Origin of the sequence: Aurantimonas sp., assembly GCF_964217435.1 — a bacterium.
GTDB lineage: Bacteria > Pseudomonadota > Alphaproteobacteria > Rhizobiales > Rhizobiaceae > Aurantimonas > Aurantimonas coralicida.
Genome location: NZ_CAXPJM010000042.1, coordinates 1 through 51,224, shown reverse-complemented (window position 1 = coordinate 51,224; position 51,224 = coordinate 1). Strand labels below are relative to the sequence as shown.

Here is a 51,224-nt window from a genome sequence, read left to right as displayed (position 1 = left end):
TCCCCAATTCGCGAGGCGGAACTGGTTCGCCACTCCCTTTGTTTATCGACCCGAACAGCGCGTCTGAACCGACACGGCTGTGATCAGAAAAACGGGAGACGAACGATGAAACTCAACACCCTTCTCGCGGCCAGTACCGCTACCATCCTTGCAATGTCGGCCATCCCTGCCTCCGCGCAGACCGCGGTCTCGGCGACGACCGACCTCAATGTTCGCGCCGGTCCTGGTCCCACCTACGAAATCGTCGGCGTAATCGGCAATGAGGATACCGCTACGCTGGAAGGCTGCACAGACAGCGGTTCATGGTGCCGGGTCACTGTCGATGGCACGTCGGGTTGGGCTTACAGCCAGTATCTGACAGCGGATGCGGGCGGTGAGACGGTGGTCGTCACTGAGCGCCGGACGGAATACCCGGTCGTTACCTATGAAGACGAAGGTGGGGCTGGCGAAGTGGCCGGTGCGGCGACCGGAGCCGTCGCGGGTGCACTTGTCGGCGGGCCAATCGGCGCGGCAGTCGGCGGTGCTGCTGGGCTTGTTGCCGGCGCTGCGCTGAATCCGCCGGACGAGCGCATCGAGTATGTCCGGTCGAACCCCGTGGATCCGGTCTATCTGGAAGGCGAGGCCGTCGTCGGCGCGCAGGTGCCCGAGACGGTGGAACTGCAGACGATCCCGGACTACGACTATCGGTACGTCTACGTGAACGGTCAGCCGGTTCTGGTTGACCCGAACAATCGTCAGGTCGTGTACGTCGTCCGGTGAATGTCGACTGGCCGACGAACGCTTTCTAGCGTCCGTCGGCCTCTTGTTACCGCGCAATAGCCCGGTTGTTCCAGAAAGGAGCGACCGGGCTTTCGCTTGTCCATACGAGCGTGTCGATACTGGGCGCCGCCGCCACTCCGGCGAAATGGGCCGCTTCGGTAGGGGCCAAGGGTAGAAGCCCTGAAGCCCGTCCGTACACTGGGAGACAGAGAGGCATCGGAGATTTTAGCCGATTCCACCACGGTCAGTTGCCTGGAGATCCGAATTTTCGAGCGCCCATCGGGAACCCCATCGTTCAGAAGCAGTTGAGAAGCCGAAGAACATCATGACCGATTGTCACAGTTGGTCGGCTAACAACTTGGCTCGAAGATATGTCCGGTAGTGATCGCGGTAGGAAAGCGACGGGTCCGTCAGAGATTCCACCAGCCGGCTGGAAGGACATTCTGTGGCGGGTCTACGCTGAGATAAGCGACGATCGCGTTATGCTGGTTGCTGCGGGTGTTACATACTACCTACTGCTTGCGATGGTGCCTGCATTATCAGCCTTTGTGTCAGTCTTCGGCTTGTTTGCCGATCCCTCGACCATCCAGCAGCAAGTCACAAACCTCTCGGCGGTCGTTCCGGGGGGTGGGATGCAGATTATCGGTGATCAGTTGGAGCGGCTGGCGCAGCAGGACAGCGCTACGCTTGGCTTTACGTTCGTCATTTCGCTGCTTGTCGCTCTTTGGAGTGCGAACGCAGGAATGAAGTCTCTCTTCGAGGCAATGAACGTTGCCTACGACGAGCCCGAGACCCGGGGATTTTTCAAACTTACGTTGATCTCCCTTGCGTTTACGATCGCTGCTGTCGGCGCAGCTGTCCTTTTCCTTGGTGTTGTCCTTGTCGTCCCCGTCATCCTCAGCGCCATAGGGCTGGGCCAAGGAGTGGAATGGCTAATTAGAATCGGCAGCTATGTCGGCATGGCCATTCTGGTCTCTCTCGGGATCGCCGCCCTCTATCGATGGGGTCCCAGCCGGGAATCCGCCCAGTGGAAATGGATCAGTCCCGGGGTTCTTCTGACGATGGTCCTCGTCGTCATCACCTCCGTGCTGTTCTCCTGGTATGCCGCGAATTTCGGTTCGTACAACGCGACATACGGTTCGCTCGGCGCTTTGATCGGTTTCATGACGTGGATTTGGCTTTCCACGACGATCCTGATCGTCGGCGGAGAACTGAATTCGGAAATGGAGCATCAGACCGCAAGGGATTCAACGACGGGAGAACCTCGTCCGATGGGCATGCGGGGCGCGAAATTTGCAGACCATGTCGCCGGTAGCGGCGGTTCGCGCCGTGCATCCGACGAGGCTGGTCTCGCGTCTGAAGCTGCCCCGAACCGGACCCGCCGGGACCATCCGAACGCCCGGAAGCGAGTGTCCTGGGGGACGTTAGCTTTTGCTCTGCCCGCAACGCTGATCCTGGCTGCCATGCAGCGACGGGACAATCACCGATGATCGATGAGGATCGAATGCCGGCACCGTGCTCCACCAATCCCACCAGCGAAAAGGCCGCCCCATGAACAGCATCATCTACGTCATCGGACTGATCGTCGTCGTCCTCGTCGTCCTGTCTCTCCTTGGCATCAGCTGAAAGGTTTGAACCTATGACCTCTGATAATCCATCAACCCCGTCGAAAACTGGGACCCGTCAAGCCCAGGATGATCTCGACCAGACGAGAGATCGCGTTCGGACCGAAGCCCAGTCGGCGAAAGATGAAGCTCGCAATGCCGCAGACAGCATTCGCGAGGCGGCGTCCGATCTTTCAGGGAAGGCCCGTGCCCGGGCGCGGGAAGAGGGTGAAAAAGGGAAAGAGCAAGCCGCGGGCAGTCTCGACGACTTCGCTGCAGCTGTTCGCAACGCATCTGACGAGTTGGGAGAGCGCGATCAGTCGATGGCGTCGAGCCTGGTTCGCGAAGTTGCCGGCGGGCTCGAGCAGGCTTCCCGAACCATTCACGGCAAGGATATTGGCGAGATTACGCAGTCGGTGGCTCGTTTCGCACGGGAGCGGCCTGCGACATTCCTGGTCGGCGCGGCGCTCGCTGGACTGGCGTTAGGCCGTTTCGCTCGTTCATCAGGCGAGCACGACCAACGCGATTACGCCGGTGGCGAAGGAAGGGACGAAGCCAGCCGCAACATGGCCTCTGCTGACCGTTCCAACTCCCCTGTCGGTAGTCGAGTACCTGCTGGTTATCGCCCCTCCTATTCGGACCAGCCGCGGCCGACGGAAGGCGCGTTCCCAAGAGATCGCGACCCTGTCACAGGAACCGCCCGGGGTGTCGGGGCAGCTCCAAGTATTCCGAAGCGCCCGGCGGGAGAGACGTCCTCAGCGTCAAGGGCTACTGCCGCTTCGCCCCTGAGCCCATCCACAAACACCACGTCTTCCCATCCTAAGCGCTAAAGGGGAAAATCATGAGCGTTGATCCCAACGATCCGCAGTCGCGTTCGGAGACACGAACGACAGCAGAGCCGCGCTCGCTGCCCGACCTTGTCGTGCATGCGCTTCGCGAGACGAGTGAACTCGTTCAGACTGAGACGCGCCTCATCCGGTCAGAAATGTCGGACAAGATCACCCAGGTCGAGGCGGGCGGCGGACTGATAACGGCGGGTGCAATCTGCCTTCTTGTTTCCCTGATTACGCTGACCGCGGCGCTTGTCACTGCGATCTCGAAAATCGGCGATCCGGACATCGGACCAGGCTGGGCCGCACTGATCGTTGGAGTAGCTCTCGCAGCGGTTGGTGCGGTGCTGCTTATGAAAGGGAAGAAGGAACTCGCCCCCGGCAGCCTCATGCCGTCCCGTACAACCAGGCAGCTGGGCAAGGATGCAAAGCTTGCCAAGGAGCAAACCCGATGAGCAGCGATACCGATCGGCTGGAAAGAGAAGCCGAAACTCACCGTTCCAATCTGGACTCGACGTTCGATGCCATCAGGGATCGTCTGTCGGTCGGGCAGATCGTTGACGAGTTTTCCGGATACCTGAAGGAAGGCCAAGGCGCGGATACGGTCAAGAATCTGGGTCGCCAGGTTCGGGATAACCCTTTGGCGCTTGGCTTGGTCGGAGCGGGCCTGGCCTGGCTTCTCCTCGGTGAAGGGACACGGGCGAAAACGCACGAAGCTTCCGATCGCTTGGCTCGCTGGCGAGAGGACCGCGAGTACGATCGGTTCGACGAGGCCTTTCCGGCAGACGATCGACGGTACGCGGAGAGAACCGAAGCGGGTCGTACCTCCTTCGGCAGTTCGGGGGCGGGCGGTGGATCGTCGTCTGCGTCCCCTGCGGCCACTTCGGGATCCAGTAGCTCTGGAATGGGCGATCGGCTCTCCCGAGCGGTCGGATCCGCGGGCGAGGCAGGTTCGAATGCTGCTTCGAGTGTATCGGATACCGCGAAGGGCTTGGGCCACTCCGTTTCCGACGCAACGGGTTCAGCGGCAGACGCGACAACCCGTGGCATGCACGACGCCCGTGATGCGATGAGTTCTGCGGGATCGGCCACCATGGAGAGCGCTCGTCGTACGGGGCGGCAAGCGTATCGCGCCGGTTCGCGAGCACAGCGCAACGTCGCAGACCTTATTCACGACGAGCCGCTTGTATTCGGAGCTGTTGCCCTTGCGATTGGTGCAGCGGTAGGGGCGATGCTTCCGGCCACCCGTCAGGAAGATGAATGGATGGGCGAGGCGCGAGACCACGTCCGGGATGAGGTTTTCGAACAGGGCCGCGACACGCTGCATAAGGCCGAGCACGTTGCAGGCAAGGCTTATGAAGCAGCGAGCGAGACTGCGGAAGACAAAGGCCTGAAGCCAGAGACGAATGACGCGGGCTCGCAAACCGTGGCGCAGAAGGTTTCGGGCGTAGCCGAAGCCGCTGGCGGGAAAGCCAAGGAAGAAGCGAAGCGAGAGGGGCTTCTGTAAAAAAGTCGGCGACCTCGACAAGTGTGACCTTGTCGAGGTCGCGGCTTTCCGATGGGGATCACCGAGGGGCAGCGGCATGATGCCCCCGGAGCTGCGCAAGGCTTAGCCACGGCGGTCTGATTGCGTGGGGCCGGCTGGCACTTCTCGTTAACCATGCTGAACTTATCGCTCATTCTGCTGTCGACTGCGAAACCCGTGGCCATCGCCTGCCGGGGTTAGACGAGATCGTCCTCCGGCGCTGACAGCGTTTGCCGCCATGGCGCGGCACCGGAGCGACCTCCATGATTTCCGACTTGTCTATCCGCCTTCCGAGAGAGGGCGGCCCCGCCGCGCATTCCGATCCCGTCGCTCTTGGCCGGATCCGCCGCAAGGCGTCCACCCGGCGTTATCTGCCGGCGGGCACCGTCCGCTGCGTCGGCCTCCCGCTGTTCCGTTCTTCGCTGGCCCACGACCTGGGCTGCTCCTCGATCTCGATGAAGAGGTCGAGGCCTGGCAATGTCTGCCGCATTGCGTCGACTTTGCGTCGACTTTGCCGATGGCGATGGCGTGATCGTCACGCATGTGCCGGACTTTCTCGTCCACTATGCCTGTGGATCGCAGGTTTTCCGCGACGCCGGGCCGGTGGAATTGGCGCCGATCGACGAACCGGTCGTCTGGAGTGCCATCTGCGAGAGCGAGATCCGGGCGGAGCCCGCCATCTCCAATGCCCGTGAGATGCTCCGGTATGCCCGAAGAATGGTGCCCTTGGGCGATCGCATCCGGCTGATCGCCCACCTCGAGGACGCGGGATCGGCGACCCTCGTCGACGCCACCGCCGGCATGCGCGAATCCGCCGAACCCATCGGCGCCGTGATCGCCCTGGTGCTGCAGCGGGTCATCCGGATCGACTGGGGCGAGAAGCCGGACGTCGTGCCGCGTTTTTGCGCGATGCAGGGTGCATCGCGGTGGCGGGGCCGGGCCGATCCGGCTGGCGCTTCCCGCTCTCGTGTCGAGGCGCGCCAGTTCGTCGCTCGCTGACGTGGGCGGCGGCGTGGTAGGACGCTGTCTGTATCGTCATCGCAACGGGGAAAACCGATTGTCCGCAGCCATGGGCCGGAAGATTCTCACACTGGCACTCGCCCTGTGCCTCACCACGACCGTCGCCTCGGCACAGAAGCCGGTTGCCAGCATCGAGGCGCAGGTGAAGCGGTGCTGGACCTCTCCGTCGGCGCAGCGAGCCACCTCGGTCCGGCCGATCACCTTCGTCCTGCAACTTGCGCCCGACGCCGATCTCGTGAAGGCGAGCACCGACTACGTGCCGGCGAATGCCGTCGAACGGACTTTGCGCGATGCGGCGGTGAGGGCGATGAAGCGCTGCCTGCCGTTGCGCGCCCCGGACGCCCCCTATGAGGAGTGGAAGGAAACGCGGGTGACCTTCGAGATGGAGAAGGCCTCGGGGGCGTCGCAGTTCGAACTGCCGGACTGATGTCGGCGATGCGGCCTGCCGGTTTGCCCGCTGCGGCGATCGGCGATACGCAATCCGCCCCGGGCGCTACGGCGCTGCTCTTCGAATGGTCCGACGTCTCCCATGCCGGTTTCGCTTTCCACCATCGCCATCGACGACCCGGCCGATCCGCGGGTCGAGCCGTTTCGCAATGTGCGGGACCGCGATCTCGTCGGCCGTGACGGCTTCATCGCCGAGGGCACGGTGGTGCTCGACCAGCTTCTGGTGTCGCCGCGCTTCCGGCCGACATCGCTGCTGATCCTGCGCAACCGGCTGGCCGGACTGGCCGATCGGCTGGCGCGGTTTCCAAACGACGTGCCGATCCATGTGGCGGACCAGGCGGTGTTCGACGGGATCGCCGGCTTTGCCGTGCATCGCGGCGTGCTGGCCCATGGGGCGGAGCGCGGAGCCCGGCCGTCGGTGGCCGACACCATCGCCGCGGCCGGCGGGCGGTCCATCGTCATCGCCGTGGGCCTGTCCAACCACGACAATCTCGGTGCGATCTTCCGCAATGCGGCGGCGTTCGGCGCCGGTGCGGTGCTCTGCGACGCGACGAGCTGCCATCCACTCTATCGCAAGGCGCTGCGGGTGTCGGTGGGCACGGCCCTGACGGTGCCCTGGTGCCGGGAGGGGACGGGCGAGAGCCTCGTCGCGGCGTGCCGGGCGGCGGGCTACCGCGTCCTGGCGCTGTCGCCGGCCGGCGATACACCGCTGGCCGGGCTGGCGACGGCGGGGCGCACGGCGCTGTGCCTCGGCGCCGAAGGGCAGGGGCTGTCGCCGGAGCTGATGCGCGCGGTCGAGACCGTGCGGATCGAGATGGCGCCGGGGCTCGACAGCCTGAATGTCGCGACCTCGGCGGCGATCGTCCTGCACCGGCTGTTTGCCGGGGATGGCACCGCGGCGTAGCGGGGAGGCAGGCGCCAAGAGCAGCCAACAGCCGGCACGCGGCACGGACGATCGGCGGCGGTGGGGCGCAGGGTCGGCTCGGCTGTCAGGCGGGGGCGCTCGACTGTCGGGCGACGAGGCGCCGGCGGGCGCAGGTTACTCGGCGGCCTGTCCGGTGGTTTTCGATTCCTCGGCGCGCAGGCGCCGGACCCGGCCGGCCAGTGTCGGGCGTCCGCTCTCGGCGGTGCCGGTCTTGCCGGACTCGTCGGCGGCCAGAATGCGCTCGATGACGGAATCGGGACCTTCGGCCTTGCCGGTCAGGTGGATCACCCGTGCGGCGATGTCGCTGATGCGTTCGCGCAGCGCTTCCTCGTCGTCGTCCCCGCCCAGCGGATGGGCCGGCAGGTCGAGATGTTCTTCCAGCTGGCGGCGCACGGCCTCGGCGCTGACCGGGGCAGCGGCAGCCACGACCGGAGTCTTGTCGATGTCGTCGGGGGATGTGTCGTCCGACCGGGTCGCCTGCGGCAGATCGGTGTCATCCGCGTCGTCGAGGCTGTCCCGGCCGCCGGCGTGCAGCGCCAGGCGCTCGTCCTGGTCGGCGAGGCGCGCGGTGAGGCGGATGACCTTTTCCTCGAGCTTGCGGGCGGTCGCCTTTTCCTTCTGCAGGCTGGCGTCGAGGGCGCCGACCTGGCTGCGCAGACGGTCGATCGCGTTGTCGCGCTCGCGGCCGATGCGCTCCTGCGAGCGGACCTCGTCCTGGGCTTCCTCCAGCCGGGTCTCCAGCGACACGATGCTCAGCTTGCGGTCCTCGGCGATGCCGGTCAGGTCTCGGAAGCGATCGGAGAGGGCGTTCATCTCCTCGGTGCGCAGGTCGAGGTCGTGGACCGTCTCGCGCAGCTCTTCCTCGAGCTTGCGATAGTCCTGCTCGCGAGCCTCCAGGGCGGCGGAGAGCTCCTTCAGGTCGGCGACGTTCTGGGCGACGGTCTCGGTGAGGACCCGGTTGCGGCCGCGCAGATCGGCGTTCTCGACGGCGACGCGGCCGGCCTCGGCGCGCTCCAGCGCGGCCTTCTCGCGCACGGCATGGGCTTCCATCTCGCGGCGCCGGGATTCCATGGCGGCCTGGGCGCGGACATGGTCGTAGCTGGCGCGGATCTCGTTGGCGCTGACGGGAATCGTCGCCTCGAACTCGCGGCGGGCCAGTCGCTTGGCGCGGCGCCAGACGATCGGCGACACGAGCAGGGCGATCAGGGCAGCGGCCAAGAAGCCGAACAGGAATATCAGGCCGGAGGCGATCATGGGGACCTACGCTGGGGGCTTTCGGATACCCTTATAACGCACGAAGCGACAATAGGGGCCGAGGCCCGGGCTTTTCGGTGCGCGATTCACGGTCCGGTATGGTCATCGGGCAACGCTTGCGGCGGCCGGGCTGACCGGCCGCCGCGCGGGTGATGGGCTCAGAAGGGATTCCAGGTCGGCATCGGGGTCAGCTTGAGATAGCCGAGATTGACGCCGAGACGGGCGCCGACGCCGGTCTTGATCGGCACCAGCACGATGTTGTCGCGGGTCAGCACCGTCATGCCGAGGCCGCCGACCAGATAGGCACTGCCCGACACGCCGCCGAAGCGGCCATAGACGGCTTCCACCGAGGGCAGATCGTAGACCAGCATCATGGTGCGGGCGCCGTCGCCGCCGACATCGAAGCCGAGCGAGGGCCCCTGCCAGAAGATGCGGTGCTCGCCGGCATTCTTGGTGAAGAGCGTGCCCTCGCCGAAGCGCAGGCCGCCGAAGAAGGCGCCGGCGGCTTCCTCGCCGAGAATGTAGCCGTTCGGCAAGCCGAACTTCTTGAACGCCTGCTCGACGACCTGGGCGAGGCTGCCGGAGGTGGTGCCGAAGAACTTATGGCCGGTGGCGATGACCTCGTCGGTGTTGTAGCCGCTGGTGCCGGCCTGGGCGTAAGCGGGAGATGCAGCGCCGAAGCCTGCGACGAGGAATGCGGTGGCGGCAGCGAAGAGGAGACTGCGGACCGCCCCTGTTATGGCATTCATGTTCGGTTCCTTTCGACAGGGCGGGCGCGGGCGATCGACGACCGACCCGGTACCCGCTTGCGACGCGATATCCGGCATTTGACCAAAACATGCTTTCCAATCGCCTAACGCCCGCAATGTGCGTGTCGCGGCGGTACGGATGACGCGGCTCGGTTGACGGATTCCGGGCAGGAACCCATGCTTTGTGCCAAAGCGAGACGGCTGATTCGCCGTCGGCTCCCCATGGCTCGATCGAACGGAACCTCCTGCATGACAACCCTTCCCGAACTGTCGGCTGCGGATCTCGCCGCGCTGTTGTCCAGCAAGCTGTGCCACGACATCATCTCGCCGGTGTTCGGAATCCAGAGTGGCCTCGAGCTGCTGGACGACATGCCGAACGATCCCGAATCGATGGAGCTGGTCCGCCATTCGCTGAAATCGGCCGTCGCCAAGCTGCAGTTCGCCCGCATCGCCTTCGGCGCCGCCGGCTCGCAGACCGCGACGATCGACCTGAACGACGCCAAGACCGTCGCCAACGGCTACATGAACCACGAGAAGGCGGCGATCGTCTGGGAGGGCGAGCCGGGCTACGTGGCCAAGAATTTCGTCAAGATCATCCTCAATCTGATCGTCCTGGCCAACGCCTCGATCAGCCGGGGCGGGGAGATCAAGGTGGTGATCGAATCGATCGATCCGCCGCGCGCCACGGTGCGCGCCACCGGCGACCGCATCCGCATCCAGCCGCGGCTGATGGCCCTGCTCAACGGCGACGTGGCGCAGGAGGCGATGGATGCCCAGACGATCCAGCCCTATTACACGCTGTTCCTGGCACAGGAATCCGGCCTGACGGTCGCGCACGAGAAGACCGAGGGCTCGGTTCTGTTCACGGTGGCCTGACAGCCGCGCCGTTTAGGTAATGTTACCCCTGTTCCTGAACGAAACAGCAAAGATGCTGCGCTAGGACTGATCCACCACGAAGGTGTTCCGGACGGATTGTCCGGGCCCCGTCAGGAAAGGTGAGCGCCCATGCAGAGCTGTCTGATCGTCGATCCGGCTCCGGTGATCCGGAAGGTGGCGTCGCGCATCCTGTTCCAGATGGGACTGACGGTGGAAGGGGTCGCCTCGGGCGACGAGGCCAAGGCGTGGGTCGCCGCCAACGGCCTGCCGGAGATCGTGATCGTCGCGGCGTCGGCGGAAGATCCGGCCGGCGTCGAGCTGGTCCGCCATCTGCGCGCCGAGGCGGAGGGGCGGCCGACCGTGATCCTCGCCTCGATCGTGGAATCCAATCTCGGCCTGATGACGCGCCTGCGCCGGGCCGGCGTCACCGACTATATCTACAAGCCATTCGATCGCAGCGCGCTGGAAGGCTGGCTGACGCCGTTCGTCCAGGCTGCCGGCACCAGCGCGGAAGGCGCCTCGGCTTCGGCCTCGGCCGCGTAAGTCGGGGCTCTGCGGGGCAGGGCGCATCGCGCCGATCATCCGCAACAGCCAGCACGAAAACAGCCAAGCCCGAATGCCAAACGGCCCGCCGCGGGGAACCGGGCAGGCCGTTTGGAAGACAGGTCCCGAAGGATCCGGGACGCGATCAGAAAGCCGGGCGCGCGATCAGGCGGCGCCGCGGGCGACTTCCGGCTCGCGCAGCACGTAACCGCGGCCCCAGACCGTCTCGATGTAGTTCTTGCCCTCGGTGGCCGTTGCCAGCTTCTTGCGCAGCTTGCAGATGAAGACGTCGATGATCTTCAGCTCGGGCTCGTCCATGCCGCCATAGAGGTGGTTGAGGAACATTTCCTTGGTGAGGGTGGTGCCCTTGCGCAGCGAGAGCAGCTCCAGCATGGCGTATTCCTTGCCGGTCAGATGCACGCGTTGGCCGTTCACTTCGACCGTCTTGGCATCCAGATTGACCGTCAGGTCGCCGGTGTTGATGACCGACTGGGCATGGCCCTTGGAGCGGCGGACGATGGCGTGGATGCGGGCGACAAGCTCGTCCTTGTGGAACGGCTTGGTCATGTAGTCGTCGGCGCCGAAGCCGAGGCCGCGCACCTTGTCCTCGATACCCGCCATGCCGGAGAGGATCAAGATCGGCGTCTTCACCTTGGACAGGCGCAGGGTGCGCAGGACTTCGTAGCCCGACATGTCCGGCAGGTTCAGATCGAGAAGGATGAGGTCGTAGTCGTAGAGCTTGCCGAGGTCGACGCCTTCTTCGCCCAGATCGGTCGTATAGACGTTGAAGCTCTCTGACTTGAGCATGAGCTCGATGCTCTGCGCGACCGCGCTGTCATCTTCGATCAAAAGAACGCGCATCAGAAATTCCTCTTAGCCCAGCCCTGCCGATTCGGGTAAACGGCATGGCCCCGGTTTGTCTAAAGTTCGGCCCAAAAGTGGCACGAAGTGGTTAACAAATGCTCACAATCCGAACGGTCGGCCGGGCTGCGGGCATCTGTCCTGCGATGAAAGACCTGGTTTCCTTTGGTCTGACCCCGGTGTTCCGCCTGATTGAGCGATCCGCCAAAGTCGGTGCGTTCGGTTTACCCAGCCTTAAATCCTCACCCCTATGATTAATGGTGCGCGTAAACAGACGGTTAAACGCATAGCTCACGAGGCTTGCCCAAAACCGTCCGCCGCATCTTTTCCGGGCCGTCAGACGGAGCCCGTCATCTGGAGTTTGAGTGATGAAGCGTGACAACCTGGTGCGACTGACGCGTTTCAAGGTCAGCGAAAAGCGTCGTCAGCTCGAGCAGCTCGAACTGATGATGGGGGAGTTCGCCCGGATGGCGGCCGAGCTCGATCATCAGATTTCGAATGAGGAAAAGAAGGCGGGGATTACCGATATCACCCATTTCGCCTATCCGACCTTCGCCAAGGCGGCGCGCTCGCGCCGCGACAACCTGACCAATTCGGTCCAGGACCTGCGGACCCAGATCAACGCCGCGAAGCTGGCGCTGGAAGAGGCCGAGGCCGAATTGCTGCATGCCGAGAAGCTGGAGCTGCGCGACGGCCAGCGCGACGGCGACGACGACCGCCGCGAAGCCGTCGGCTGACCAGCGACCGCCCGGCGCGAACCGCGCCGGCAATCTTTCACTCAGCCCCTGGCGCCGCGCGGCGACGGGGGCGGTGACCGGTCGGCCCGGTTTTCGAAAGGCCGCGTGATCTCAGTGCCAGGACGCCAGTTGGGCGGGCCTGGCATTTTCCGTATCGGGATCGGCCACGCGGCGATGCCGCGACAGGCGTCGCGCTCAGGCCGAGCGGCCGTCAAACGGGCGGAAAAAGGCGCTAGGGGAGGGGAGCGGGAATCGGACCGGCGGATTCGTGCGCAGCGCGGTCCAAGCGATTCGATCGGCGACGGCACGGCGCCGTGAGGCGACCGCGGCAGGCGGATCAACCGGTTTGCGGCCGGCCGGAGCCGGGCGCTGAGAGCCCCGCACGAGGCGGGGCCCGATCCGACCGTCAGTGAAGGTCGGATTTCTTGCGGTATTCCTGGATCTGCGTGGTGCGCAGTCCGGCAAGCCCGTGCTGGTCGATGGACATCTGCCAGGAGACGAACTCCTCGACGGTCAACGTGTACCGCGAGCAGGCTTCATCGAGACTGAGGAGGCCACCGCGCACGGCGGCAACGACCTCGGCCTTACGGCGGATGACCCAACGTCTGGTGTTGGATGGCGGCAGGTCGGCAATCGTCAACGGGCTGCCGTCGGGGCCAATGACGTACTTAACGCGTGGTCTAACCTGATCGGTCATTGTACTCTCTACAACACTCAAGACCTAATCGAGCCCCAACCTAGAACGCCGCTCCTAAAAAATCCGTCAAGCGTCGCGTAAGGTTTCGATAACAGTTTGAAGCAATTGGCCAACTGCCTGCGAATCCCGGCTTTTTCGCCCTGACGGCGTGAAAAGTGGCCTCCGAAAATCCGCATTTCGCCGCCGCAAGCCCCGATCGGCGCCCCGCCAGGGCGAAAAATCGCGGCCGCGACGGAGTTTTTTGCGCGTCGCGAGTCGGCATTGCCGTCATGCTGCCGCCACAGGGATTTTGCATTCGGTCCCCGCCTGCGGGTAGAAGCGGGCATTCCCGTACCCACATCCCGTCCATTCGAACACGCTGCCGGAGTGGCCGATGTCGAACAGTCTCGATCTGCCGAAGCCACCCGCCGACACGCGCGTCGTCGTCGCCATGTCGGGCGGGGTCGATTCCTCCGTCGTGGCCGCGATCCTCAAGGAGGAGGGCTACGACGTCGTCGGCATCACGCTGCAGCTCTATGATGCGGGCGAGGGGGCACGGCGCGCCGGCTCGTGCTGCGCCGGCCAGGACATCCACGATGCCCGACGCGTCGCCGAGACGCTGGGCATCCACCATTACGTGCTCGACTACGAGGACCGGTTCCGCAAGGCGGTGATCGATCCGTTCGCCGCCAGCTACCTGGCCGGCGAAACGCCGATCCCGTGCGTGACCTGCAACCAGACGGTCAAGTTCCGCGACCTGCTGGCGACGGCGCAGGATCTGGGCGCCGACGCACTGGCGACCGGCCATTATATCGAGAGCCGACAGAACGGTGCCCATCGCAGCCTCTACCGGCCGGCCGATCTCGACCGCGACCAGAGCTATTTTCTCTATGGCACCACCCAGGAGCAGCTCGACTTCCTGCGCTTCCCGCTGGGCGGGCTGACCAAGCCGCAGACGCGTGAGCTGGCCGAGCGGCACGGGCTTGTCGTCGCCGCCAAGCCCGACAGCCAGGACATCTGCTTCGTGGCCAAGGGCCGCTACAGCGACGTCATCCGCAAGCTGCGGCCGGAAGCCAGCGAGCCCGGCGACATCGTCCATCTGGACGGTCGACATCTGGGCCGCCACGCCGGCATCGTGCACTACACGATCGGCCAGCGCCGGGGCCTCGGCATTGCCGCGGCCGATCCGCTCTATGTGGTGGCGCTGGATCCGGCGACGGCGCAGGTCGTCGTCGGCCCGCGCGAGGCGCTGGCGACGCGCCGTCTGACCCTGCGCGACGTGAACTGGCTGGGCCGCACCGATCCGGCGGACATGGCTGCGGCGGACGAGGAGATCTACGTGCGGGTGCGCTCGACGCGGCCGCCGGCACCGGCGCGCATCCATGTCGAGAACGGCGTCTGGACGGTGGAGCTGGCCTCGGGCGAGGACGGCGTCGCGCCGGGGCAGGCCTGCGTCTTCTATCGCGGCGAGGGCGTTGGCGCCGAAGTGCTGGGCGGCGGCGTGATCAGCGAGACCGACCGGCCGCAGAGGGCGCAGCGCGCCGCACCGGTGCTGGCCGCCGAATAGGCGCGATCAGGCGGGAAGCAGGCAGGCGCTCAGGCCGGCGAAGGACCGGTGGGTTTCCCGACGGTCGCCTTCTTCATCATCAGCCGGGCGTGCGCGCCAGCGGCGAGGCGAGGGACAGGATCCGCACCGTCTCGACGGCTTCGTCGGCGCCGGTCTCGGGCTCGGCCCGCGTGCCGATGCATTCGATGAAATGCCGGAGCTCGCGGTCCAGCGGCATGCCCGGCTCGGTCTCCAGATATTGCGCCGGGGCGTTCTCGAAGGCGAAGGCATTGTCCGTGCGCCACACGGTGTGGGCGTAGAAGGCGAGCTTCTCCCCCTCCGGCGCCAGGTCGTCGAAGGTCAGCATGCCCTTGGTGCCGATCACCGAGAAGCGCCGGTCGCGATAGGGCGAGACGCGCGAGACATGGATCTCGGCGCCGACGCCGCCGGGAAAGTCCATGACGATGTCGGCAATGTCGGTCTCGTCGCTGAGGACGGTGCGGCGGCGGCAGGCGACATCGACCGGATGGGCGCCGGCCAGATGCAGCACCATCGACAGATCGTGCGGGGCGAGGTCCCAGACCACATCCATGCCGAGGAAGCGACCGAGGCCCATGCGGGTGGAGATCATGTGGCGCAGCGTGCCGATGCGCCCCGCCGCGACCTCGTCGCAGAGCGCCCGGAACACCGGATTGAAGCGCAGGACATGGCCGACCATCAACAGCCGTCCCGCCTCGCGGGCGGCCGCGGCGGTGCGTTCGGCGTCGGCCGGGTCGAGGGCGATCGGCTTTTCGATCAGAACGTCCTTGCCGGCGGCGAAAGCGGCGCGGGCGGTGACGCCATGCACCGAGGCCGGCAGCGCCAGGACGAGGGCGTCGATGTCCGGGGAGGCGATGGCGGCTTCGGGCGCGAGCGCGGGAACGCCATATTGCTCGCTGAAGGCTGCTGCGCGGTCCGGGTTGCGGTCGGCGACGGCGGCCAGGGCACCGATCTCGGCCAGGGTGCGGATATGGTTCTGGCCCCATTGCCCACATCCGACGACGGCGATTCTTGGAGACATGGCACGGACCTCAGCTGACATGGCCTCGACCTAGCGAAGCGGCGGACGCCTCGCAAGTCGGGCACGGCCGAGCGTGGCGCAGGGCGCGCAGACCTGCGGCCCGAGGGGCCGGGCGCCACCACATCGCGGCTTCCTGGGCGAAAGCTCAGCGAAGGCATTGACAGGCGTCCGCGCCCTCTCCTATATCCGCCCTCGTTCCGAGCGGTCGTTGCGACGATCCGCTCCGTGGCGGGGTAGCTCAGCTGGTTAGAGCAGCGGAATCATAATCCGCGTGTCGGGGGTTCAAGTCCCTCTCCCGCTACCACTTAACTCACTGATTTTGTTATGTTTGTCGAGAAGGGTAGTCGATCGAGATTGTGTGCTGCTCGGTCGCGGGTGCTTCTCGTGCCAAGTCCGTGCCATCACCGCTCACCATTGCATATTGCTGGGCACCTAAATCGCGTGCTCGATGTGGAGATGGGAAATCGTGGCGCAGCTTTCCGCTGCTCTACCTCTAGGCCCTCAGTTTAGCCAACCTCATCTGCTGCAAAAAATAGCTGGATATCGGTGGCGTCAGCGAGTTGCAGAAGCTTAGCGACTCGAATACATTTAGGCACGTGCCGAACCTCGTTTTCCACTATGAAGATCAGCGTACCCGGGTCGATGTCGCTTCGTCGCTGCTTTCCGGCGGGCAACTTAGTACCTGTCTGATGCAGCTTCCCCCGACAGTGCAGCATGCGCATTATGATTTGAGCCGTCCTGTCGCGATTAACGCGCTACGGGATCTGCTCATTGGCGGCGCCAATCATCCCCGGTCAGCAATAGCCGAAATGCTGCCAGGGGCTGGCCCGGTGCTTGTGGTCGCGCCTGAATACGCGTTTGGCTCGAGCGATTGGAAAGCCGTTGACGACATTGTCAGAGCAGCCAACCGCCCGGTTGTCCTCATCGCCGGCTTTGGTGCAACCCCAGGGCAGGTCGTGCTTGATTGGCAAATCGGTGCTGTCGCGGGCGGAACGGTGCGGCACCTTGCTTGGCGTCAGGAAGTAGACGCAATTAGCACCGTCATGCGGGTTAACGGCGGGTGGTGTTGGTTACACGATCCCGGCGGTACCACGCACTGCATCACCTACCTAAAGAATGTTCTTCAACAGGCGTACGAAGCAGTCGAGCTTGACGATCTCCAGACCGGTGGAACGGTCCTCCATCTACGATTTCACGATCTCGATCTGCTGCCGTTGATTTGCGCCGACTTAGTCCAGCCCGCCGCCCAGAACGCTGCATCTCCTCAAGCGCGCTTACAAGCGGCCCTCTCACAAGTTGCGGCCGATCGTCCGGCATTGATCATCGGTTCGTTGCTTCAATTAGGCTTCAATCCTAATTGGGCAGTCGCAATCGACTCGCTGCTCAACACAGTCCTGGCTAACCGCACGGGCGCTGTGACACTCTGCAACGTCGCCCATGACATCCCAGATGCAGACGAGGATGCAGACAAATGGCGAAGTCTGAGTGGCGTGTTCGCGCGTTACGGAGATTTGGTTAAGGGACAGGCCGGGTTACCTGCTGCTCGCGCACTGAAAGCGCAGGGCGTAGTAGGTGCTGTCGTACGCCAAACCAACGCTTCGATAGCAGCCGGTTCTCTTGCTTGGCCACCCTACAACCCGATCAACGGTAGCTTTGTTTGGCGCGGCAATATGTGTTGCCCGGTCCTTGACGGTGGGCTTGCCACGCCGATTGCAGCAGCGCCCGATCTAACTGCATGCGAGGTCGCTCGCTTCCTACGCCGTCACCCCCCCGAGACGGGCGCAGCTCCCCGCCTTGCCGCTGGAATCGAGGCGATTCGCACGCAACTCGAGTGTCAGGTTTCGCCTAGACCATCGGATATTCTCAATGCGACGCTTGGCGGAGTGAGCGTTGCGAAGCCCGTCCATCCAGACGGTCTTAGTGACAGCGAGATTGCCAGCGCACTCAAGGCTGGGTTGCACGCACTTGCGACGCTTAAGTCGATCGATGGCATCGACTGGCAAGTGAGCCCTGAGCACATCGGCCAGCTCTCTGTCGGTTCGCAAGAAATTCATCTGCTCGTGTGGCGATCGCCAACGGATTCGCGCCGCGCTATCAGGCGTCATTTGGCAACGTGGCGGCTAGGCGGCGCGATACATCCTCGCCTTGTTGTGCTCGGCGCATCGCCCCTCGGCGATCTGGATGATGAGGAGATTGATGACCAACCGCGCGACGATATCAGTATGCCGCCTGCCTCGGATGCTGATCTCCGAGTCGGAGGCAGCCTTGGCGGCATCGCTGGAGACCTAACGGCTGCACGCGGCCGACGTCGCGTTGCCACCTTACGTCTCTCACACGTCGCCGATGTTTATACGGATTACGTCGCCGGGGAGGACTCCGCGCGGGTTTCGGCACTGCTCAACCGGATTGGCGGCTGCTTCGGGGAAGGAAACGCGGCATGATCGAGCCTAGAACACCAATCAATCTAATTGGCGCGCGCGATCAACTCGAGACCCTATGCGTGAAAGTTGGGCTAGTCCGGAGCCAAATGATTCCTGCTACCAATGGTTTCCCTCCAGAAGCCGCAGAAGCCTGTCTTTGGTCGTCAGACTACGCCCAACTTCTTCTCTGGCCCTGCTTCGCTAGCGACGTTGCTTCGATCGAAGACGCAGCGCGAAAGGGCCAAGCGTGGCTCGACGAGGTGCTCGTCGAAAAAGAGCAGAACGCGCGCGGGCAGCCAATCGACGGCTATCTAGTGCTGGCGCTGCCGGAGCGACCGAGCGACGACGCTCGTGAAGACGTGCGTCGGCTTGAACTCTCTGCGCAGGTGTGCCGCAAACATCTCATCTGGCCGTCGGAATTGTCCAACGCCGGCCACGAGCCTAACCGTTGGGCGCGCGTTGCCGATGTCACGGTACTCGGACTTCCCGATGCTGAGGAGGCGCCTGGCGCCGAACCTTATTGGCCCAAACTCGACAAAGATGCCCAAGAGTTGTGGGATCGGCTCTCTGAGCAGGGTGTGGCGCTCACTATCGGTCAGGACGAGGCAATCTGATGGGCGGGGTTCGTTTCAAGTCGCTGAGCATCACCGCCTTCCGCGGAATCAGGGACTCTGTCGTGTTCGATCTATCCGCACCACTGACCCTGGTTTTTGCACCTAACGGCACGGGCAAGACCACGATGTGCGAAGCCGCCGAATGGCTACTAACCGGACAAATCGAACGGCTGAAGGATGGCAGGGATTTCGACGCTAGGGTCCTCCGTTCAAGGTTTGTGGACAGCGGCGAGCCGCCGTCCGCTTCGGCCGAACTACTAGTAGAGGGCTCGCCTCGTTTCCTCTCGCGCAAAGTCGAAGGCGCACAGTCTCCTGCCACCTTCGGCGCTGACTTAGCATCCTCCGCCAAATATGGGCCGCATGATCTGCTTTCCCGATTGGCGCCGGCCGCTGCGGCCAATGAGGCGCATCATCTAACGGCGATTAACCTGCGCCAGCGTTGGCTGAAGGGCACGCGCTTCCTGAGCGCCGAGGCTCTTGCGGCGCTGATCGACACCGACGAGGAGACTATTGAGCGTCGCGCCCAAGTGTTCGCTGACCTGCTCGGGATTCGCCACCTGCTCGATGCAGAGAAGCAGGTCGAAAAATATTCCGTAGAACTTCTCAGGCGTATGCGCGTACTAGAGCAATCGACCGATCAACGGGCGACGGAAGCCCGCGAGCTTGAGCAAGCGCTTGTCGGCGACACTTCCAAAGACAACAAAGCCCTCTCGGCGCACTCCGAAATCTCAACGGCTATCATCCTGCTAGAGGCCGATGAGGTGAGCGGCAACGCCGACATAACGGTCGACGAACAGCTCACTTGGCTAACTGCCATCCATCGCCGTCTTCAGCACACGCTCGAGTCTCAAACGACTGCTATGCGTTTGGTCGAGTCCCAATGGCCGGCGCGCGCGTCACTTGAGCAAGCAATTGCCGATACCACGACGCTCGAAAGCGAGCTCGCTCAAACGCTCGCCGACATTGAGGAGAAAGGACGTGCTGCGGCTGCTCTGCTGGCCGAGCACAGCATCGCGCGGGAAGTCGCAACCGAAGCATCCCGTGCGCTCACATCGTCTAGGGACCAACTGACCAAGCTAGCTACGACACTGATTCTGGGTCTAAACGACGCCGGGATGTCGACTTCCGGCCAGGAGACCGTAGCCACTCTGATCGCGGGCATTACTGAGAGCGAATGGACCAGGGGGGCCCGCGAACAACGGCGTCGCGCGCTCGGTTTTCAGCGCGCGGCGCTGGGACAGGCCGGTGTCGAAGCGGAGCGGATGCGTCTTCTCGATGCTGATCTCGCTCGGCTTCATCCGCAGCTCTTGTCCGAAGAGGCTTTGGCGGTCCTCCGCCGCGATGCTGGTGATGCCGAGATACGGGCACGCACCGCGCAGTCCCTGCTAACGGCCACGGCCGATCCAGCTAGGCGCCTCCAAGCGGCAGCGCGCGATCTCCTTGCCCACGACCACAGCGGCGCCGCCAGTACCTGCCCGGCATGTGCACATGACTGGGGCGATGCTGCGCGGTTGCGCGCTGCCATCGCTGCCGTACTCGATACTGGGCCGGAGGTTGTCGAGCTTGCCCGCAGCGACGCCGCGGCAGCAACCGAGGCAGCTTCGGCGGCGCATGCCCGGCTCAGCGCTGCACTTGCGGCAAAGGGCCAAGTCGAAGCGCTTGAGCTTGAGCGTACAGGCCTTATCGCCAACGCTGACCGCCGCCAGCGCGATTTGCAGCAACTTGGCATCGCTTTTGACCAGCCGCTTGTTAGCATTGCCGGTGCACTTAAGCGCCTCGATATCGCTGAGGCTTTGGCTTCGCTGATCGAGGCGCACGACAGAGTTCAATTGCCGCCTTCTGATGATTTGGGGCCGCTGCTCCCAGTGGAAACACCGCTTTCCAGCCTGTTGGATCAGCTTGGCACGAGCTTCAATGCACGCTACCAACTTGTCCAACGCCAGCTCTCTTCGCTGGTAGCGCTGATCGAGCAGGCTAGCGCTGCTCGCGATCGGCTCCGCTCCGAGCACGCTGCCACTCAGCAACGCCTTCGCGAATGCCGCGCCACACTGAAAGAGAAGGGCTCGGAACTCGCGATGCTGCGTGCATACTGGGATACTGCCGCGCCGAATACGCCATGGTCCGATACCGCTCTTGCTCGCATTAAGGAGGCGCTTGTCCGAACCCAACAACGTCTAACCAAATCAGGCTCTCATATCGAAGCGGCGCGCGCGGCGTGGTCTTTGGAGACTCGTCGCGGTCGCCTTGCTAAGCTGCGCGAAGCGATCCAGCCATTGCTCATGCAGCAGAAGCGGTTGCAGGCGCGTATTGAGGCCGCGAGCCGTGCACAAGCGGTATTCCGCGATACCTACACTAGGACAAGCCGCAACCAAGTATCAGCCTTGAGTCGTGTCGTTAATCCTTTGTTCGCCCGGATGCACGCAAATCGCGTGTACGATCACATCAATTTAGGCGAAGATGCCAATTTTCTGCACTGGCATCGCTGATGCAGGTGGCGAACAGCTTGATCCTGGAAAAGACTTCAGTCAAGGACAGCGACAAGATCTAGCGCTCGCGCTGTTCTTGGCACGAGCTCGTAGCCTAGGTGGTACTTTCTTTCTGGACGAACCCGTGATTCACCTCGACGATCTCAATAGGGTTGGGTTGCTAGATATCCTTCGCGCGACAGTGCTGGAGGGAAGTCAGTCGCTAAATCTTGTTATCACTACGTCGAGCCGATCCTTAGCGCGCCATCTAATCGAGAAGTTCGCGTGCGTCAAAACTGTCCCCACCCCATTCGGCGCTGCACATCCATTGCGAGTGATCGAACTCGACGGCAACGGGCGCACTGGCGTGGAACTTGCGAGCGTTTACCCGCTTTAGTTCGCGAAAGCTGATACGTTGCAGTTGAGCCAATTGCGAAACGCGATCAGCATTGCACAGCGGCTCACTAAGTCGCGAACGTCAGTGCTAGACAATGCGCGCAACGCCTGCGAGCCTCTGCCGTCAATATCGGCGAACAGGAGCCGCTCGATCCCATCGTCAACTGACGTCCCAAAGAATGTTGAATACAAATCCCTTTGAACGAACGCTTTGGACGTCGGCGTATCGTTCCACGCGCCATTCTGAGTGGTCACGTGTCCATTGGGAAGGATTCTGCGCTCCGGCATCATGTCCACCAGAGCTATGGACGAGCAATTCGGTTCGAAGAACCCGGGCTGGTACCACTGAGGGACGTAGTGATCGTTTCTTGTCTGGGACATCACTGTTCTAATCAGTTAAATAGTCAGTTATATGCCGCTAACGTGCGGCTCGTTAGCGATTGAGTATTAATGCGATATGATTATAATCCATTCGGTAAGTCCTTTGATGAAATCAACGCAACTGACCTAGCGATACTCTTTTCGGTCGCTGAAGGCTGGTATGTTGAATACAAGCGTGAGGTATCTAACGCGAGTGCCATTGCCAAATCCGTGACAGCATTTGCGAACACTTATGGTGGTTGGATTTTCTACGGGATTTCAGAAAAATCCAAAGACGAGGCTGTTGCAGGTGCGTTCTCCGGAATCGCGTGTGAGGAAGCCGACGGCGTTTTGCAGCGCATCAGGCAGGCGGTTGCAGCTCAGGCGCAACCGTCTCCGTATTTCAGAGTGAAGGCACTCAAGGGGCCGGTGGAGGCGATTGGGTTGTCGGAAGGTAGATGCGTGATAATGGCGCAAGTTCCATGGGGTCCGGAAGCACCATACATTCATAAGGACGGCAGAATCTATCGCCGGGTCGGTGATGGCTCCGAACCCCGACCCGAGAATGACAGGTTCATTCTTGATCAGCTTTGGAGCCGATCGGCGAAAATCACGGAAGCATACGCTGAGTGGATCGGGCGCGAAATAGAAACATCCGAGGCGGAGGAAAACGCCGCTTACGTTCGCCTTTTTCTTATCGCCGATTTTTGGGGCGATCATAGATCAATGAACGGCATATCGCTGCGGAGGGTGCGCGATATAATGGCAGATGTCGAGGGGAGCTACGCGCTACCATTCGAGAGTGTATATCAAACTTCGAAAGGTTTCGTCTGCCGCCAGGTAGCAGCAAATGATCCTGAATCGTTAGGGCTGACGTGGAAGCTGGGTGGAAACTTCCGGAGCGAGGTCATTATTCCACTCTCGAAGTTTCGCTGTGACAGCCTTGATGATCTCGGCAACTGGTTTGCCGGGTATGAACATACGGATTGGTTCCTGCGAATCTGCGAGAAGCAGCGTTATTCGCGTCCAACAGTCATTGATCTCAATATTCTTCTCCAAGTGTTGTTAGGAATCGCGCGCATTCAAACGAGCTTGGCAAGAGATTTCGGCTGGGCAGGCCCGGTCTATGCGAAAATGGAGGTCTCGGGAATTTGGCGTACAATCCCTTTTGTTGACACGGCTTTTGCTCTCAATGAATATGAGAAACATGGCTTACCTCTTATGCTGCAGGATAAGATCAATATCCATGCGGGAAGCCATCAGGGTAGCTTCATTGAGCTTGATCGTCTCGAAAATGAAGATTTCGAGAATCATCGTATTCTCTTGGCTACCAAGATATTTGTCATTCTTGCCCTTGCGTTGGGCATCTCACCGAGCGCTGTCGTGGATGACGAAGGAGCAGATTTCGGCAGCTACGTTCGTGATTTTCTGAGAGCTGGTGATCGTGCGCGAGATGTTCAAAAGAAGCGAGCGCGACGTGGATGAAACTCAGGGCCTTCCTTTCGAAATCGAATGGTTGCGAGACAAGCCAGTGCCAGGTGCTTAAGTCATGATGCCCGCGACGCGGACGGCCAATTGCAGGATTGTTAACGCTTTTGGAATGACCAAATGGGCGGGCCTAGCTGCAATCATATTAACGTCAGAATGGGGGCGCGCTTTAGGGCGAAGGCGAAGTTAACCTCGATTGCGAGCTGTTGAAGGGTCTGGATGCCGGCGTCGTGATGAGAGCGGCTGGCTGATAAACCGTTGTACGACAATGACCATGCATGCACGAGCGTGCTTGTGTCGTGACGGTTTATGAAAGCTCTGTAGCGACACGCTTCCCGGGGTTGGTCGACTCGTAGCAACTTCGCCGCGCAGATCGGAAAATTTTGCTGATTTGGAGTCCCCCGGAGGAAGCCGATCGACAGGCTTAGCCTCACGATCACAAGCGGTATTTCATCGCCTACAAATTTAGCAGAGCTGTTCAACAAGCTTGAAGCTGTGCCCTTTAAGACCGCGCCTCGAAGTCAGCAGCTCATCGTTCGCGACAGCACGCTGGTTTCTTCACCAAGGGGATCAACGTGGCAGAAAGTCAGAAGAAGCAGACCAGTTCGAAGAAGACCAAGACGGCCGAACAGGCCAAGCCCGCCAGCGAGGCGGAGGATTTCGATTTCACCGGCGTCCCGGCTGAGGTCAAGACGGACCTTCTGGAAATCGAGGAGGAATGCGTGTCGGCGGCACGCAACAACCGGGAAGAGGTGTTCCGTCTCGGCCAGCGCTTCGCCAAGGCCAAGGAGAGCCTGCCTAAGCGGTACGAGGAATGGGTCCGCAAGCGCTGCCTCAACTTCACGACCCGCACCGCGAGCAACTACGTCGCGGTGCACGAGCGTTTCAACGCCCAGAAGGCCAAGGTGATCCGGCTCGGCCTGAAGTCCTCGGCCCTCTACGAAATGGCGAACGCGCCCGAGGCGGCAGTTGCCGAGATCTTCGACCTCATCGAGTCCGGCGAGACGTTGCTGGGTGCCGACGTGACCCGGGTGCTGAAAAAGTACAAGGATCCGGCCAAGCTGCGCGGGCGGGCTGAAAAGGGCGGGCAGGCGGGGCTGAAGGCGTTCGTTGCCGAGTGCAACGTGACCGCGCAGAAGCGCTGGTTCCAGGTGGCCGGAGAACTGCTCGCCTTTCTGAACGAGGTGTATCCCGACGACAGCGAACGCCTGCTGGTCAAGAAGCCCGATCTGCTCGCCGGCCTCGTGGCACGCGCGAAGTGGCTGAGCATGGAGCTCTCGCGAATGTCCGGCTGCGGTTTCTACGACGCTGCCGATCAGAAGCTCGGCTATGCCTTGATGGAAATCCGGGAGTGGCCCAGCCCGACATGGAAGCGTTTCGGCCAGACGCTGTTCAACTCCGGACGTGGCGAGGGCGTGCCGCTGGAGCCGTTGAAGCAGGAGATTCGTGACGAACTCATGCCCGGACTGCGCTGGGCTCTCGGACGGGAAGCCGAAGGCGACACCTTCTTCATCACGGAGGATCTGAACACGGTGGCGGAGGCGGTCCCCGATAAAGCCGCCGATGAAGCGCCCACCGCCGTGGCGATCGACGAGGTCGCTGCCATCGGAGTCGAGGAGGTCACCAACGAAGGAGCCGAGGTCAATCAGGCTTCCGCCGACGCGCCCCCTGCCGCACCGAACGTTTCTCACCCTTCGGTCGTGAGCTTGGAGAAGCCGCGGAAAGCAGACGGGCCGACGACTTCGGAGAGGACGACGAGCGCGGCGAACGATGCCAAGCCGCGGAGCGCCGAAGCGTCGTAGACTACGAGATAAACAAGGGGCGGCCGCGGGCCGCCCCTTGTTTGCTGCTGCTGCCTCGATACCTGAATCGCGAGTCTGGCAAACACCGTTTGCAGAAGTAATGGGCGCGATCGGGTCAGATGCAAACGGTGTTTGCCGGAATGCACTTCCGGATCGAGGGAAATCGGCTGCAGGGGAGAGAGCCGAAGATCGCGCGTGCTGGCTGGCTACAAGGGATCAGTCAGCGGTGCGGGTGGCATCCAGCCGAACGAAGGCGGGCAGCTCAGACTTCAGGACCGTGGGTGATCAGGCAGGCCAGCGGGCCCTGACCTCCGGCAAATGGTGGGCGAGCTGCGCTGCGATCATAGATTCGGTGCCCGCCTGTCTGCGACCGACGGCCCGGGGGAGATACCGGGACCTTCAGTCGGCGTCCTCTTCGTGACGGTCCCGCCCAAGATGCGGCTTTCTCTGAAACGTCCAGCCGTCCTTGTAGCGCATCATCAGGTCGTCAACCCGGAACTCGGCCCCTTCGCGATCGAAGCCGAGCTCGACGAGCCTGCGCACGACCTCCCATCTGATCTTCCTCAGCCCTTCGTCATCATTCTTCTCGAGGCAAAGGGTAATAAACCAATGGAAAGCGACGGCGGCGACATCGTCCCGGGAGGGGATCCGTGCCTTCGCCAGTGTCGCACGGTACTCGCGCTGATACGCCGCCTGACGTTCATTGCGGGACGCCCGTTTCGCGCTGTGGGTCTCGTCATCCGTCCGGGCACTCTTGCGTCTGGTCGATCTGGATGGCTTCTGGCTGTCGGCGCTCATCATCGTCTCGGCTGCGTTGCTCAGGACCGCGCGGCGACCGTCACGAGGTGTGCGGGGCCGACGCAGCTACGATGTAGCCCGCGAGTTCTGAAGGCTTCGTCGGTAACCGCGTCGGCCTTCGTCTCAAATGCCAAACGGCGTTTGCACGCCTGAATCGGGAATCTCGACGAGCGCAACGCGGATCCGAGGCTTTGAATCGCGGAAATGAAGGTTCGCAACGTCTGCCCGGAGCTTTGAATCCGAAAAGCGCAACTTGACTTGCGTCATTCCAAGTCATCTCGACGTGCGGGCGCTTTGAATCGAAGCGCACTGGCCTGGCGAGGCCGAAAGCGTTGACGCCTGCCGCCCCGAGCCCAGACGCTGAATCGCTTGTCCCGAGCTCTGCAACGAAGACTGACGGGTTTGCAACGGCGATCCGAAGCATTGAAACGGAAAAGCGCAATTCGACCTCATTTGAGATGCGTTGCCGGGAAGGCGTGACAGGTTACCGACACGTCCATCGGGCGCTGGCCGAAGGTCCCAGCCGATAGAAGCGGCTGAGCGTGCGGGCATAGCCATGATGGGGCGCAAGCAGATGAAGCTGCGAGGTGATGGTCTTGGTACCGCTGCGCAGTCGGGGATGGCCATAGACTTCGCCCGTCAGGCAGGGCTGCATACGCCCGCCGAGCGCCCAGTGTTCGAGGACTGGCGCGTCGGCGAGATCGCGCGGCGTCGGGTGCGATCCTTCGTTGATCCGGGCAATGTCCCGCTGGAGTTCGGTCAGGAGATGCAGTTCCTGATCCATATGAAGCGCGGTGCCGTTCGGCATGATGATGATGCTCATGGTGGTGTCCTTTGTTCAGGCGAGCGGGCGGCTCACCTCGTGGCAGAGACGGTTCGGTTGGGTGTGGCGTGGGATCGACGCGTCCGGCGAGTTACCCGGACGCGCCGGGCTCTTGTGACTGTCTCGTCGTGCCCGCCGCGAACACGGCTGCGATCTCGTCCGCGTCCAGGCTGCCCGCTTCGGTCAGAGCGTCGGCCAGCCGCAGCAGGCTCGCCCGGTCCGCTTCGATCGTGCGGGTCGCCAGATCGAAGGCCGCCTCCAGCCGGGCATGGACGGCTGCGCTCAGCGGGTTGTCGTTGATGAGCAGGAGCTCGGCGGCTTCCATGGAACGATGCAGCAGCGGCTGCGACGACCCGAAGCCAAGTTCGATCTCCATCGACAGGGCTAGCCGGGTCGCATTGGCGAGATCGCTTGTCGCTGATCCGCCGGATCCGGCGGTTACGTCGCCGAACACGACGGCCTCGGCGGCACGTCCGCCGAGTTGGGCGGCGATCAGGGCGATGACCCAGTCCGGAGATTGCACGATGTCCATGTCGAGCATCGCCTCGGCGTAGCCGCCGCCGGAATCCTCGATCGTCAGAGTGATCTCGGTGCCGAGCTTCAGGGCCCGGCGAACGACGGCATGACCTGCCTCGTGGACCGCCATGCGATACCGCACATCTCGGGATCGTTGGACGCGGCGGTGGGCAAGCCCCGCATCGAGATCGGCATAGGTGAGGCTGCGACCCTGGCGCCGCGCATGACTGCGGGCCTCGCGCACCAGCCGCTCGATATCGGCGCCGCTCTGGCCGACGGCGCGGCGCGCCAGATTGTCGAGAGCAATTGTTGCGGTGGGTGACAGGCCCGGTGCTGTCGCGACAACCGCGTCGCAATCTTCGCCGAGGTGATGAGCCAGGATCCCGGTCAGCGCCGCACGGTCGGGCATCGGGATGGTGATCTGGCGTTCCCACCGGCCCGACCGCTTCAAGGCCTCGTCCATCGCTTCCGGGCGGTTGGTCGCGCCGACGATGATGACGCCTTCGGACTTTGCCGCGCCGTCCAGCAGTTCCAGCATCTTGTTGACCAGCGCATTCCAGTAGTCGGCGTGGCTGCGGTTCTGGGGCTGGCGCTTGCCGATCCCATCGCACTCGTCGATGAACAGGATACACGGGGCGTAGCGCCGGGCCTCGCTGAAGGCTGCGTTCATCTGCTTGATGACATCGCCGAGATAGCTGGCCTCCAGCCAGGTCGAGACCGAGGTCACGTGCAGGGGCAGGTCGAAGCTGTTGCACAGCGCCTGGGCGAAGGTGGTCTTTCCCGTTCCGGGCGGACCCGACAGCAGCAGGCGCGAGCTGAGCTGATCCCACGGCAGTGTACCTGCGCGCCAGAGATCGAGATCGGCCTTGAGATCCAGTGCCCAGCCCTGTGCTGCACCGTAGCCGGACAGCGTCTCGACACGAAGGCGCTGCGACCCGTCCGATGCCTGCGGCAGGATGATCTCCGACGCGGAAGGAACGGGCGCACCCCGCTTACTGGTGCGAGGCCGATTCCCGCTGTTCGCCGGCAGGCTGGTTGGCGGGCGGTCCCAATCGCGATCGCCCTGGGACCTGCTGCTCCATGGGCCCGACGTTGCCGCACCCGTCTTGTCGTCTTCAGCATTGTCTTCGCGCCTGGCCAGATGCGTCAGCACGGCGATCATCCGGTCGATCGACAAGCCCGGCCGGATCGCCAGTGACAGATCACCAAGCGACAGACGTGCCGGATCCAGAGATGCGGCCGCGATCGCCGACTGCACATCGGCCTCATCGTGTCCGGTGATCAGCGCTGCCGTTCTGGCAATGATCGGCGCGTCGAGGCGCCCGGCATCCAGCACCCGGTCGGCGGCCAGCGTCAGCAACGACGGAATCCGATCCGTTTCCGCGATCACCAGCAGCGGATGTCCGGCCCGGGCCGTGTGGGCCATCCGGTCGCGCAGGACAGCCTCGTCCTCACTCTCCTGACCCGCATTGTCGCTCTCGCACAGCATCGACACGATGCGCCACCGGATATCTGCTGCATCGGTAAAGCGGACATGGCCAACGGGGCGGATGTATTCAATCTCGACGGTCTGGGCCCGGCCCGGAAGGACGGCGCCCGCTTCCAGGAGCCGCTTCGCCGAGTCGACAAAGCCTCGGGTGTCGGCGCGGAGAATGACGACGGACGTCTCGATATCGAGCAGATCGCCGAGGGTGCCGACATCGATCCCACTCTGTCGCAGCCCCTGTTCGATCATGAGAAGCGTCGCGACGCTTTCGGCAATCGCGTGCGCACCGCTGGCCGCGGCGGGGGCGAGCGAGGGGGCGACCGAGGGACGTTTGCGCGACCTGCGCTGCTGCTTGCCCCCGGCCATCAGACCGTTCCTCCGTGCGAGTGCCGTCCGACAACGGCTGAGATGAGACCCTTTCCCCGCAACCAATCCAGTACGAGGCGGCAGGTGGGGTCTCCGGCATCGGCGTGACGGCTTAGGGTCTCGACGAGAATGGCGGGGTAGCTGTGGCGGGGACGGTCACCAGGCCGGGCTCTCGTCGCGGCGACGTAACGCTCGTGCTGGCGGGCGGTCCAGAGCGACAGGCCGACCAGCAGGGCCGTGTCCTCCCGCTCAACGGTCTCCACCGTCGGAGGGGCGGGCAGGAAGCTCGCCTGCTGTGAGGACATCTGTTTATCGGGCGACTGCTGGATCGAGGAGTTCGGTGTGAACGACTGGGGCATGGACATGGCTTTCCCGTGCGCCGCGCCAGCATTGGCGGCTGCGGCGTGATTGAATCAGAGAGTGGAAGGAGCGTGGCTGCCGCCGGATCAGGCGCCGAAGCGGGCCCTGGCGAAGCCGAAGCGGATGTTGCGCGGTATGGGCGGGGACGCTGACCGGAAATGTTTTCCGATCCGGCCGCCGGGGGCGGGGTGCCCGCTTGCCGGGCCGAAGCCGTCAGCGTCATCGACCCGCGTGTCCAGGTGTTGATCAGAACCGACGTTCCCGGGATCGACCCACTGGCTGAGGCTGAAACCTGCGCCTAAAGAGGCATCCACCTCGAGGCCCACCAGGCGCCGGGCTTCGGCGACGAGCAGCTTGCGGATCTGTGTGCCAAAGCGGCGACGCAATTCCGTCATCGCCTCGGCAGCCCCATCGATCTCCAGGAGGTCGTCGATCTCGTCCATCGCCCAGATGCCATTCGCGTGGTCGCTCGGCGCGCTCGCGCCGTCGACGATCGCGATTCCGACCGTGTCGACGGACAACCGCTTGTGCTCCTTGTAGAGCCAATCGGGCAGGATCAGCGACGTTGCAAGCATCCGGGTCTTCAGCTCGGCAAGGCGGTGAGTGTCGAGATAGGAGGCGATCGACCGCTTCACGTCGAGGATGACGGCGCTGCGATAGCGGCGGTTCACCGCCACGAGGTCAGGCGAATAGGTCACCCGGGTTCTGGCGTCGGCGTCAAAGCTCAATCCTTGCAGGGTACCGCTGCGGTTGTGGGCGATCGCTTCCAGCGCAGCCGGGGTCACGGGCAGCCGCAGCGACTGCGAAAGGACGAGGAGGTCCGGATTGCGCTGGCCGATGGCGATGATCGCCTGCTCGAGAAGCTTGCCCTCATGGAAAGAGACTGACCGGATCAGCGAGGCAAGGCCAATGAAGTCGCCAAGGATCGCGTCCGGCGACGGCGTGCTGGTGGCGACGGTGGCGACCGCCTTGCCGATCAGCGCGTCGAGATCGGGTTCGATGTCCGCGAACCGGACGCGGCAGGAATAGCGGGCACGCTTGGCATCGGCCGCGGCGGCACACTTCGATGAACAAAGCATGGAGAATCCCTTCGGGTGGGGGACGATCAGCCTTACTGGACAGCAGCCGGGAACGTCCGGGCGCGAGCCGGAATGGCTGGTGCACGGCGAGCGACGGCGACGATGAGGCGGAAGCCTCACCCGGTCTGTCGGTGGTCGGTGATCGTCAGAATGAAAACGGAACGATGCTGCGTCTCAGGCGCAGGCAGTCTGCGATCGCCGCGTCAACGCGCGGTGCAATCTCGGCGGGCAGCTCAGCCGCGCGGTCACCGTTTCCCGTTCTTTCCTCGCAGGGACGAAGCAGTTATGGCTCGTCATAGCCCAAGACCTCTTATCCAGGTTGCGGGTCAGGCCCTCGTTCGGTGTTGGTAGCACCAGCGAGGGCCGTCTCGTGTCAGCTCGGGGTGATCCCGAGCACGAAATGGAATCTGAGCCCTTCAACCTGCGATCGCAAGGCGCCAGAAATGCCGGGCCGCGGATATGGTTAAGGAGGGCTCTCGGAGGTGTACAGCGCTGCTTCCAACGATCGCCCGACACGGCATCCCCTTGTTGAACTACCATTCATCGGGCCGTAGAGGGTGATCGCCTTCCGCGTCGGCAGCGAGCTTCAGCCGCTTGAAATCTAGCACCTTCGGCGTTCGAGTTGTCTTTTCCGCTTCACGTCGCGCATACCATTCCGCGTTGCGTTTCTGCTTTGCCTTCTGTCCAGCAGTGGGGGCACGAAGGGGAGGGGACGATGAGTTTCTAGGAACCCGAAGTTTCTTGGGCTTTCCGTAGTTTTCGGAAAAGATTTCGTCATAGTGAGCGATCAGCGTTTCAGCCCAGATTTGGATCGCTTCGCTCTTCAATGAAAGCCGCTGGCTCATGTCGTAAAACTTACGTGTCACAGCAGCGGCGTCCTCAAACGGAGCGTTGTCAGCCAATTTTGTCGAGTGGTCGAGCACAGCCGAAGTCGCGTCAGCACGGCTTGTCTTTTCGCCGACTTCGCTCACAAAAGCGCGACGGAGATCGTGCGGGGAGAAGTAAGGTACGCCTTCGAGAAGATTGCGGACAGGAATGTCTTCGGGCGCCAGCTTCTCCTTGGGTTTCTTCTGCCTCTTGGCCTCGGCCGCGATCATTTCCTTGCTGTAGGGGTCCATCGCCCGCAATCGGCGGAGCCATTGGAATACGGTATCCGCTCCCATTGCGAGATCCTGCGTCTCTTCCTGCCCGGCAAGCCGCTCCCGTGTTGCCGGAAACAGCCACTTGGAGTCCGGCCTTCCAGACCGAAGCGCCCGGTCAATTACACGCTCGACGATCAGCGGCGGGACCGGCAAGAGATGAAAGCGACCGAATTTCATGTTCTCGGCCGGAAAAGCGACCACCTTCCATCCCGGCTCGTTCGGGAGATCGTAAATATGGCTCTTCAGTATCTGCATGGATGCGCCGCGGCGTTGAGCCGTGAAGGCCAGCCACCAGGTGGCGGCAACGGTAATTTCATCGGCACCGGGCTTCCGAATGCTGCGGCCCGGCAACGGCCGGTTCCACCAGGTTTCGGATACGTAGAGGACCTTCGCGAGATCGGAGACCGTGACGCTTCGCGCACGTCTTCGAGGTTTGTACTGCGAGCTGACCATTCGCCAGTACGGCCTGATTCTCGAAAGCCCGCTTTTTCCGGCGTGATTGGCAAGCGCCCACTCGTACGCCGCTCTGGCGTAGACCACGGATTTACGGGAGCAGGACTTGCTATTCACCTCCCCGCACTTCTCGCGCATGTCCTCGAGATCGCTCTCATCGATGACGGTCAGAAGCTTGCCCCGCAGGTGGGCATGTCCCCCCGTGAACCAAGGGATGCCCTTTCTGCCTGGCTGCCCGTCGAGAAGTCCGAGATAGCGCTTCGCGTCTCTGATCGCCGCTTGTTTCGCGGGGACCTTGGTACCGTCTTCGAGTTCCTCTTCCGCAGAGAGGTACGTATTCACGTATCGGTCGACCAGATCGTCCCAAGTCCAGTGTCCGGCGGCGGCTGATTTCTGGGCGGCGTTCGCGCCCATTGCCTCGTCATGGCTGCCACCGCTCGATAGGCTCTTGAGATAAGCGGATGGGTCGTCCCCTGCGTCGAACATTCGGCGGACGACCGCTGCGCGATCTCAAGCCGCTGAAACTGCCGTGAGCTCACTGAGACTGCCGAGTTTCCTAGACTTGCCCTTATATTTTAGGATCCAGCTCGCCGCTCGTCCGCGAACCTTAAGGGAAAGCCCCTCCGATCGCTCGTCGGCAATGACAAGGGGGTCCTGGTCTGAATAGGTTCTCGCCTCAGATGCTTTCCGGGCCTTCTTTACCTCGTCAGGACCAATGATCGTTCGTTCGCTTGGCACAACGCTCTCCAATCTCGTGCCAAGTTCGTGCCAACAGCGAGAAAGAAAATCAAGCTTGAAGCAGGATCTCCCTTGCTATTCACTTCGCGAGGGAGCGCTGTAAAGTGTTGGTGAGCAAGGGTTTCGGACGAAATCAGTTAGGTAGTACGAAGACGGAACATTATTAACATTCGGAATCATAATCCGCGTGTCGGGGGTTCAAGTCCCTCTCCCGCTACCATTAATTCTTCTGATTAAAACAAGCGTTTACCGAAGGTGGTGGGCAAGCATCTGTACGATGCGCTGTGTTGGAATCACGCTAGCACAGCCTCAGTACAGCACCAGCAGAAGCTTTTCTGATCAAGGCGAGGTACTCCGCTGGGGAGCCAGTAGTACAACTTAGCGAGCAGTGCAGTGCACCAAAGTACGCCATTGGAGTGTCCACGCGATGTCCGAGCGTTCGTTTCCGCCTTTCACGTAATTTCACCGTCGAGGGTAGCGAGAACTAGTCCGTTCGGTTCAGCATGAAGGGTCGGCGGATTCGAAAATCGCTCGCGCCTGGACGAGAAGCGGGACGTAGATCCGGCGCTATCGCGCAGCCTCTTCGGAGACCGACCAGTTGATTCTGTTACCGAAGCTGACCTTGAGCGGTCCGTGGAATGGCGGCGGAGGTATCGGACCGAAGTACCTGGCAGGGACGTCAGTCACATCCGTTACGAGAGCTATGGCCGTGCGCTGAAGCGCAGAAACTCACCAAGGGGAAACCCTTGTTACTCATGGATAAGAATTTGGAAAACGTTTTAATGCATCACTAAGAGAAATTTCTTTGCATCCTCTAAATATACCGAGCTTTGTAAAATCGATAGAATCGTCCTCTGACGGTGCGTCTTCGTAAAATTTATCAAACATGGCTGCAGACGAAACAAAGAAAGATGAATCATATAGATTGAGATCACTATTACCACGAAAAGACATCATTCTATACGCCCCTCGCAATGAGTGATCTATATAGACCGGATATTGCGGATCGCATAGAGTGATTGCGTGCGCTATACTCAGCGGGTGCTCAGACGTTTCTCGGCAGACTGGCGGATTGTCAGCGTATGCCCACACGCTTTGCAAGCGAAGGTTGAAGTGACTTGCATTCTTCAGAAAAAGGTGGGTTCTGTCGCCTTTCTCCACGTTATTATACTCTATATTCTGGAAAAATCCGTCAGGATATTGAGAGGGGCGCCTTATTACCGAAAAGCAACTGCCACTGACATTTGAGAATCCGATAGACAGGAAAGAGTATGGATCAAGACGAACGACCGAATCTATTATTTCTGAATTCAAGAATGCATTCACACTCCCTTGCATAGAAATAGAGCTATTCCAGAAACTCGTATCTTCGAATAGAGTCCCTGTAGCGTAAATATTAAATTCAGAGTTTTCAATTAGAGATTCTGACCATATTAGGTCGTCCGTATATAAAAGCCCGACATGTTTATTGCTTGCATTGACGTTCGATATGCGGGGGTGTATGTCGCATTTGGTTTTACTTTCTTTCGTTTTTCCGAATGTCTCGCAATCTAGATGGATTCCATTTAGGTTATTGCCCAAGGCAATTAGGTTAGTTGCCGCGGCGCCACGTGTTTGTGGCGGCGCGACTGGATTCAGCATGAGACTCCAAGACATTAATCCTAGATTTTGATTTCGTTCTTCGCGCTCTTCTTCGAGGATCATTCTCTGATGACGGCGGTCGTGAAGGTCTATCCATATCTGATACGCAGTGAGCACAACTATAATGAATACTAAAGCGCTGCAAAATTTAGAGAATAGTCTGCATGCAGGGGTGTTCTCAAGAGCGCGATTTGTTCGCTCTGCGAAAGACAGTAGCCATTCTTTCCCAAGCGAAGCCCACGGCAGAATCATACCCGAATACCTTATTTATATGAAAAAGTATATTCAGAGAACATAAGATTTGCCGATTGCGCGTTTAGATCTGATCATTTCATATTCTGTTTGAAATCCAACGGGCATGCAAGTCGCTGAGGGTAAAGCCTTTATCTATCAGAACGAGGGCATCGGCGGGGCGGCCAGTCTCTTATAGTAACCCGCGTATCGGGAGGGGCAAGTCCCTACCTTGCTGCAATTATTCAACTTTTCGAGTCGAACTCTTCGGTAGCGGCGACCCCGGGTCGTGGGCTGCATGCGCTGCACTGTCTGGCGGTGCAGAATGCGACGCGTCGCCCCTTATGCCATACAGTTGAGCAACGACAGGCGGGGTGCGTGTGATACTCCCACCTGTTTTAGAAGCCGGTCATGGACCCTATTGCATTCCGCCATCACTCCGCCGGGACGGCGGAGGATGGCGGCGGGGTGTCGGGTTCGCCGGCGGAGGGGAGCTCGGCATAGGCGTCGTGGGCTTCGGTGCCCATGTTGTGCTCGGCCTCGGCATCGCTGCGGAAGCGCTGGCGGTGGCGGTGGACCATCAGGTCGTCCCAGCGCAGGGCGCGCATCAGGCCCCAGGCGATCAGGCACAGCACCACCGCGAAGGGGAAGCCGGCGATGACGGCCGCCGCCTGCAGGGCGCCCAGGCCGCCGGCGAGGAGGAGCACCGAGGCGACCGCGCCCTCCGAGACCGCCCAGAAGATGCGCTGGATCTTCGGCGGGTTGGGATCGCCGCCGGCGGTCAGCATGTCGATGACGAAGCTGCCCGAATCGGAGGAGGTCACGAACCACATGACGATCAAGACGGTGGCGAAGAGGGACGCGACGCCGGAATAGGGGAAGTAGCCGAGCAGTACGAACATGGTGTTCGCGTAATTCTCCCGGGTCGCCTCGATCAGCGCCGGATCGCCGGTGAGCGAGATCGAAATGGCGGTGCCGCCGAAGGCGGTGAACCAGAAGAACATGATCGTGCAGGGCAGGAGCATGACGCCGACGATGAACTCGCGGACCGTGCGGCCCCGGCTGATGCGCGCGACGAACACGCCGACGAAGGGCGCCCAGCTGATCCACCAGGCCCAGTAGAAGATGGTCCAGCTGTTCTGCCAGTCGCCGGCCTCGTTGCCGGCCCGCCAGCTCTCGCTCCAGGTGCCGAGCGGGATCAGACGGCTGAGGTAATAGCCGTAATTGCCGACGAAGCTGTCGAAGATGAACAGGGTCGGCCCGACGATCACCATGAAGGCGAGGAAGAGCAGCGTCAGGACGATGTTGATGTTGGACAGGCGCTTGATGCCGCCGTCGAGGCCCGCGACCACCGAAATGGTGGCCATGGCGGTGATGGCCGCGATGATCGCGATCTGGACGCTGACATGCTCGGGCACGCCGAAGAGTTGGGTGAGGCCGGTATTGACCTGGATGGCGCCGAGGCCGAGCGAGGTGACGATGCCGAACATGGTGCCGAAGACGGCGATGATGTCGACGAGGTCGCCCCAGCGGCCGTAGATCCGGTCGCCGATCAGCGGGAACAGGGCCGAGCGGATCGCCAGGGGCAGGCCCTTACGGAAGTGGAAATAGGCCAGCGCCAGCGCGACGACCGCATAGATCGCCCAGGCGTGGAAACCCCAGTGCATGAAGCTGATGGCCATCGCCTCCTGGGCGGCGGCGACGGTTTCCGGTTCGGCGTTCGGCGGAGCGAAGAAATGGTACATCGGCTCGGCGACGCCCCAGTAGATGAGGCCGATGCCGATGCCGGCGCTGAACAGCATGGAGGTCCAGGAGAACAGCGAATATTCGGGGCTTTCGTCCGAACGGCCGAGGCGGACGTCGCCGAAGGGCCCGAGCGCCAGGAAGACCACGAAGACCAGCAGCGCATTGACGAGGACGATCATCGCCCAGCCGAGATAGCCGGTCAGCCAACCCTGGACGCCGGTGAAGACGGTATTGGCGAAATCGCTGAAGATCGCGCCGAAGACGATGAAGGCGACGATCAGCAGGGCGGAGACGAGGAAGACCGGGCGATTGACCTTCGGGAAAATCCAGAGGCGTTCCTGCGGTCGCATGCCAGCCATGGTCGATCGAGCTCCGTTTCGCGTCGTTGGTCAGCTACTTATGGGGCGGTCCGGCGGAAAGTCACGCAATGGGCGCTTGGAAAGGTGGCAGCACTCCAGCCGGCACGGGGGCGATCTGGGGTGACGCGGGAGCGCCTGCTCGGCGGCTCATGCGCGACGGATCGCGTGTGGCGGCGGCGACAGGCGCACGGTGGAGCCGCGGGCAGCCTGCCGGTCGGGCGCCCGACGGGACGCGATCGTCTTGGGCGCCTGCGAGCCCGGTGTCCGCATAGGGGGCCCAGTGGGCGACGGATTCGGTGAGAGCCGCCACGACCTGGCGATCGGCGGTCTCGCGCTCGCGGAAGGCGAGTTCAAGGCAGTAAAGGCCATGAACGCCTCGTATGCCGGGAACTGCCTCGGTTTTCGCAGCGGCATGAAAATCTATGCGCATGACGCAATATTTTGCAATTCTGTGGGCGCGCCTCTAGGATTCTGCGCAGTCGGCGGCAGGCGCCGGGGGCGAGGCTTGCCGTGCGTGCGGCGGCGGTGGATAGCTCCCGCGACGCTGCGCGATCGGTGAAATGGCGTGCGGCGATGTCCGCGGAACCGGGAGATTGCCGTGCCGAACGAGGCGCCACATCGCCATGACGAATACGGGGAGGCCGGTCTCGCGGCGCGGGCCGCCTGGCTGTATTTTTCCGGCGGGATGACCCAGGGCCAGATCGCCAAGCGGCTCGGCGTCACCAGCATCAAGGCGCATCGGCTGATCGCCCGCGCCAATCGCGACGGGCTGGTGCGGGTCTTCGTCGATGCGGAAGTCGCCGAATGCCTCAAGCTGGAGGAGACGATCCGCCAGCGCTTCGGGCTCGAATTCTGCAGCGTGGCGCCGGATCTCGGCGAGGAGACGGCGCTGCCTTTGCGGGTGCTGGGGATCGCCGGCGCGAACTTCCTGAAGAACGAGATCGAGCGCGGCGAACACGCGCTGATCGGCGTCGGCCATGGCCGCACCCTGGCGGCGGCCGTCGACGCCATGCCGGCGGTGGCGACCGGGCGCACGCGCTTCGTCTCGGTGCTCGGCGGTTTCACCCGGCGCTTTGCCGCCAATCCCTACGACGTGATCCACCGGCTGGCGGAAAAGACCGGCGCGGAGGCGTTCCAGATCCCGCTGCCGACCTTCGCCAACACCGCCGAGGACAAGGCGGTGCTGCTGGGCCAGCCGGGCGTCGGCGAAGTCTTCGACCTCGCCTGCTCGGCGCCGCTGGTCTTTGCCGGCATCGGCGACGTGACCGAAGACGCGTTCCTGTTCACAGCCAGCCTGGTGGGTTCGGACGAGATCGGCGAGATCCGCGCGGGCAAGGCCGTCGGCGAATTGCTCGGACATTATTTCAACGCGGCGGGGCAGCCGGTGGCGGAAGCCGTCAGCGCCCGGGCGCTGTCGCCGACGCTGGACCATCTGCGGGCCTCGCGGGTCGTGGCGCTGGCCGGCGGGGCCGACAAGGTGTCGCCGATCCTGGCGCTGCTGCGCAGCGAATTCCTGGACGGGCTGGTGACCGACGAGGTGACGGCCCGGGCGATCCTGGCGGAGAACGCCGCCGGGTGAGGGACGGTCAGCGCGGGGCGGTGCCGGGGCGGGAGCATGGGCCCGGTTCCGGTACCGGCTGGCAACGACAATCGAGAGGAGGGGGCAATGCGCGACAGCGAACGGGCGGTGCGGCAGCGGATCATCGATCTGTGCCTGGAGATGAACCGCAACGGGATCAATCAGGGCACGTCGGGCAACATCTCGGCCCGCCACGGCGATGCGATGCTGCTGACGCCGAGCGCGACGCCCTACGAGGCGCTGACGCCGGAGATGATCGTCTCGGTGCCGCTGGAAGGCGATGGCTCGGACTGGTCGGGGCCGCTGAAGCCGTCGACCGAATGGCGCTTTCACCGCGACATCCTGCGCGCGCGGCCGGATGCGGGCGCCGTCGTCCACGCCCATCCGATCTTCGCCACGACGCTGGCGATGACCCGCCGTGCGATCCCCGCCTGCCACTACATGGTCGCCGTGTTCGGCGGCACCGACGTGAAATGCTCGGGCTATGCGCGCTACGGCACGGAAGCGCTGTCCCGCGAAGCGCTGGCGGCGCTGGACGGGCGGACGGGCTGTTTGCTCGCCAATCACGGCGCCATCACCATCGGCAGCGATCTCGCCAAGGCGATGTGGCGGATGGTCGAGCTGGAGACGCTGGCCCGGCAATATCACCACAGCCTGCTGCTGCCGGGTGGTCCGGTGATCCTGAGCGATGCCGAGATCGCCGAGGTGCTGGAGGGGTTCGGCAGCTACGGCCTGCAATCGCGCGACGCCATCGCCGGCTGAGACGCGGCGTCTCGCCGCGATGCGGGGCGCGGCTATCGCCGGCTCACCATTGCAGGCTGGCGAGATGGTGGTCGACGGTGACGCCTTCCTCCGCGATCCGGGCGGCGACCGTCTCATCGTGGGCTCCGCCGAGGATGCCGGTGCGCACCAATGCCTTGGCTGCCCCGAAGGACGCCGCGCCGGCCATGTCGTGGTCGATGCTGTCGCCGACGCAGAGAATGCGCGACGGCGGGATGTCGGCGATCAGCGCATGGGCCGCGGCATAGATCTCGCCATAGGGCTTGCCGACGAAGGTCACTTCGCCGCCGAGCGCCGCGTAGAGGTCGGCGATCGCCCCGGCGGCCGGCACGAGGCCTTGCGGCGTCAGCATCTCGCGGTCGGGATTGGTGCAGATGCAGGGCACGCCGCGGCTGGCGGCGGGGCGCATGCGGTCCTCGTAATCGGCCATGGCGATGCGGTCGGCCTGGCTGCCGGCGATGACGACCAGGTCGGCCTCCGCGGCCGTCTCGACGGGGCGGCAGCCGAGCCGGTCGGACAGATTGGTGTCGCCGGGGCTCGACAGGGTCAGGCAGCGGATCTCGCGGTCCCGCGGCAGCGGGATGGTGCCGTCCTCGCACAGACCGATGGCGACGTCGCCGGAGGTGACGCAGGCGAGATAGAGGCTGCGCGCGATGCCGAGACGGGCGAGGCGGTCCTCGTTGAAGGCCGCCGGCCGGCCGGAATTGGTGACGAACAGCACCGGCTTGCCGAGACCGGCCAGCGCCGCGACCGCCTCGGGCGCGCCGGGATAGGCCGCGGTGCCGTCATGGACGACGCCGAACTGGTCGAGGAAGAAGGCATCGTAGCGCGCGGCGATGTCGCGAAGTCTGTCGAACTGCATGGCGTGACCGGTCATGGGAGGGCGTTCCTGCCGAGGGCGAGACGCGCCGTGCCCGCCGCCGCATCCAATGCCCGCGCCGGCAGAAAGGGCACGCCCAGCATGGCCCGGCGGATCTCCCTCCAGGCCGTGTTGACGGCGCCGCCGCCCACCGTGCGGACACTGCGGAGCGGTGGGGCGCCGCGTGCGTCGAGCTTGCGATACCCCATCGTCTCGATCCGCGCGATGCCTTCGGGGAGCCCCTGCAGGAAAATCGTATCCTCCGCCGGGCGCGGTGTCAGGCATGGCTGCGGGATGGCGTCGGGGCTGTGCGGTCGATGCAATGGCGGATCGGCAGGGCGGCACCCGGCGTCCGGAGGGACGGAGCGGTGGTCAAACAAGGCGGCGCAGCCGTGGCGATCATGTTTCGCTCCCCATGTGGCGGTCCGGCCTGTGCGGCTCTTTTCAGCACGCGTAAAAACTTTCACCTTCTGATGCGCCTGTCAAATGACGCTACGGCAGGTTTCTGTATATGAGGTGCCGAAACCCGGCCGAATCGTCGCCCGCGCCCGGTTCTCTCGGGGCGTGAGGGGCCGATGCGGCCGGTTTGCCGGGCGTATCCCTCAAACGGGGGATGCGGAGACGGGCGGTCGGCGGGACCATGGGCAAAATGCGGGCCAGTGCCCGCGCACCGAAGGGCACGATCATGCATCAGGCTGTCGCGGGTGCCACCGTTTCGAGCCGCAGCTCCGCAGGAAAGCGTCGGCGCACTCCCGTCCTCGAAGGGACGCGGTGCGTGCACCGGATGGCAGGTATCGGGCGATGATGGACGGGGCCGGCAGTTTCGGTGGCAGGGTTTCCGGTCTGGAGGCGCTGGTGCTGGTCGACGACCCGCTGGTGGCCGCGTTTATCGAGGACGTCCTCCTCGGCCGGGAGATCCTGGCCGATTGCATCAGCCTGCCGGCGAAGCTCGGCTATCTTCTGCGCCGCCACTACGACGTGGCCGTGGTCGGTGTCGATGCCCGCTGCCGCTATCTGCCGATGGTTCTCGCGGTGCTCAAGCGCCGGCGGATCCCGACGCTGCTGTTCTCGGCCAGCGGTGACCTCGGGACCTTCGCCGACGAGTACCCGTATATCGCGACTGTCCGCTACGATCCGGAGACGCCGGATTTTCTTGGCGACTACGTGCTGCGGGTCGTCGAGCGCGAGGGGCATGCGTGAGGCGAGACATGCAGGCGATGCATCCCGCTTGCACGCAGAGGATGTAATTCGTAGCGTCTGATGGCTTGTGAGCCATCGGACGGAGCGGAGCATGCCACGCGGCGAGACGGACCTTGTCGACAGGATCTACGAGGCTGCCTTCGTCGGCGAGTTCTGGCCGGCCATTCTCCACGACGTCGCCGAAGAGGTGGGAAGCTGCGGCGGCGCGCTGCTCGACCTGCATCCGGACGGCATGCGCTGGGTCGGTTCGAAGATGATGTCCGACCTGCTCGCCGACTTCGCCGCACTGGGCCGGCCCGAACTGGATACACGAACGCCGCACGGGCTGGCGTCCACCCATCCGGGGTTCATCACCGAATTCGACGTGATGACGCAGGCCGAACTCGCGACCCAGCCGATCTACACCGAGTTCCTGTGGCCCCGTGGCTTTGGCTGGTGTGCCGGGACGGGCGTGAAGGTGCCGACCGGCGACAAGCTGCTCTACACTTTCGAGCGCCGCTATGACGACGGCCCGTTCGACCGTGCCGCCGTGGACAAGCTCGACGCGCTGCGGCCGCATCTGGCGCGGGCGGCCGTCCTGTCCGGGCGGCTGGAGCTGGAGCGGGCGCATGCGGCGACGGAAATGCTCGGCCTCGTCGGCCTGCCGGGGGCGGTGCTGTCGCTGTCGCACCGCATCGCCGCGGCGAACCGGCTGTTCGAGGCGCTGATCCCCGACGTGATCCGCGACGGCAGCAAGCGCGTCGCCTTCAGCGATCCAGGCGCCGATGCGCTGCTGGCAGACGTCCTGTCGGAAGGCCGGGCGAGGTCGATGCGCTCGATCCCGCTGGCGGCGCGCGAAGGGCATCCGCCGATGATCGCCCATCTGGTGCCGGTGCGGCTGGCGGCGCGTGACATCTTCTTCTCGGCCTCGGCGGTTCTGCTGATCACGCCGGTGACGAGCCGCGAGGTGCCGTCGGCGGACATCATCGAAGGGCTATTCGACCTGACGCCCGCCGAATCCCGCGTCGCGCGCGGCATCGCCAGGGGCGGCACCATCCAGACGCTGGCCGGGATCTCCGGCAATTCGCCGGAGACCGTCCGCTCGCAGCTGAAGGCGGTGTTCATGAAGACCGGCCTGTCCCGGCAGGCCGAGCTCGTCAGCCTGCTGGCCGGGCTGCATGTTCCCGGGCCGGACCCGACCGCGGCCGGCACGGCCGACGCGGATTGATGCCTGTCGCCGCCGTGGAGGCGGGGGCTGGGGAAGCCGGCCCGGCTGCGCGCGGCAGGGTCAGCCGGCCGAGCGCCGATCAGCCGGCGAAATCGTGCCACTCCCTGGCCTGGGCAAGGGCGGCATCGCGCAGCCAGGCGATGTCGCTGCCGGAGGCGACGGCGGCGTAGCCCTCGCCGAGAAGCTGCTGCCAGCTGCGGCCCTGGCGCGGGACGGTGGCCAGCGGCTTGCCGGCGCGGCGCACGGCGGCTTCTGCCTCCGCGATCAGCCGCTCGACCTCGGGCGCACCGGTCTGGTCGGGCATGCCGGCGCTGCCAGACAGGTCGGCGGGGCCGATGAACACCATGTCGACACCGGGCACCGAAGCGATCGCCTCGGCATTGGCGACGGCCTCGACGGTCTCGATCTGGGGGATGACCATCAGCTGCTCATGGGCGGTGGCGACATAATCCGGCACCAGACCGTAGCGCGAGCCGCGCACGACGGCAGCGGCGTTGCCGCGCTGGCCGAAGGGCGTGTAGAGGCAGGCGTCGACGACGCTCTTGGCCTCTGCGGCGGAATTGACCATGGGCACCAGCACGGCCTCGGCACCGGCATCGACGATGCGCTTCAGATAGGCGGGATCGGCGGCCGGCACGCGGATGATGGCGGTGGTCGGCGTGCCGTTGAGTGCGCGCATCATGTCGATCGCCGACTGGATGTCGCCGGTGCCGTGCTCCTGATCGATGATGACGAAGTCGAAGCCGACGAGCCCGACGATCTCGGCCGTGGTCGCATTGGCGCTTTGCAGCCAGACGCCGAAGGATTTCTCGCCCGCCGCCACGCGGGTCTTCAGCCGGTTCTCGCGAGCGGTCACGGGATGCGCCATGGGTCTTCCAATCCGTCAGGATGCCTGATGAAGTGATAGGCGGGAAAGTTGCGGGACGAAAGCGTCTCGCCGGTTCTTTTCTCCTAAGCGGAGGACCATAAGGGGCGACGCGGCGCGAGCCCGAGGAGGCGGTGCCGCTTGCGGGACGGTGGCGCGCCCGCCAGTTTCGGCACGTCGCCACATCGGCGCAATGGAGGGGAGGCGGCCATGCAGGCCTGGCAGATCGATGAATTCGGACCGGCGAACAGCCTGATGCTGCGCGAGGTGCCCGATCCGGCACCGGGGCCGGGCGAGGTATTGGTCACAGTCGCGGCGGCGAGCGTCAATCCGGCCGATGCCAAGCTGCGGGCCGGCCGCTCGCCGGGGGCGGATGCCATCCGCTTTCCGCTGACGCTCGGCCGGGATTTTTCCGGCACGGTCGCCAAGCTGGGCGAAGGCGTGACCGATGTCGCGGTGGGGGATGCGGTGTTCGGGGTGCTCGACCGCGGCCACGAGGGCGCCTGCGCCGGCAAGGTCGCGCTTTCGGCCGGGCTCGTCGCCCGCAAGCCGAAGGCGCTGTCGCATGTCGAGGCCGCGGCGCTGGCGCTGACCGGCCTGACGGCGCTGGTGGCGCTGGAGGACGTAGCGCAGCTCGCACGCGGCCAGCGCATCCTGATCCATGGCGGGGCCGGCGGCGTCGGCAGCTTCGCCGTGCAATATGCCCGGCATGTCGGCGCGGAGGTGTTCGTGACGGCCAGCGCGCGCAATCACGACTATCTGCGCGATCTCGGCGCCGACAGCGTCATCGACTACACTGCCACGTCCTTCGAGGAGGCGGTGGCCGATTGCGACGTGGTGTTCGACACGATCGGCGGCGAGGTGCATCGTCGCTCGCTGAAGGTGCTGAAGCCCGGCGGCCTGCTGGTGCATATCGCGCCGGGGCCAGCCGACATGGCGATGCCCGAGACCATCCGGATCGTGCGGCCGCATGTCGGGCGCGACCGGGCGCATCTGACGCGGATCCTCGACCTCGTCGCCTCGGGCGCGGTGCGGCCGCCGGAGATCGCGACCATGGCGTTCGCGGATCTGCCGGCGGCGCATGAGCGGATCGAGACCGGCCATGTGCGCGGCAAGATCGTGCTCAGCCCGGTGTCGTAAGCAGGCGGCAGCAGGGCAGAGAGTAACGAGAGCGCTGCGCGAGGGCGACCGCAAACCAGGGAGAGAGCCGATGAGCGAGGAACTGCGCCGCCGGATGGTGGAGGATCAGCTCGTCCGCCACGGCATCTCGGACCGCCGCGTGCTCGACGCCATGGGACGGGTGCCGCGCGAGGCCTTCGTGCCGGCGGCGCTGGCGTCGTCCGCCTATATGGACGGGCCGCTGTCCATCGGCGGCGGGCAGACGATCTCGCAGCCCTATATCGTCGCGCGGATGCTGGAAGCGGCGGCGGTCGCGCCGGGGGACCGGGTGCTCGATGTCGGCACCGGCTCGGGCTATGCCGCCGCGGTCGCGGCCGAGATGGGGGCGACCATCGTCTCGATCGAGCGCGATGCGGCGCTGGGCGAGGCGGCGCGCGCGCGGCTGCAGGCGCTCGGCTACGATGTGGCGGTGACCATCGGCGATGGCACGCAAGGGCTGGAGAGCGCCACTCCCTTCGACGCGATCCTGGTGGCCGCGGCCGCGCCGGCGGTTCCCGAGGCGCTGCGCGCGCAACTGGCGATCGGCGGGCGGCTGGTGATCCCGGTCGGCCGGACGCGGCAGGGCCAGGAACTGCGCCGGATCACCCGGCGCTCGGCCACGGAATTCGACGAGACCGTGCTCGAGATGGTCGCCTTCGTGCCGCTGATCGGCCGCGAAGGCTGGCCGGACGCGGGCGGCACTGGCGGCTGACGGCGCGGTGAGGCGCCGCCGGCAGGTGCGGCTCCGGTTTCGGCGGGACGAGGCGCCTAGTCCGCGAGGAAGCGGGCGTAGCTCGCCACGTCGACATTGCCGCCGCTGACGATGATGCCGACACGCTGGCCTTCGCAGGGCACCGCGCCGGTAAAGGCGGCGGCGGCGGCCAGGCAGCCGGTCGGCTCGACCACCATCTTCATGCGCTCGGCGAAGAAGCGCATGGCGTCGACCAGCGCCGCGTCGGGCACGGTGACGATGGAATCCACCCGGTCGCGGATGATCGGAAAGGTGAGGTCGCCGAGATGGGTGGTCAGCGCGCCGTCGGCGATGGAGCGCGGCACGGCGATGCGCACGACCTCGCCCTTGGCCAAGGACTGGCGGCCGTCATCGCCGGCTTCCGGCTCGACGCCGATGACGCGGCAGCCGGGCGACAGTTCGCTTGCGGCCAGCGCCGATCCGGCGAGAAGGCCGCCGCCGCCAAGGCAGACCAGCAGGATGTCGAGCGGCCCGGTCTCGGCGAAGAGTTCGGCGGCCGCGGTGCCCTGACCGGCGATGATGTCGCGATGGTCGTAGGGCGGGATCAGCGTCAGGCCGCGATCCGTCGCGACGGTGTTGGCCAGCGCCTCGCGGTCCTCGCTGTAACGGTCGTAGGTGATGACGTCGGCACCGTAGCCGCGGGTGGCCGCGACCTTCATGGCCGGGGCGTCGGCCGGCATCAGGATTGTCGCCGGCACGTTCTCGATGCGGCTGGCCAGCGCGATCGCCTGGGCGTGGTTGCCGGAGGAATAGGCCATGACGCCGCGCCGGCGCGCGTCCTCGGGCAGGGCGGCGATGGCGTTGCAGGCGCCGCGGAACTTGAAGGCGCCGGCGCGCTGCAGGTTCTCGCATTTGAAGTGGAGCGTCGCGCCCGTCCGCGCGTCGGCAAAGCGCGAGGTCAGCACCGGCGTGCGGTGGGCGATGCCGGCGATGCGCGCGCGCGCGGCGGCGACATCGGCGAAGGTCGGAAGCCGGGTGCCGGAAGACGATCCGGCGTTTGCGATTGCGGTCATCGAAGGCGCCTCATCTGGAACGGCGCGGCTGCACCCCCGCGCCCATGCGCCGTGTTCAACGTGAGCGATGGGGCGATGTAAAGGGGCGCCGCCCCGAGGCTGCGAGGCGTGGGTGTCGCCACGCCCGACGGCGCTACCAGCGCAGGAGCCGCCAGCCCAGAAGGGCGCCGGCCGCGACCAGCGCCGAGGCGGCCAGCGGATACCAGACGGCGACGAAGAGCGGCGAATCGTCGGTGCATTGCGCCGCATAGAAGATCGCGGCGACGGCGGCCGCTGCGAGGCCGGCAAGCCCGCCGGCCAAGGCCGGCCGGGTCGGCGCCTGCCGGCGCAGGGCCCACAGGAAGACAATCAGCGCCGGGGCACCCATGGAGGGGATGGCGGTCAGGCACATCAGCGCGTTGGAGCCGACGAGATAGGCCATCCATGTGTCCGACGGCAGGGCGATCAGCTCGGCGAGGACGGCGGCGAGCATGACCCCGGCGGGCAGCGCCAGCCACCACAGCCGACGCAGCGGCTCGCCGGGATGCGAGAAGGCCCGCATCGTGACGATGGCGGTGACGGCAAGCAGTCCGGTGACGACGAATTTGAAGTCGAAGCGGATGGTCTGCAGCGCGCCGGCGAAATCCGGCCGGACGCCGATGGCGGTGAAGAAGACGAGGCCAGCGAGCGCCGCGGCAACGAGGGCGAGCAGCAGCCAGGACGGGCCTGTCTCGGGCGCGGTGCGCTGGCGGTCGGCGACCAGCGTGTCGATGAGGGTGTCGGTCTGCATGGCGTCAGGTCCGTCCGAATCTGGCGGCGATCGCGGCGAGGCCCCGATGGAAGGCGACCCGCACGGCGCCCTCGGTGACGCCGAGCCGGCTGGCGGTCTCGGTGATGGAATGGCCATGGACGGACAGGGAGGCGACGACCTCCCGCTGGCGGCCGGCGAGCGACAGGAGCGCGCGGGAGATGTCGTGGGCCTTGGCGTTGGGCATGGTGGCGGGATCGTCCAGCGTGTCGGTGAAGTCGGCAATGTCGAGATTGATGCGCCGGCCCTCGCGGCGATAGGCGTCGATCGCCTTGTGGCGGGCGATGGCGAAGAGCCATGGCTTCACGGGCTCGCCTTCGCGCCACGTATGTCGTTTCAGATGCACCGCCATCAAGATCTCCTGGACCAGATCCTCCGGATCGAAGCCGCCGGCATGCACCGGCGCCCTGGCGCGGGCAAAGCCGCGCAGAAGGCCCGCGACCTCCTGCAGGAAATCACGATAGGCGCCGTCGTCGCCGGCGTTGGCCGCCATCAAGAGGGATTCCAGTCGTCCGGGCCGGACGGGCGAGGCAGGCTTCATGTCTGGTCCTTCGCGCGCAGTGCCTTGGATGTTTCGCAGCATGGCGAATTTTTCCGCCGGCAGGGCGCGACGCGGTTCACATGATGGTGATGGTCGAAACGGCGTAACGAACCGGGCAGCGAGGGCGAAGACAGGGAGGCGGGACCGGCAACGGTGTCGCCCGATCAAAGGTCTCGAAGGAGGATTCCATGGACCGTCGCTCTCTCAATCTCGCACTAGCGGGCTCGCTTGCCGCCGCCCTGACCGCCTCGGCGCTGCCGGCTTCGGCGCAGGACAGCAAGGATACGGTGAAGTGCTACGGCGTCGCGCTGGCCGGCCAGAACGACTGCGCCGCCGGCCCGGGCACGACCTGCGCCGGCACGTCCAGCGTCGACTACCAGGGCAATGCCTGGAAGGCGGTGCCGGCCGGAACCTGCGAAACCATGGACGTGCCGGGCGACCGCATGGGCTCGACCGAGCCGCTGACCCGCGACGTGCCGAGCTGACACGGCCCTGACCGGAAGGCCCGGCTGGCAAGCCGGGCCTTCCCCCGACGCTGGCTTCCGGGAGGCTGCATCCATGTCGTCACATCGCAAGACCGCCGTATCGATGGCGGACACATCGCCCTTGCCCGCTGCCGCCGGGCTGGGCCTGAAGCTCGAACATGCCGGCGAGATCCTGGAAACTGACCCGGCGGTCGGCTTTTTCGAGGTCCATGCCGAGAACTACATGGGCGCCGGCGGTCCGCCGCACCGCTACCTGACGGCGATCACCGCCCGCTACCCGTTGTCGCTGCACGGTGTCGGCCTGTCGATCGGCGGCGAGGGCGCCCTCGACCGGGCGCATCTGGCGCGGCTGAAAGCGCTGATCGAGCGCTACCGGCCGGCGAGCTTTTCCGAGCACCTGGCCTGGTCCACCCATGAGAGCGCGTTCTTCAACGACCTCCTGCCGCTGCCCTATACGCCGGCGACGCTGGAGCGGGTGGTCGCGCATGTGGCCGAGACGCAGGAGACGCTCGGCGTGCGCATGCTGCTGGAGAACCCCTCGACCTATCTCCTGTTCGCCGAATCCAGCATCGACGAGATCGACTTCCTGACGGCGATCTCCGAGCGCACCGGCTGCGGCCTGCTGCTGGACGTCAACAACGTCATGGTGTCGGCGGTCAATCACGGCCTCGACCCGTTTGCCTATATCGACCGGTTTCCGCTCGAGCGGGTCGGGGAGATCCATCTCGCCGGCTATGACGAGACGGTGGACGAGGCCGGCGAGCGGCTGCTGATCGACGCGCACAACGCGCCGGTGCTGCCCGACGTCTTCGCGCTCTACCGCCACACTTTGCGAAAGAGCGGCCCGCTGCCGACGCTGGTGGAATGGGACAATGACGTGCCGCCCTTCGCGGCGCTGATGGACGAGGTCGCGCGGGTGGAGGAGGCCCTGGCCGACGCACGGCCGGCGGACCGCCGCGTCCGCTCGGCAGCATGAGCGCCGCGGCCGGCACCGCGCCGACGCTGGGCGCGCAGGATTTCATCGCCGCCCTGACCGCGGCGGAGGCAGAGATGCCGGTGGGGCTGACGACGCATCGCGGCATGCGCGACGCCCGCCGCTTCGCGGTCTATCGCAACAATGTCCATGTCGGGCTGGTCGGCGCGCTGGAAAAGGCGTTTCCGGTGGTCCGGCAACTGGTCGGCGATGCCTTCTTCCAGATCATGGCGCGCGCCTATGTCGCCGCCGAGAAGCCTGCCTCGCCGGTGATGCTCGAATACGGCCATGGATTTGCGGACTTCGTCGCCGGTTTCGCGCCGGCGGAGGGACTGCCCTATCTCGCCGATGTCGCCCGGCTCGAGGTCGCGTTGACGCAGGCCTATCACGCGGCGGAAGCCGAGGCGCTGGACCGGACGGGCCTTGCCGGGCTCGACCCGTCGCGGCTCGATGCCACGACGCTGGCGCTGCATCCGGCCGTGCGGCTGGTCGGATCACCTTTCCCCGTCGGCACGATCTGGTCGCACCATCAGCAGCAGCCGGTGCGTCCGGTCGAGCGCTGGGACGGCGAGGCGGTGCTGGTGACGCGGCCGGATGCGGAATTGCGCTCGACCATCCTGCCGCCCTGCGACGTGCCCTTCGTGGCGGCGCTGATCAATGGGGCCAGCCTGGCGGAGGCGGCCGGGGCGGCTGTCGACGCGGACCAGACCTTCGCCTTCGGCGATGCGCTGATCGCGCTCATCGATCTGGGCGCCGTGACCGGCTTTCGCGACAGGGAGACAGAGAATGCGTGACGTACTGATCCGTGCCGAGGCGGCGCTGGGAGCGGTTCCGGCGGCCCTGCCGCTGCTCGCCCTGCGGGTTGCGCTGGCGGTGCCGTTCTACAAATCGGGCCTGACCAAGTGGGACGGCTTCCTGCAGCTGTCGGGCGGCGCGCGCTATCTGTTCACGCAGGAATTCAAGCTTCACATCCTGGGCGCCGAATACGCCTATCCGGCGCCGATCCTGAGCGCGCATCTGGCGGGGATCGCCGAGATCGTGCTGCCGATCCTGCTGGTGGTGGGGCTGGGTACGCGCTTTGCCGCGCTCGCGCTCCTGGCGATGACCGCGGTGATCCAGATCACCGTGCCGGAGGGCTGGGCGAATTTCCATCTGCCCTGGGCGGCGATGGCGCTGACGCTGATGTGTTTCGGCGGTGGCCGGCTGGCGCTGGACACGCTGCTTTTCGGCGACGCGGCCCGCGCCCGGCCGCGGGGGATGCCGTCCGTCTAGGGCGGCACATCAGGGCTCCAGACACGAAAAAGCCGCCAGGGACATCGCCCGGCGGCTCCGCGTTGTCTGCGAGAGACAATGTGCGGGCCTCACTCTTCGACTCGCCAGTACATCCGTGGTCGGACGAAGAGCAGAAGACCCTGGGCGCATCGACCTGACAAGTCAGGGACGCGTTGCACCACACACAGATGGCTACGCCTCGAAGCTTGTGCAAGGCTGACGTTATGGTTTGTGCGGCGCCTTTCCATCAACGCCGTCATCCTCGGGCTTGACCCGAGGACCCATTCCTCTGCGGCGCCGGTGTCGCTTCGGGGGAGGGGGCGCGTTCTGCGGCGTGGCGGCGGTTGGGATGGCTTGGCATGGGTCCTCGGGTCGGAGCCCGAGGATGACGCCGAGTGGGGAGTGGAGTGCGTTTTCTGCGGGCGGCGGGGGTGACGCGATGCTGCGGCGGCGGTCGATGGCGCTCTCGTGCTGGGGGCGACGCATGGGGTGATGCCGTGGGCTAGCTCGCGAGCGGGGCGGCGCAAGCGCTGACGCTCACCAGCGCGAGAGCCGCCGTTGGCCTCTCCATCTGAGGCGCAAACACCAGCGCCGTCATCCTCGGGCTTGACCCGAGGACCCATTCCTCTGCGGTGCCGCTGTCGTTTCGGGGGCGGAAGGGCGCGGTCTGCGGCGTGGCGGCGGTTTGGATGGCTTGGCATGGGTCCTCGGGTCGGAGCCCGAGGATGACGCCGGTGGGGATGTGGGGTGCGATTTTTTGCGGACGGCAGGGGTGACGCCGATGCTGGGGTGGCGGTCGATGTCGTTGTCCTGCCCGGGGGCGACGCATGAGGCGATGCCGTGGGCTTGCTAACGGGCGGGGCGGCGCAAGCCTGTCGCCCACCAGCGCTGGAGCCGTCGTTGGCCTCTCCATCTGAGGCGCAAACACCTACGCCGTCATCCTCGGGCTTGACCCGAGGACCCATTCCTCTGCGGTGCCGCTGTCGTTTTGGGGGAGGAGGGGCGTTCAGTTGCGTGGCGGCGGTTGGGGCGGCTTGGCATGGGTCCTCGGGTCGGAGC

General features: G+C 64.4%; 46 protein-coding genes and 1 tRNA gene. 28 read left to right on the top strand and 19 right to left on the bottom strand.

Features of this window, described 5'->3' with window-relative positions:
* Positions 1–105: 105 nt before the first annotated feature.
* The 8 genes from ACEQX1_RS16420 (at position 106) to ACEQX1_RS16385 (ending at position 7,089) form a co-directional block, all read left to right on the top strand.
* Positions 106–759 (top strand): DUF1236 domain-containing protein, encoded by a 654-nt coding sequence (locus ACEQX1_RS16420; protein WP_187390165.1) that lies wholly within the window; start codon positions 106–108, stop codon positions 757–759.
* 371 nt (positions 760–1,130) lie between these two features.
* Positions 1,131–2,249: a YihY/virulence factor BrkB family protein gene (locus tag ACEQX1_RS16415; RefSeq protein WP_370195166.1), complete on the top strand. Its 1,119-nt coding sequence runs from the start codon at positions 1,131–1,133 to the stop codon at positions 2,247–2,249.
* A 149-nt stretch (positions 2,250–2,398) separates the two neighbouring features.
* The gene (locus ACEQX1_RS16410) at positions 2,399–3,193 is read left to right on the top strand and encodes a hypothetical protein (protein WP_370195165.1); all 795 of its coding nucleotides are present in this window, start codon (positions 2,399–2,401) and stop codon (positions 3,191–3,193) included.
* Positions 3,194–3,204: 11 nt separating this feature from the next.
* Positions 3,205–3,648 carry a phage holin family protein gene (locus tag ACEQX1_RS16405; RefSeq protein ID WP_370195162.1) on the top strand — a complete coding sequence of 148 codons (444 nt, stop codon included), beginning with the start codon at positions 3,205–3,207 and terminating at the stop codon, positions 3,646–3,648.
* Complete coding sequence (locus ACEQX1_RS16400; RefSeq protein ID WP_370195160.1) at positions 3,645–4,700, top strand: DUF3618 domain-containing protein; 1,056 nt, start codon at positions 3,645–3,647, stop codon at positions 4,698–4,700. Before ACEQX1_RS16405 ends, ACEQX1_RS16400 begins: the two co-directional genes overlap by 4 nt.
* A gap of 495 nt (positions 4,701–5,195) precedes the next feature.
* Entirely contained in the window at positions 5,196–5,717 is a 522-nt protein-coding gene (locus ACEQX1_RS16395; protein WP_370197099.1) for a hypothetical protein, read from the top strand.
* A 58-nt stretch (positions 5,718–5,775) separates the two neighbouring features.
* Positions 5,776–6,165, top strand: a complete 390-nt coding sequence (locus tag ACEQX1_RS16390; protein WP_155898350.1) for a hypothetical protein — start codon at positions 5,776–5,778, stop codon at positions 6,163–6,165.
* A 102-nt stretch (positions 6,166–6,267) separates the two neighbouring features.
* Entirely contained in the window at positions 6,268–7,089 is an 822-nt protein-coding gene (locus tag ACEQX1_RS16385) for a TrmH family RNA methyltransferase (RefSeq protein ID WP_370197096.1), read from the top strand.
* 135 nt (positions 7,090–7,224) lie between these two features.
* Here the strand turns inward: ACEQX1_RS16385 and ACEQX1_RS16380 are convergent, their stop codons facing one another.
* Both ACEQX1_RS16380 and ACEQX1_RS16375 read right to left on the bottom strand, forming a co-directional pair.
* Entirely contained in the window at positions 7,225–8,364 is a 1,140-nt protein-coding gene (locus ACEQX1_RS16380) for a hypothetical protein (RefSeq protein ID WP_370193753.1), read from the bottom strand.
* A gap of 158 nt (positions 8,365–8,522) precedes the next feature.
* Entirely contained in the window at positions 8,523–9,113 is a 591-nt protein-coding gene (locus ACEQX1_RS16375) for a DUF1134 domain-containing protein (RefSeq protein ID WP_230785682.1), read from the bottom strand.
* 249 nt (positions 9,114–9,362) lie between these two features.
* On the opposite strand from ACEQX1_RS16375, the gene chpT reads away from it, so the two are divergent.
* Positions 9,363–9,989 (top strand): histidine phosphotransferase ChpT, encoded by a 627-nt coding sequence (gene chpT / locus ACEQX1_RS16370; RefSeq protein WP_009208808.1) that lies wholly within the window; start codon positions 9,363–9,365, stop codon positions 9,987–9,989.
* 129 nt (positions 9,990–10,118) lie between these two features.
* Positions 10,119–10,532, top strand: coding sequence for a PleD family two-component system response regulator (locus tag ACEQX1_RS16365; protein WP_228240202.1), 414 nt, complete (start codon positions 10,119–10,121; stop codon positions 10,530–10,532).
* A 165-nt stretch (positions 10,533–10,697) separates the two neighbouring features.
* Here the strand turns inward: ACEQX1_RS16365 and ctrA are convergent, their stop codons facing one another.
* The gene (gene ctrA / locus ACEQX1_RS16360; RefSeq protein ID WP_009208810.1) at positions 10,698–11,393 is read right to left on the bottom strand and encodes a response regulator transcription factor CtrA; all 696 of its coding nucleotides are present in this window, start codon (positions 11,391–11,393) and stop codon (positions 10,698–10,700) included.
* A 368-nt stretch (positions 11,394–11,761) separates the two neighbouring features.
* Here ctrA and ACEQX1_RS16355 point away from each other — a divergent pair, with 368 nt between their 5' ends.
* Positions 11,762–12,130 carry a flagellar export protein FliJ gene (locus ACEQX1_RS16355; RefSeq protein WP_210310337.1) on the top strand — a complete coding sequence of 123 codons (369 nt, stop codon included), beginning with the start codon at positions 11,762–11,764 and terminating at the stop codon, positions 12,128–12,130.
* Between the two features lie 406 nt (positions 12,131–12,536).
* On the opposite strand, the gene ACEQX1_RS16350 is transcribed toward ACEQX1_RS16355, so the two are convergent.
* Positions 12,537–12,827, bottom strand: a complete 291-nt coding sequence (locus tag ACEQX1_RS16350) for a DUF1153 domain-containing protein (protein WP_024348827.1) — start codon at positions 12,825–12,827, stop codon at positions 12,537–12,539.
* A 373-nt stretch (positions 12,828–13,200) separates the two neighbouring features.
* On the opposite strand from ACEQX1_RS16350, the gene mnmA reads away from it, so the two are divergent.
* Positions 13,201–14,373, top strand: coding sequence for a tRNA 2-thiouridine(34) synthase MnmA (gene mnmA, locus ACEQX1_RS16345; protein WP_370192555.1), 1,173 nt, complete (start codon positions 13,201–13,203; stop codon positions 14,371–14,373).
* Between the two features lie 79 nt (positions 14,374–14,452).
* On the opposite strand, the gene ACEQX1_RS16340 is transcribed toward mnmA, so the two are convergent.
* Positions 14,453–15,412: a Gfo/Idh/MocA family protein gene (locus ACEQX1_RS16340; RefSeq protein ID WP_370197094.1), complete on the bottom strand. Its 960-nt coding sequence runs from the start codon at positions 15,410–15,412 to the stop codon at positions 14,453–14,455.
* Between the two features lie 227 nt (positions 15,413–15,639).
* On the opposite strand from ACEQX1_RS16340, the gene ACEQX1_RS16335 reads away from it, so the two are divergent.
* The 6 genes from ACEQX1_RS16335 (at position 15,640) to ACEQX1_RS16310 (ending at position 24,957) form a co-directional block, all read left to right on the top strand.
* Positions 15,640–15,716, top strand: a tRNA-Met gene (locus ACEQX1_RS16335).
* Positions 15,717–15,972: 256 nt separating this feature from the next.
* Entirely contained in the window at positions 15,973–17,853 is a 1,881-nt protein-coding gene (locus ACEQX1_RS16330) for an ABC-three component system protein (protein WP_370192558.1), read from the top strand.
* On the top strand, positions 17,850–18,446 hold the full coding sequence (locus ACEQX1_RS16325; RefSeq protein ID WP_370192560.1) for a hypothetical protein: 597 nt from the start codon (positions 17,850–17,852) through the stop codon (positions 18,444–18,446). Before ACEQX1_RS16330 ends, ACEQX1_RS16325 begins: the two co-directional genes overlap by 4 nt.
* A complete protein-coding gene (locus tag ACEQX1_RS16320; protein WP_370192562.1) occupies positions 18,446–20,932 on the top strand; it encodes an AAA family ATPase in 2,487 nt (828 codons plus the stop codon). The genes ACEQX1_RS16325 and ACEQX1_RS16320 overlap by 1 nt, the downstream gene beginning before the upstream one ends.
* Before the next feature lie 825 nt (positions 20,933–21,757).
* Positions 21,758–23,152 (top strand): helix-turn-helix domain-containing protein, encoded by a 1,395-nt coding sequence (locus ACEQX1_RS16315; protein WP_370192564.1) that lies wholly within the window; start codon positions 21,758–21,760, stop codon positions 23,150–23,152.
* Between the two features lie 578 nt (positions 23,153–23,730).
* Entirely contained in the window at positions 23,731–24,957 is a 1,227-nt protein-coding gene (locus ACEQX1_RS16310) for a hypothetical protein (RefSeq protein ID WP_370192566.1), read from the top strand.
* 399 nt (positions 24,958–25,356) lie between these two features.
* Here the strand turns inward: ACEQX1_RS16310 and ACEQX1_RS16305 are convergent, their stop codons facing one another.
* From ACEQX1_RS16305 to ACEQX1_RS16270, 8 genes are all read right to left on the bottom strand, one after another.
* A complete protein-coding gene (locus tag ACEQX1_RS16305; protein WP_370197092.1) occupies positions 25,357–25,755 on the bottom strand; it encodes a hypothetical protein in 399 nt (132 codons plus the stop codon).
* 484 nt (positions 25,756–26,239) lie between these two features.
* Positions 26,240–26,578 (bottom strand): DUF6634 family protein, encoded by a 339-nt coding sequence (locus ACEQX1_RS16300; RefSeq protein WP_370192570.1) that lies wholly within the window; start codon positions 26,576–26,578, stop codon positions 26,240–26,242.
* Between the two features lie 91 nt (positions 26,579–26,669).
* Positions 26,670–28,946: an AAA family ATPase gene (locus ACEQX1_RS16295; protein ID WP_370192572.1), complete on the bottom strand. Its 2,277-nt coding sequence runs from the start codon at positions 28,944–28,946 to the stop codon at positions 26,670–26,672.
* Positions 28,946–29,311 (bottom strand): hypothetical protein, encoded by a 366-nt coding sequence (locus ACEQX1_RS16290; protein ID WP_370192574.1) that lies wholly within the window; start codon positions 29,309–29,311, stop codon positions 28,946–28,948. The genes ACEQX1_RS16295 and ACEQX1_RS16290 overlap by 1 nt, the downstream gene beginning before the upstream one ends.
* Before the next feature lie 81 nt (positions 29,312–29,392).
* Complete coding sequence (locus ACEQX1_RS16285) at positions 29,393–30,385, bottom strand: hypothetical protein (RefSeq protein ID WP_370197090.1); 993 nt, start codon at positions 30,383–30,385, stop codon at positions 29,393–29,395.
* 533 nt (positions 30,386–30,918) lie between these two features.
* Positions 30,919–32,466 carry a hypothetical protein gene (locus ACEQX1_RS16280; RefSeq protein ID WP_370192579.1) on the bottom strand — a complete coding sequence of 516 codons (1,548 nt, stop codon included), beginning with the start codon at positions 32,464–32,466 and terminating at the stop codon, positions 30,919–30,921.
* Between the two features lie 1,005 nt (positions 32,467–33,471).
* Positions 33,472–34,611, bottom strand: a complete 1,140-nt coding sequence (locus tag ACEQX1_RS16275) for a hypothetical protein (RefSeq protein ID WP_370192582.1) — start codon at positions 34,609–34,611, stop codon at positions 33,472–33,474.
* A gap of 413 nt (positions 34,612–35,024) precedes the next feature.
* Positions 35,025–36,695, bottom strand: coding sequence for a BCCT family transporter (locus ACEQX1_RS16270; RefSeq protein WP_370197088.1), 1,671 nt, complete (start codon positions 36,693–36,695; stop codon positions 35,025–35,027).
* A gap of 685 nt (positions 36,696–37,380) precedes the next feature.
* On the opposite strand from ACEQX1_RS16270, the gene ACEQX1_RS16265 reads away from it, so the two are divergent.
* Both ACEQX1_RS16265 and ACEQX1_RS16260 read left to right on the top strand, forming a co-directional pair.
* Complete coding sequence (locus ACEQX1_RS16265; protein WP_370192601.1) at positions 37,381–38,274, top strand: sugar-binding transcriptional regulator; 894 nt, start codon at positions 37,381–37,383, stop codon at positions 38,272–38,274.
* An 87-nt stretch (positions 38,275–38,361) separates the two neighbouring features.
* Positions 38,362–39,036 carry a class II aldolase/adducin family protein gene (locus tag ACEQX1_RS16260; protein WP_370192587.1) on the top strand — a complete coding sequence of 225 codons (675 nt, stop codon included), beginning with the start codon at positions 38,362–38,364 and terminating at the stop codon, positions 39,034–39,036.
* Between the two features lie 43 nt (positions 39,037–39,079).
* Here ACEQX1_RS16260 and ACEQX1_RS16255 read toward each other — a convergent pair whose 3' ends face one another.
* Together ACEQX1_RS16255 and ACEQX1_RS16250 are read right to left on the bottom strand one after the other, a co-directional pair.
* Positions 39,080–39,931 carry a TIGR01459 family HAD-type hydrolase gene (locus ACEQX1_RS16255; RefSeq protein ID WP_370192589.1) on the bottom strand — a complete coding sequence of 284 codons (852 nt, stop codon included), beginning with the start codon at positions 39,929–39,931 and terminating at the stop codon, positions 39,080–39,082.
* Positions 39,928–40,236 carry a hypothetical protein gene (locus ACEQX1_RS16250; RefSeq protein ID WP_370192590.1) on the bottom strand — a complete coding sequence of 103 codons (309 nt, stop codon included), beginning with the start codon at positions 40,234–40,236 and terminating at the stop codon, positions 39,928–39,930. Before ACEQX1_RS16250 ends, ACEQX1_RS16255 begins: the two co-directional genes overlap by 4 nt.
* A 478-nt stretch (positions 40,237–40,714) precedes the next feature.
* On the opposite strand from ACEQX1_RS16250, the gene ACEQX1_RS16245 reads away from it, so the two are divergent.
* Positions 40,715–41,113 carry a hypothetical protein gene (locus ACEQX1_RS16245; RefSeq protein ID WP_370192591.1) on the top strand — a complete coding sequence of 133 codons (399 nt, stop codon included), beginning with the start codon at positions 40,715–40,717 and terminating at the stop codon, positions 41,111–41,113.
* 91 nt (positions 41,114–41,204) lie between these two features.
* On the top strand, positions 41,205–42,320 hold the full coding sequence (locus ACEQX1_RS16240) for a helix-turn-helix transcriptional regulator (protein WP_370192593.1): 1,116 nt from the start codon (positions 41,205–41,207) through the stop codon (positions 42,318–42,320).
* Positions 42,321–42,399: 79 nt separating this feature from the next.
* On the opposite strand, the gene ACEQX1_RS16235 is transcribed toward ACEQX1_RS16240, so the two are convergent.
* Complete coding sequence (locus tag ACEQX1_RS16235) at positions 42,400–43,188, bottom strand: HpcH/HpaI aldolase/citrate lyase family protein (RefSeq protein ID WP_370192595.1); 789 nt, start codon at positions 43,186–43,188, stop codon at positions 42,400–42,402.
* A gap of 207 nt (positions 43,189–43,395) precedes the next feature.
* Between ACEQX1_RS16235 and ACEQX1_RS16230 the strand changes: the two genes are divergently transcribed.
* Both ACEQX1_RS16230 and ACEQX1_RS16225 read left to right on the top strand, forming a co-directional pair.
* Positions 43,396–44,325: an NADP-dependent oxidoreductase gene (locus ACEQX1_RS16230; protein ID WP_370197086.1), complete on the top strand. Its 930-nt coding sequence runs from the start codon at positions 43,396–43,398 to the stop codon at positions 44,323–44,325.
* A gap of 70 nt (positions 44,326–44,395) precedes the next feature.
* Positions 44,396–45,055 carry a protein-L-isoaspartate(D-aspartate) O-methyltransferase gene (locus tag ACEQX1_RS16225; RefSeq protein WP_370197083.1) on the top strand — a complete coding sequence of 220 codons (660 nt, stop codon included), beginning with the start codon at positions 44,396–44,398 and terminating at the stop codon, positions 45,053–45,055.
* A gap of 56 nt (positions 45,056–45,111) precedes the next feature.
* Here ACEQX1_RS16225 and ACEQX1_RS16220 read toward each other — a convergent pair whose 3' ends face one another.
* The 3 genes from ACEQX1_RS16220 to ACEQX1_RS16210 form a co-directional block, all read right to left on the bottom strand.
* A complete protein-coding gene (locus ACEQX1_RS16220) occupies positions 45,112–46,107 on the bottom strand; it encodes a threo-3-hydroxy-L-aspartate ammonia-lyase (RefSeq protein WP_370195387.1) in 996 nt (331 codons plus the stop codon).
* 133 nt (positions 46,108–46,240) lie between these two features.
* Positions 46,241–46,876, bottom strand: coding sequence for an NrsF family protein (locus ACEQX1_RS16215; RefSeq protein ID WP_370195388.1), 636 nt, complete (start codon positions 46,874–46,876; stop codon positions 46,241–46,243).
* A gap of 4 nt (positions 46,877–46,880) precedes the next feature.
* Positions 46,881–47,435, bottom strand: a complete 555-nt coding sequence (locus ACEQX1_RS16210) for a sigma-70 family RNA polymerase sigma factor (RefSeq protein WP_228238971.1) — start codon at positions 47,433–47,435, stop codon at positions 46,881–46,883.
* A gap of 188 nt (positions 47,436–47,623) precedes the next feature.
* On the opposite strand from ACEQX1_RS16210, the gene ACEQX1_RS16205 reads away from it, so the two are divergent.
* The 4 genes from ACEQX1_RS16205 (at position 47,624) to ACEQX1_RS16190 (ending at position 50,165) form a co-directional block, all read left to right on the top strand.
* The gene (locus tag ACEQX1_RS16205) at positions 47,624–47,920 is read left to right on the top strand and encodes a DUF2282 domain-containing protein (protein WP_024348792.1); all 297 of its coding nucleotides are present in this window, start codon (positions 47,624–47,626) and stop codon (positions 47,918–47,920) included.
* Between the two features lie 73 nt (positions 47,921–47,993).
* A complete protein-coding gene (locus tag ACEQX1_RS16200; RefSeq protein ID WP_370195389.1) occupies positions 47,994–48,896 on the top strand; it encodes a DUF692 family multinuclear iron-containing protein in 903 nt (300 codons plus the stop codon).
* A complete protein-coding gene (locus ACEQX1_RS16195) occupies positions 48,893–49,687 on the top strand; it encodes a putative DNA-binding domain-containing protein (RefSeq protein ID WP_370197081.1) in 795 nt (264 codons plus the stop codon). Before ACEQX1_RS16200 ends, ACEQX1_RS16195 begins: the two co-directional genes overlap by 4 nt.
* On the top strand, positions 49,680–50,165 hold the full coding sequence (locus ACEQX1_RS16190) for a DoxX family protein (protein ID WP_370195391.1): 486 nt from the start codon (positions 49,680–49,682) through the stop codon (positions 50,163–50,165). The genes ACEQX1_RS16195 and ACEQX1_RS16190 overlap by 8 nt, the downstream gene beginning before the upstream one ends.
* The last annotated feature ends 1,059 nt before the right edge of the window (positions 50,166–51,224 follow it).

Bases quoted from the DNA above. Each gene is read 5' to 3' on its own strand.
- ACEQX1_RS16190 (WP_370195391.1), top strand. From the start codon at position 49,680: ATGCGTGACGTACTGATCCGTGCCGAGGCGGCGCTGGGAGCGGTTCCG.
- ACEQX1_RS16270 (WP_370197088.1), bottom strand. From the start codon at position 36,695: ATGGCTGGCATGCGACCGCAGGAACGCCTCTGGATTTTCCCGAAGGTC.
- mnmA (WP_370192555.1), top strand. From the start codon at position 13,201: ATGTCGAACAGTCTCGATCTGCCGAAGCCACCCGCCGACACGCGCGTC.
- ACEQX1_RS16420 (WP_187390165.1), top strand. From the start codon at position 106: ATGAAACTCAACACCCTTCTCGCGGCCAGTACCGCTACCATCCTTGCA.
- ACEQX1_RS16400 (WP_370195160.1), top strand. From the start codon at position 3,645: ATGAGCAGCGATACCGATCGGCTGGAAAGAGAAGCCGAAACTCACCGT.
- ACEQX1_RS16405 (WP_370195162.1), top strand. From the start codon at position 3,205: ATGAGCGTTGATCCCAACGATCCGCAGTCGCGTTCGGAGACACGAACG.
- ACEQX1_RS16225 (WP_370197083.1), top strand. From the start codon at position 44,396: ATGAGCGAGGAACTGCGCCGCCGGATGGTGGAGGATCAGCTCGTCCGC.
- ACEQX1_RS16245 (WP_370192591.1), top strand. From the start codon at position 40,715: ATGATGGACGGGGCCGGCAGTTTCGGTGGCAGGGTTTCCGGTCTGGAG.
- ACEQX1_RS16305 (WP_370197092.1), bottom strand. From the start codon at position 25,755: ATGAGCGCCGACAGCCAGAAGCCATCCAGATCGACCAGACGCAAGAGT.
- ACEQX1_RS16365 (WP_228240202.1), top strand. From the start codon at position 10,119: ATGCAGAGCTGTCTGATCGTCGATCCGGCTCCGGTGATCCGGAAGGTG.
- ACEQX1_RS16215 (WP_370195388.1), bottom strand. From the start codon at position 46,876: ATGCAGACCGACACCCTCATCGACACGCTGGTCGCCGACCGCCAGCGC.
- ACEQX1_RS16325 (WP_370192560.1), top strand. From the start codon at position 17,850: ATGATCGAGCCTAGAACACCAATCAATCTAATTGGCGCGCGCGATCAA.
- ACEQX1_RS16290 (WP_370192574.1), bottom strand. From the start codon at position 29,311: ATGTCCATGCCCCAGTCGTTCACACCGAACTCCTCGATCCAGCAGTCG.
- ACEQX1_RS16235 (WP_370192595.1), bottom strand. From the start codon at position 43,188: ATGGCGCATCCCGTGACCGCTCGCGAGAACCGGCTGAAGACCCGCGTG.
- ACEQX1_RS16205 (WP_024348792.1), top strand. From the start codon at position 47,624: ATGGACCGTCGCTCTCTCAATCTCGCACTAGCGGGCTCGCTTGCCGCC.
- ACEQX1_RS16380 (WP_370193753.1), bottom strand. From the start codon at position 8,364: ATGATCGCCTCCGGCCTGATATTCCTGTTCGGCTTCTTGGCCGCTGCC.
- ACEQX1_RS16385 (WP_370197096.1), top strand. From the start codon at position 6,268: ATGCCGGTTTCGCTTTCCACCATCGCCATCGACGACCCGGCCGATCCG.
- ACEQX1_RS16300 (WP_370192570.1), bottom strand. From the start codon at position 26,578: ATGAGCATCATCATCATGCCGAACGGCACCGCGCTTCATATGGATCAG.
- ACEQX1_RS16375 (WP_230785682.1), bottom strand. From the start codon at position 9,113: ATGAATGCCATAACAGGGGCGGTCCGCAGTCTCCTCTTCGCTGCCGCC.
- ACEQX1_RS16315 (WP_370192564.1), top strand. From the start codon at position 21,758: ATGCGATATGATTATAATCCATTCGGTAAGTCCTTTGATGAAATCAAC.
- ACEQX1_RS16275 (WP_370192582.1), bottom strand. From the start codon at position 34,611: ATGATTCTGCCGTGGGCTTCGCTTGGGAAAGAATGGCTACTGTCTTTC.
- ACEQX1_RS16280 (WP_370192579.1), bottom strand. From the start codon at position 32,466: ATGTTCGACGCAGGGGACGACCCATCCGCTTATCTCAAGAGCCTATCG.
- ACEQX1_RS16265 (WP_370192601.1), top strand. From the start codon at position 37,381: ATGACCCAGGGCCAGATCGCCAAGCGGCTCGGCGTCACCAGCATCAAG.
- ACEQX1_RS16395 (WP_370197099.1), top strand. From the start codon at position 5,196: ATGTCTGCCGCATTGCGTCGACTTTGCGTCGACTTTGCCGATGGCGAT.
- ACEQX1_RS16355 (WP_210310337.1), top strand. From the start codon at position 11,762: ATGAAGCGTGACAACCTGGTGCGACTGACGCGTTTCAAGGTCAGCGAA.
- ACEQX1_RS16210 (WP_228238971.1), bottom strand. From the start codon at position 47,435: ATGAAGCCTGCCTCGCCCGTCCGGCCCGGACGACTGGAATCCCTCTTG.
- ctrA (WP_009208810.1), bottom strand. From the start codon at position 11,393: ATGCGCGTTCTTTTGATCGAAGATGACAGCGCGGTCGCGCAGAGCATC.
- ACEQX1_RS16220 (WP_370195387.1), bottom strand. From the start codon at position 46,107: ATGACCGCAATCGCAAACGCCGGATCGTCTTCCGGCACCCGGCTTCCG.
- ACEQX1_RS16285 (WP_370197090.1), bottom strand. From the start codon at position 30,385: ATGCTTTGTTCATCGAAGTGTGCCGCCGCGGCCGATGCCAAGCGTGCC.
- ACEQX1_RS16195 (WP_370197081.1), top strand. From the start codon at position 48,893: ATGAGCGCCGCGGCCGGCACCGCGCCGACGCTGGGCGCGCAGGATTTC.
- ACEQX1_RS16295 (WP_370192572.1), bottom strand. From the start codon at position 28,946: ATGGCCGGGGGCAAGCAGCAGCGCAGGTCGCGCAAACGTCCCTCGGTC.
- ACEQX1_RS16415 (WP_370195166.1), top strand. From the start codon at position 1,131: ATGTCCGGTAGTGATCGCGGTAGGAAAGCGACGGGTCCGTCAGAGATT.
- ACEQX1_RS16320 (WP_370192562.1), top strand. From the start codon at position 18,446: ATGGGCGGGGTTCGTTTCAAGTCGCTGAGCATCACCGCCTTCCGCGGA.
- ACEQX1_RS16230 (WP_370197086.1), top strand. From the start codon at position 43,396: ATGCAGGCCTGGCAGATCGATGAATTCGGACCGGCGAACAGCCTGATG.
- ACEQX1_RS16240 (WP_370192593.1), top strand. From the start codon at position 41,205: ATGCCACGCGGCGAGACGGACCTTGTCGACAGGATCTACGAGGCTGCC.
- ACEQX1_RS16410 (WP_370195165.1), top strand. From the start codon at position 2,399: ATGACCTCTGATAATCCATCAACCCCGTCGAAAACTGGGACCCGTCAA.
- ACEQX1_RS16350 (WP_024348827.1), bottom strand. From the start codon at position 12,827: ATGACCGATCAGGTTAGACCACGCGTTAAGTACGTCATTGGCCCCGAC.
- ACEQX1_RS16255 (WP_370192589.1), bottom strand. From the start codon at position 39,931: ATGACCGGTCACGCCATGCAGTTCGACAGACTTCGCGACATCGCCGCG.
- ACEQX1_RS16340 (WP_370197094.1), bottom strand. From the start codon at position 15,412: ATGTCTCCAAGAATCGCCGTCGTCGGATGTGGGCAATGGGGCCAGAAC.
- ACEQX1_RS16260 (WP_370192587.1), top strand. From the start codon at position 38,362: ATGCGCGACAGCGAACGGGCGGTGCGGCAGCGGATCATCGATCTGTGC.
- ACEQX1_RS16200 (WP_370195389.1), top strand. From the start codon at position 47,994: ATGTCGTCACATCGCAAGACCGCCGTATCGATGGCGGACACATCGCCC.
- chpT (WP_009208808.1), top strand. From the start codon at position 9,363: ATGACAACCCTTCCCGAACTGTCGGCTGCGGATCTCGCCGCGCTGTTG.